This is a genomic window from Polaromonas aquatica, from assembly GCF_042659145.1.
Lineage (GTDB): Bacteria > Pseudomonadota > Gammaproteobacteria > Burkholderiales > Burkholderiaceae_C > Polaromonas > Polaromonas aquatica.
Genome location: NZ_JBHSRS010000083.1, coordinates 340,408 through 397,766, shown reverse-complemented (window position 1 = coordinate 397,766; position 57,359 = coordinate 340,408). Strand labels below are relative to the sequence as shown.

The following is a 57,359-nucleotide window of genomic DNA, read 5'->3' as shown; positions in this document are numbered from 1 at the left end:
GGCCGCCAACGCCAATGGCGCCAAGGGCAGCATTGACGGCCCGACCCGGTCCTACTCCATCAACTCCAACGACCAGCTGGTAGCCGCTGCGGACTACAAGAACCTGATCATTGCTTTTCGCAACGGCTCGGCCGTGCGTGTGTCCGATGTCGCCCAGGTGGTGGAAAGCGCCGAGAACATCAAGCTGGGCGCCTGGTCCGGCCTGACACCGGCCATCATCCTGAACGTGCAGCGCCAGCCCGGTGCCAATGTGATTGCCACGGTGGATGCCATCAAGGCGAAGTTGCCCGAGCTGCAGGCAGGCCTGCCCAGCGCACTCAAGGTCGATGTCCTGAGCGACCGCACCACCGGCATACGCGCCTCGGTGCTGCATGTGGAGATTGAACTGGTGCTGGCCGTGCTGCTGGTGGTGCTGGTGATTTTTGTCTTTTTGCACAGCCTGCGCGCCACGGTGATTGCCAGCCTGGCCGTGCCGATTTCGCTGATAGGCACCTGCGGCGCGATGTACCTGCTGGGTTACAGCCTGAACAACCTGAGCCTGATGGCGCTGACGATTGCCACCGGTTTTGTGGTGGACGACGCCATCGTGATGATTGAGAACATCTCACGCTACATCGAGGAGGGCGAGGCGCCCATGGCGGCCGCCATCAAGGGCGCCACACAGATCGGCTTCACCATTATTTCCCTGACGATTTCGCTGATAGCCGTGCTGATCCCGCTGCTGTTCATGGGCGATATCGTGGGGCGCCTGTTCCGTGAATTCGCCGTCACGCTGGCCATCACCATCCTGATCTCGGCCGTGGTGTCGTTGACCCTGGTGCCCATGATGTCTGCACGCTGGCTCAAGCATGTGCCTGAGGGTGGCGGCAGCAAGACCGGTGCCCGGCTGCAGCAGTTCACGGACCGCGTGATCGCGCGTTACGACGTCTGGCTGACCTGGGTGCTCAAACGCCAGGGCCTGACGCTGCTGGTGGCGCTGGCGACCTTGCTGCTTACGGTGCTGCTGTATGTGCTGATCCCCAAGGGCCTGTTTCCGACTCAGGACACCGGCCAGTTGCAGGCCCGTATTGAAACCGAACAGTCGGTTTCCTATGACCGCATGGCCGAATTGCAGCAGGGCGCTGCGAAGGTCATCCTGGAAGACCCCGATGTTGATACCCTGAGTTCCTTTATCGGCGTGGATGCAGCCAACAACACCATGCTGCACACCGGCCGCATGTTGATCAACCTCAAACGTGATCGCATAGGCACCCAGCAGGCCACCATGGACAGGCTCAAGGCTGGCGTCGGGAAAATCGCCGGTGTAACGCTCTACCTGCAGCCCACGCAAGACCTGACGATAGACGCGGAAACCGGCCCGACGCAGTTCCGTGTCTCGATCGAAGGGTCTGACAACAGTGTGGTGGTGCTGTGGGCCAACAAGCTGGCGCAGCGCATGCGGCAACTGGAGGACCTGCGCAATGTGGCATCCGATGCGGGCTCCAGCGGTGCCTCGGCCTACATCACGGTGGACCGCGATACCGCTTCGCGCCTGGCCATCCCTACCTCTTCGATTGACGACGCACTCTACAGCGCCTTCGGCCAGCGCATTGTCTCGACCATTTTTACCGAAACCAACCAGTACCGCGTGATCCTGGAGGCCATGCCGGACCAGCTGACGACACCCGCATCGCTGGGTAACCTGCAGATCAGGACCGGTGCGGGCGGCACCACGCCGCTCTCGGCTTTTGCGACCATCACCGAGCGTCCCGCGCCGCTGCAGGTCACCCACGTGGCCCAGTTCCCGGCGACCACGCTGGGTTTTGACACGGCACCCGGTGTGTCCCTGGGCAAGGCAGTGGATGAAATCAAGCAGGCCGCCAAGGACATTGCCATGCCTGCCAGCGTCAACATGACCTTCCTGGGTGCGGCAGGGGCGTACCAGAATTCGCTGTCCAACCAGCTGTGGCTGATCCTGGCGGCGGTGATCTGTGTCTACATCGTGCTTGGCGTGCTGTATGAGAGCTATATCCACCCGCTGACGATTCTTTCGACCTTGCCGTCTGCCGGTGTAGGCGCACTGCTGGCGCTGATGATCAGCGGCTCCGACCTGGGGGTGATAGGCATCATCGGCATCATCCTGCTGATCGGCATCGTGAAAAAGAACGCCATCATGATGATCGACTTTGCGATTGATGCGGAGCGCCACCAGGGCAAGTCGGCGCAGGAGGCGATTCACCAGGCGGCGCTGTTGCGCTTCAGGCCGATTCTGATGACCACGCTGGCGGCGCTGTTTGCTGCCGTGCCCCTGATGCTGGGTTTTGGTGAGGGCGCCGAGTTGCGGCAGCCCCTGGGGCTGGCGATTTTTGGCGGGCTGATTGTGAGCCAGGTCTTGACTTTGTTCACGACCCCGGTGATCTATCTTGGGTTTGACCGTTTGGGCCAGAGGGTCAGGGGGCGGAAGTGAGGCTTCTTTCAAACTCTGTAGTGCCTGTAGCCCGGGCCGAATGCGAGCGGCCAGCGATGGAGCTGATGGCGTGGCGCTTTCACTGGCAGGCCGGGGGTAGCCCGGCGGCTAGTTACTTTCTTTTGCTTCGCCAAAAGAAAGTAAGCAAAGAAAAGGCGAGCCGCAGTCAGGGTCGCTTCGCGATACCTTGCGCTGCTCGGAGGAGCCGGAAATTTCAGAAACTTGTCTGCTGCGCAGCCTTCGGACATCTGAAATTTTTATCCGTCTCCTCCTGTGCTGCTCAGCCCTGCCAGAACGGCACTGCGGGAGCGGGAGCAAATACGGGACCGGGTTCCGCAGAACGCATCGCGTTCTGCTCCCCGAACCCGATTCCGTTTTCTTTCTCCAAACCCGTCCTGGCTGGGCCGAGCAGCGCAGATGGAGGCGGAAGGTCGGGCCAAACTTGTTTGAGCCGCAGGCGAGTTGTTTGGACCGCCGCTGGAATCGAGCAGCGAAGGGACCCAGACTGCGGGTCGCCTTTCTTTCCGTTAGGTTTCCTTGGCGAGACAAAGAAAGGTAACTCGCCCGCCGGGGCGAGACCCGGCCTGGTAATGAAGGGCGCTGCATCCTGTTCCGAGCAGGGCTCGGGAGATAGCACATGAACCTTTCCGAGCCGTTCGTAAGAAGACCCGTAGCCACAGTCCTCCTGACCATAGGCTTGGCCTTGGCCGGCATAGGCGCATTTTTTGTATTGCCGGTGTCCCCGCTGCCGCAGGTGGATTTCCCTGTCATCTCGGTGAGCGCTTCCATCCCCGGTGCCAGTCCCGACACCATGGCCAGCAGTGTGGCCACGCCGCTGGAGCGGCGCCTGGGCGTGATCTCGGGCGTGAACGAAATGACCTCGTCGAGCAGCAGCGGCTCGACCCGCATCAGCCTTCAGTTCGACCTGAACCGCAAAATTGATTCGGCCGCGCGCGAGGTGCAGGCCGCCATCAATGCCTCGCGCGCCGACCTGCCCGCCACCTTGCGCAGCAACCCGACCTACCGCAAGGCGAACCCGGCCTCGGCGCCTGTCATCATCCTGGCGCTCACCTCCAAAACGCGTTCGCCAGGGCAGATTTACGACGAGGTGTCCAACCTGCTGCAGCAAAAAATCTCGCAGGTGCCGGGTGTCGGCGATGTCGAGATTGGCGGCGGCTCCTTGCCTGCCGTACGGGTGGAGTTGCTGCCGTTTGCCCTGAGCAGCTACGGCGTCAGCACCGAGGACGTGCGCGCCGCGTTGCAGGCCTCGAATGCCAACCGGCCCAAGGGCGCGATTGAAGGCAACGGCCAGCGTTTCCAGATCTACTCCGGCGCCAACACGGCGACGGGCGGGCTCAAGGCTGCGGATTACCTTGGCCTGGTTTTGACCTGGCGCAATGGCGCGGCGGTCCGGCTGAGCGACGTTGCCGAGGTCACGGACGGCGTTGAAAACACCAATACGCTGGGACTTTTTAATGGCGACCCGGCCGTCATCGTGCTGGTGACACGCCAGCCGGACGCCAATGTGATCGCCACGGTGGATGGCGTGCGCGCCCTGTTGCCGGAACTGCAGGCCCAGTTGCCGCAGGATGTGCGGCTCGCGGTAGCCTCGGACAGCACCAATTCGATCCGTGCGTCACTGCATGAAATTGAACTCACGCTGGTGATTTCGATTGTGCTGGTGGTGCTGGTGGTCAGCGCCTTTTTGCGCAGCGCGCGTGCCACCATCATTCCGGCGGTGGCCACCATCGTGTCCTTGCTGGGCACCTTTGGCGTGATGTACCTGCTGGGTTTCAGCCTGAACAACCTGAGCCTGATGGCGCTCACGGTGGCGACCGGTTTTGTGGTGGACGACGCCATCGTGGTGCTGGAAAACACCAGCCGCCACATCGAAGCCGGCATGGACCGCTTCAAGGCGGCGCTGCTGGGCGCGCGCGAGGTGGGTTTTACCGTGCTGTCCATCAGCCTGTCCCTGGTGGCGGTGTTTATTCCGTTGCTGTTCATGGCAGGGCAGACCGGGCGCCTGTTTCGTGAGTTTGCCGTCACCTTGTCGGCAGCTGTGCTGATTTCGCTGGTGATTTCCCTGACCACCACACCCATGATGTGTGCCTGGTTGCTGAAGAGCCGCAAGGACAGCGGCAATGAGGAAGGCAAACCGGCTGGCCGTTTTGCTTTCATACCGCGCTGGTTTGAGCGGCGCTTCGAGAACATGCACCGCAGTTACGAAGTCAGCCTGGACTGGGCGCTGGGCAACCGGTTGCTGGTGATGGTGATCCTGCTGGCCGTCATCGGGCTTAACGGCTTCCTGTTCGTGAAGGTGCCCAAGGGCTTTTTCCCGCAGCAGGACACCGGGCAGATCAACGGTGGCCTGCGCGCCGACCAGAGCATTTCATTCCAGGCCATGCAGGGCAAGCTCAAACAGCTGGTGGACATCATCCGCGCCGACCCGGCGGTGGACACGGTGGTCGGATTCACAGGCGGCAGCCGCGCCGGCGGCGGTTTCATGTTCATCAACCTCAAGCCGGTCGGTCAGCGTACGGACAAGGGCCTGGCCGTGATAGCGCGGCTGCGCCCGCAACTGGCGCGCGTCACGGGCGTGACGCTTTTTCTCAACCCGGTGCAGGACCTGCGCGGCGGTGGCCGGTCGAGCAACTCCACCTACCAGTACACGCTCAAGGGCGACAACGCCGCTGACCTGCGCAAATGGGCCTTGCGCCTGTCCGACCAGATGGTGTTGCAGCCGGCGCTGGTCGATGTGGACACCGACCAGCAGGACAACGGGGTGGAAACCATGGTCACGGTGGACAAGGACAGTGCGGCGCGCATGGGCATCAGTTCAAAGGATGTGGACAACGCCCTGTACAACGGCTTTGGCCAGCGCCAGGTAGCCACGGTCTACAGCGACCTGAACCAGTACCACGTCATCATGGAAGTGGCGCCGCGTTTTATACGCAGCCCCGAGTCGCTCAAGGATATTTATGTACCGGCCAACGGCACCGGCGTAGTGACCGCCGCGCCTGCCGCCAGCGTTGCCAACACCTCAACCCTGACGAACATCGTGAACCCGGCCCTGCGCGACCAGTCCACCGGGCAGGCGCTGACCTCGTCTGCGGACACGATGGTGCCGCTGTCGGCCATTGCCCGGTTTTCGCAGAATCCCAAGGCCTCTTCCGTCAACCACCAGGATGCGGAACTCGCCACCACGGTGTCCTATAACGTGGCCGATGGTTTTGTGCTGCAGCAGGCCCAGGCGGCCGTCAAACAGGCCGAGGCAGAGATCGGCATGCCTATCAATGTGCGCGGCAGTTTCCAGGGAACGGCGCGCAATGCGCAGGACTCGCAGGACCAGCAGCCCATGCTGATCCTGGCTGCGCTGATCGTGATCTACATCGTGCTGGGCATTCTTTACGAGAGCCTGGTGCATCCGGTCACCGTGCTGTCGACCCTGCCTTCCGCCGGTGTGGGGGCGGTACTGGCGCTGATGATCTTCAAACTGGATTTTTCACTGATCGCCCTGATAGGTGTTTTTCTGTTGATAGGTATCGTCAAAAAAAACGCCATCCTGATCATCGATTTTGCGATTGAAGCCGAACGCGCGCGCGGCCTGACGGCAACGGAAGCGGTGCGTGAAGCCTGCCTGCTGCGTTTCAGGCCCATCCTGATGACCACCATGGCCGCCATCCTGGGCGCCTTGCCGCTGGCCATTGGTTTTGGCGAGGGCGCCGAGTTGCGCCGGCCGCTGGGCATTGCCATCATTGGCGGCCTGATCGCCAGCCAGTTGCTGACCCTGCTGACGACGCCCGTTGTTTATGTGCTGATGGACAAGCTGCGCCGCCGCAGCCCGTACGAGCGTCAGTTAAGCCATCATCCCGATGAACTGCAACCCGGGGTCCACCCATGAACGAGTCCATGCATTCCACTTTTTCGGCAAGACCACCCTATGCGTTGCTGGCTGTTGCCGCGCTTGCGCTGCTTGTTGGCGGTTGCGCTGTCGGCCCCGATTACCAGCGGCCCACCACGCCTGACGTCACTACCTTCAAGGAGGCCGGTGACTGGGTGCCTGCTGTACCCGCCGACACGCTGGAGCGTGGTCCCTGGTGGTCGCTGTTTGGCGACCCCTTGCTGGACCAGCTGGCCGCGCGTGTGGAGGTGTCCAACCAGAACGTGGCGCTGGCCGTGGCTGCGTATGCCCAGGCCAGGGCGGTGGTGCGCGAGCAGCGTGCTTCGCTGTTCCCCTCGGTCACGCTCAACGGGGGAGCCACACGCTCGCGCAGCAGCGGCAACCTCACCACGGGTGCGGCCGGCCGCACCGGCAACAACTACCAACTGGGCATAGGCGGCAGCTGGGAGCCCGATGTCTGGGGCCGGCTGGGCCGGGCGGTTGACGGTGCCACGGCGGGTGCCCAGGCCAGTGCGGCCGACCTTGCTGCAGCCAGGCTGTCTGCCCAGGGCGAACTCGCAGTCAACTACCTGTCCTTGCGCCAGACAGACATACAGCAGGCCCTGCTCAAAAGCACCAATGAGGGTTATGCGCGGGCTTTGGAGATCACGCAAAACCGTTACACCGCCGGCATTGCCGCCAAAACCGACGTGCTGCAGGCGCAGACCCAGCTGGCGAATGGCCAAGCTACCGCTGTTGGCCTGCAGCGGCAGCGTGCCCAGCTGGAACATGCGATTGCCGTGCTGGTCGGCGAGGCTGCCGGCAACTTCACGCTGGCGCCTGTGGCCGACTGGAAACCGGTGGTGCCGGACATCCCCGTCGGTGTGCCTTCCACGCTGCTGCAGCGCCGGCCCGACATTGCCGGCGCGGAGCGCCGTGTGGCGGTTGCCAACGAACAGATAGGCATTGCCAAAAGCGCCTATTTCCCCAGCATCAGCCTGAGCGCATCGGCGGGCTCCAGCGCCAGCCGCGTGGCCGACCTGTTCAAGACGGCCAGCAATGTCTGGTCGCTGGGCCTGTCGGCTGCGCAGCTGGTGTTTGACGCCGGCGCTACCGGCGCACGGGTCGACGAGGCCGCAGCCGGCCGGGACCAGGCGGTGGCGCGTTACCGGCAAGCCGTGCTGGCGGCCTTCCAGGATGTGGAGGACCAGCTGTCCGCCACGCGCGTGCTGCTGGCCCAGCAGGAGTTGCGCCGGCAGGCCTCGGAGGCCGCTGACCTGGCGGAGCAGCAATTGCTCAACCGCTACCGCAGCGGGCAGGTCAGCTACACCGATGTGATTACCGCGCAGACCACGGCGCTCAGCGCCCGCAGCGCACTGGCGCAGGCCCTGGCGGACAGGCAGACTACCGCCGTCGCGCTGATCCAGTCGCTGGGCGGCGGCTGGCAGGTCGGTCAATAGCCCGTGTAGCGCCCGTTTTTGCTATCAAATCAATAGCTGGTTGCGCTTGTATGCAGGCGGCTGAAGCACTATTTCCTCTTTAAATGAGGATGCTGGGGTAGCTGCCGGCAGCAGGGCCTGGCTGATTTTTTGAGTCATTTGATGCTCTGGCCCCCGTCTTCTGCGCGCGGTCAGCTATGAAAAACATAGCGGTCTGAAACCCTCATGCCGGCAGATCCGGCTTTTGCCCATGCAGCGCCTCGAGGAAAAACCGGGCCGCTTCGCTCAGCGGCCGGTCCTTGCGGGTGATGGAGCCGAAGGCCTCCATCTTGTGCTGGATACGGCAGGGCAGGATTTTGACCAGGCCGTGCCGGGCGTAGCTGTCGGCAATCGACTGCGGTATCACGCCGATCATGTCGGTCTCGGCAATCAGGCTCGTTGTGGTGAGTATGGATGCGGTTTCGATCAGGCCCTTGGGTGTAGGCGCCTGCAGCAGGCGGAACTCCTGCTCCAGCACTTCGCGCATGGGGCTGGGAGCCGGCTGCAATATCCAGGGGTAGTCCAGCAGGGCGCTGAACCTGACGCTTTTCTTTTGCCCCAGCGGGTGCCTGACGCCCACGACAACGGCCAGCGCCTCGTTTTCAAGGGGCTTGAAGACATAGTCCTCTCCCCGGTGTGCATCGCGGATCCGGCCTATCGCCACATCCAGCACACCTTCGCGCAGCAGTTCAAACAGCCGGTCGCTGGTGTCCATGGTGACATCCACCGAGAGCAGCGGGTAGGCTTTCTTCAGCGTAATGATGGCGCGCGTCAGCAGCCTGGGTGAGGGCGCCATGATGCTGCCGACCGAGACCCGGCCCGAGGAGCCCAGCTTCAGCTCCGCCAGTTCGCGTGTCATGGACTCGACCGAGCCGCGCATGCCGCGAAAGTAGCGCAGCACGCTGGTGCCGGCGGCGGTGAGTTTTTGCCCGCGTCCCACGCGTTCAAACAGCCGCTGGCCCAGTGCCGACTCCAGTTCGTGGATCATTTTGGTGGCGGCCGGCTGCGTCATGCCCAGCTCGGCCGAGGCCTTGCGCAGTGTGACGTGTTCGCCGACGGCGAGGATGAGCGCCACCTGCCGCATGCGCAGGCGGTTCAGGAGTTTGGGGATCAGATCTGTGTCTGGCATGAGAGGCTTTTTAAATGATTACCATGGATTATCAAATAATCATTTATTTTCAATTTACGTTAAGTGTTGATCTACCTACCATCAGGGCGTTCGTTCACAACAATGATCCGGAGACAAGTCGATGAAAGCACTGAAAATCTTTCCCGCCCTGCTGGCGGCCGCCTGCGCGCTGGGTGGGCAGGCCCATGTGTTTGCCCAGGACTGGCCGAGCAAGCCGGTGCGTATCCTGGTTGGCTCCGCCCCGGGTGGTGGCACGGATGCCATGGCCCGCGCCGTGGCCGACAGGCTGGGTCCATTGCTCAAGCAGCCGGTGGTGGTGGAGAACCGCCCCGGCGTGTCCAACACACTGGCGGCTGACGTCACCGCCAAATCCACAGACGGCCACACCATGGTGATGGGCGTGTCCACCGCGCACGCCATCGCGCCGCACCTGCTCAAGCTCGGTTACGACAACAACAAGGATCTGGTGCCCGTGGTGTTTGTCGGCGCGGTGCCGAATGTGCTGGTTGTCACCAATTCCCTGCCGGCGGACTCTGTCCAGTCGCTGATCAGGCTGGCCAAGGCCAAGCCCGGCCAGCTGAACTACGCCACCAGCGGCGCCGGCAGCACGCAGCACATTGCGGCGGAGATGTTCAAGGACCAGGCTGGTGTGTTCATCACGCATATCCCTTACCGCGGCAGCGGCCCGGCACTGGTGGACCTGGTCGGCGGCCAGGTGCAGCTGAGCTTTGACACCATGCCTGCAGTGATTGGCCAGGTCAAGGCCGGGCGCATACGCGCACTGGCCGTGGCCAGCGCCCAGCGCAACCCGCAATTGCCGAACGTGCCGACCATGGCAGAGGCCGGCCTGCAAGGCGTGGAAATGAGCGCCTGGTATGGCATCTACATGCCGGCAGCTACCCCCAAAGCCGTGCAGGACCGCGTTTATGCCGAAGTCACGAAAGTGCTGGCCATGCCCGAGACCCAAACCCGGCTGGGTGCCATAGGCGCCGACCTGACGCCCATGACGCAGGCACAGTTTGCGGCCTTCCACGTCGCCGAGAACAAACGTTATGGCGAGTTGATCGCCAGGAAAAACATCAAGCTGGACTGAAGCAATGAACGAGAAAAATGTGCCGGTAGTGGCCTTGACGCTGGGCGATGCAGCCGGCATCGGTCCTGAGCTGATTGCCAGGCTGCTGAGCCAGCCCGGCATCACAAAGGACGCCAACATTGTGCTGGTGGGCGACCCCTGGTTGTGGCAGGACGGCCAGGCCATTGCGAAGCAAAGTGTGGCCACGCAAGCTGTCAACAGCCTCGCAGAGGTCCGCACGCGGACTGAATACAAGCTGCCGGCTTTTCTTGCCGTAGACACCATCCGTGCGGACCAGGTGCAACGCAGCCAGGCGCAAGCGGCTTGCGGTGCCTCCGTGTTGCAGGTGCTCAACCTCTGCATGGACGGCGCCAAACGCGGTGAAGTTGATGCCATCTGTTTTGCGCCGCTGAACAAGTTCGCCATGAAGCAGGGCGGCCTCAAACACGAGGATGAACTGCACCACTTTGCCGAGTACCTGGGCGTGACCGGTTATTTCTGCGAGTTCAACACGCTGGGCGATTTGTGGACTTCACGCGTGTCCTCGCATATCCCGCTGAAGGATGCCGCGGCCATGCTGAGCCGGGAGCGCATCGTCGACGCGGCGCGCCTTATTTACCGGTCACTGCAGGCCAGCGGCACGGCCGAGCCCAGGGTGGCCGTTGCCGCTTTTAATCCGCATGGCGGCGACGGCGGCAGTTGCGGACGCGAAGAAATCGACATCATCGAACCTGCGGTCAAGGAGCTGCGCGCCAGCGGTTTTCCCGTTGACGGGCCTTTCCCTGCGGACACGATTTTCCTGAAGGCACGTGACGGCCATAAAGATTCACGATATCAGGCCATCGTCACCATGTACCACGACCAGGGCCAGATCGCCATCAAGCTGATGGGCTTCAGCAAGGGCGTGACGGTGCAGGGCGGCCTGCCGGTGCCCATCACCACGCCGGCGCACGGCACGGCCTTCGACATTGCCGGCCAGGGCATCGCTGATGTCAACGCCACGCTCAACGCATTTCGCATCGCCTGCCGCATGGGAGGACGCCTGTCGGCGCCTCCCCAAGGGGCGTAATAAGGCTCACCCCCACCCCAACCCTCCCCCATCCGGGGGAGGGCTCGAAAGACTCATCTCACCAGGAAACCATCATGAAAATCAAATCGGTGCGCGCGCGCGTTTTCGAGTGGAAAGGCAAGACCGTTCCACCGCAAGGCAACTTCTGCTCCAACGCCATGGACCTGGTGTACTCCAACACCGAATCCATGAGCACCTTTCGCTTCCACTCCTGGACGGTGGTGGAGATTGAAACCGACGACGGCATCATCGGCCTGGGCAATGTGGCCCTGGCACCGGCCATCGCCAAAGCCATCATCGACCAGTACCTGACGCCGCTGGTGCTGGGCCAGGACCCCTGGGACTACGAATACCTGTGGCAACGCATGTACCGCGCCACCCATGCCTGGGGCCGCAAGGGCGTGACCATGGCGGCGATCTCGGCGATTGACCTGGCGATCTGGGACATCCTGGGCAAGTCGGTCAACAAACCTGTTTTCAAGCTGCTGGGCGGCCGCACCAAGGAGAAAATCCCGGTCTACTACTCCAAGCTCTACCGCACCGACCTGAAGGAGATGCAGAACGAGGCCGAGAAGTTTTTGAACCAGGGCTTTACTGCCTTCAAGATGCGTTTTGGTTACGGCCCGGCGCACCTGCAAAAAGGTGTGGCAGAGAACCTCAAGTCGGTCGAGGCGATTCGCGAGGTCATAGGCTACGACACCGACCTGATGCTGGAGTGCTACATGGGCTGGAACCTGGAATACGCCAGGCGCATGCTGCCAAAACTGGAAAAGTTCGAGCCGCGCTGGCTTGAAGAGCCGGTGATTGCCGATGATATTGATGGCTACGCCGAGTTGAACCAGCTCACCAGCATCCCTATCTCGGGCGGTGAACACGAGTTCAGCCTTTACGGCTTCAAGCAGTTGCTGGATAAAAAAGCCGTGTCGGTGGTGCAGTACGACACCAATCGGGTAGGCGGTATCACGGCGGCGCACAAGATCAATGCCTTGTGCGAGGCCTACAGCGTTCCGGTGATCCCGCACGCCGGCCAGATGCACAATTACCACCTGACCATGAGCACCCTGGCCTCGCCCATGAGCGAGTACTTCCCCATGTTTGATGTGGAAGTCGGCAACGAGCTGTTTTATTACATCTTCGACGGCGAGCCCGTGGCCGAAAACGGCTTTGTGCAGCTCGACGACAACAAGCCAGGCCTGGGCCTTTCGCTCAAGACCGAATTCCTCAAAGACTTCAACATCATTGAGTGAGCGGCATGACTGCACGGTACAGGGGCGTTTTCCCGGTGGTGCCCACCACCTTTGACGACGCGGGCGGGCTGGACATCAGGAGCCAGTTGCGCTGCGTTGATTTCATGATCGATGCGGGCTCCAACGGCCTGTGCATCCTGGCGAATTTTTCCGAACAGTTTTTGCTCTCGGATGACGAGCGCGAAACACTCACGCAAGCCATCCTCAAGCACGTCGCCGGCCGGGTGCCGGTGATTGTGACCACCACGCATTTCGGCACGCGCGTCTGCGCAGAGCGCAGCCGCCGCGCGCAGGATGCCGGTGCGGCCATGGTCATGGTCATGCCGCCGTATCACGGCGCCACCCTGCGCGCCGGCGAGGAGAAGATTTACGAGTTCTATGCCGCGCTGTCGGATGCGATTGACATTCCCATCATGATCCAGGATGCGCCCATGAGCGGCACAACGCTGTCTGCGGCCTTCCTGGCGCGCATGGCCAAAGAGATAAGGCAGGTGTCCTACTTCAAGATCGAAACCGCCGGTGCGGCTTCCAAGCTGCGCGAACTGATCCGCCTGGGTGGCGATGCCGTCGAAGGCCCGTGGGATGGTGAAGAAGCCATCACCCTGCTGCCCGACCTGGACGCCGGCGCAACCGGCGCCATGACGGGCGGCGCCTACCCGGATGGCATACGCCGCATTGTGGATGCCTATGCCGCCGGCCGCCGGGAAGAGGCCGTGGCCGAATACACCCGCTGGCTGCCGCTGATCAATTACGAGAACCGCCAGGGCGGCATCCTGACAGCCAAGGCGCTCATGAAAGAAGGCAGCATCATCGCCTGCGACGCCCCGCGCCATCCGTTTTCGGCCATGCACCCCGAGGTGCGCGCGGGCCTGCTGGAAACCGCCCGGAGGCTGGAACCGCTGGTGCTGCGCTGGGCAAGATAGGCGTCCGGGATTCCGGCACGCCGCGAGGAACCAGGCACCGCCGGCGTTGATTGCCTCCTACCCATTGTGTGGGGCGCAAGGGCTTCAGCTATGCTGCGCGCGAGCAGGGCAGGGCAGGGCAGGTACGCGGAGGTTTTACCGCGCTGAAGACCGTCTACGCGCTGGCATGGTCTGCTCTGTCCGCAGAGAATTGGGCGTGATTTGACGGTTGCAAGCCGGTTTCGTGCCATCATGTGGCAGGTGATGCGCCCGCATTCAGGCGCTTACATTGAGTCGTCCCATTTGCTGGAGGTGTTGCGATGAAGATTTTCAAGGGCGCAATGGCGCTGTCATTTTCTGCTCTGATGTTGCCGCAGGCCATGGCCTGTTTTACCGTCTACAACACGGCCAACCAGGTGGTCTATTCCGGCATGTCGCCGCCCATAGACATGAGTTACCAGATCCACGAACGTTTGCCCGCTGTGTTCCCGGGTGGCCATATGGTGTTTGGCGACAGCATGGACTGTTCGTCCGTTGATGCACGCAAGGTTTCCCCCGAGCTGAGCAACGTGCCGGTCGCGTCCGCTGTGGTTGTCGCCAGGCCATCCAGCCGGGCGAGCCGCGCTGCGCGTAACCGTGAAGCGGACGCGCTTACAAAATAAGTGCAGGCCGCCTTTGATGCGGCGCGCAAATCCTGTTGGCCTGCCGCGCCCTGAGCGCGGTTTGCCTGTTGCTTATTTTCCGTTGATGGCCAGCAGTTCAATCTCGAACTGCAGCGTGGCGTTGGGCGGTATCACGCCGCCTGCGCCGCGCTCGCCGTAGGCAATTGCCGCCGGGCAGGTCAGCCTGGCCTTGCCGCCCACCTTCATCAGCTGCACGCCTTCGGTCCAGCAAGGAATGACGCGGTTCAGCGGGAATTCGGTGGGTTCGTTGCGTTTGTAGGAGCTGTCAAACTCCCGGCCGTCGGGGAAGGTGCCCTTGTAATGGACCTTGACCTTGTCGGACGCAAGCGGGCTGGCGCCTGTGCCGTCTTTCAGGGAGCGGTACACCAGCCCGCTTTTGGTGACGACTGCGCCGGCCTCCTTGCCGGCGGCGGTGGCCGCATCGGCCTGGGCCCAGGCAGCAGGCAGTGCCATCAGGGTGGTGACGGCAAAAGCGGCCGTGAGAAGCGTTGAGCGCATGAAAAATCCTTGTTGCTGGGAGAGGGGTTTGAAGAGGGTTGAGGCCTTGCGGGCTGCGGCATTTATACCCCTGTTTTTGCGCCGCAGCAGCTCTTTCGCACGGGTGCATTGCCGCGCGATTTTTGGCACAGGACTTTCTCCTACACCGGCCACCGTTCTCAAGCTACGTTCCGCGGCATGGCTTGTGATATTTTGGAGTGAGTTCAGGTCACGTCACGTCTCCAACAGAAAAAGCACCATGGCACTCATCACCTATATCGTTGAAGACAGCGCAACCATTCGGGAGAACCTGATTTCGACGCTGGAAGAAATTGCGCCAGTCAAGGTGGTCGGTTTTGCCGAAACCGAACATGAGGCCAGCCGCTGGCTTTCGGACCACAACGGTGACTGGCAGCTGGCCATCGTCGACCTGTTTCTCAAGGAGGGCAGTGGGCTGGGGGTGCTCAAGGGCTGCCAGAACCGCCATGCCGGCCAGAAAGTGGTGGTTCTCACGAACTATGCCACCAAGGACATCCGCCGGCGCTGCGCTGAACTGGGTTCTGACGCCGTTTTCGACAAGTCCAATGAACTGGATCAATTGCTGGATTACTGTACGGCCACCACCAACCACGGGCTGCACTGAAACCTTAAAGCCTGCTTCACCACTGTGTGCGGCTCAAAGGCCCAAAGCAGGCGGCCAGTGACTCAGCCTTGCAGGCGATAAAACGGTCGCGTGCCGGGCTGAACTGTATGAAGCGGGTATGCGCGGTACCGGGTTCGTCCACCACATCTCCCGAGCAGTCCTTTTTGCCGTTTTGTTTTGTTGAGGTCTCCACGACCTTGTAAAAGCCCTTTTCGCTGGCCTGCGGGGTAACGGTATAAATCCACTCCGTCACCGCATCGCCGCTGGTGCTGAGCATTGATCCATTGGCGCGGTACTGGAAGGTTTCCGTGCACTTGCCGCCAAACAGCGTCCAGTTCCAGCTGCCCACGATGGGGTGTGCTGGTGCGGCCGGCACAGCCGGGTCAGCTGCACGGGCTGGGGACAGCTGCAGTGCGGCGGCGCACAGCAGCACGGGGAGGATTGTTGGCCGGAGCAGAGTGTGTTGCAAGTCATTCATCCTGAAACGGTGCATTGCCGGTATTGGCTGCGGGTGCTACTTTTTTGATAGCTGGTTGCGCTCGCGTTTAATGAGCCAGAGGCCTAATTGGCGTCTGAAACTGATGTTGCAAGAGCGATTTTAGGTCCCGGCGAGGGTACTTTTCGAGTCCGTGTGGCATACAGGCGCTCCACCTTCCACCAGGGCGGCAAGAGTTCCAGCACTTCGGGCCGGGTAAACCTGTCGTCCATCAGGTAAATCACGCCAACATCAAGCTGTGTGCGTATTACCCGGCCGGCTGCCTGCACCACCTTTTGCAGGCCGGGGTAGAGGTAGGTGTAGTTGTAGCCGAGCTCGCCGCTGCCGTCCGTTTTGCTGTCGGCCTTGCCGTCAAAGTAGGCGCCCATGCGCTTCCTGATTTCCTCATTCACCGGGTTGACCTGCGGCAAACCGAGCGTGGCGACAAACGCGCCTATCAGTCGCCTGCCCGGCAAATCCACGCCTTCGGCAAACGCGCCGCCCAGCACGGCAAACCCTATGCCCTGCGAGTCGGGTGTGAAGCGCGCGAGGAACTGCTCGCGCCCGGCTTCATCCATCTGGCGTTTCTGTTCCCACGCGGAAATGTGTGGGTAACGCTCCCGGAACAGGGCAACAAGCTTTTGCAGGTAGTCGTAGCTGCTCAAAAATGCCAGGTAGTTGCCCGGTGTTTTTCCGTATTGCCGCGCCATCAGGTCGGCAATCGGCCCCAGCGACTGGTCCCGGTGCTGGTAGCGCGTTGAAATATTGCTGACTGCCGCAACCCGCAACTGCTCATGTGTAAAGGGCGACTGCACATCAATCCATGCCGTGCCGGCGGGCAGGCCCAGCGTCTCCCTGTAAAAATCCTGCGGGCTCAGGGTGGCTGAAAACAGCGCCACGGAATTCACCGCCGCAAAGCGCGGCGCCAGAAAAGGCGCGGGCACCACATTGCGGATATTCAGCGTGGCGCAGCCGTGGTCGCCCTGAAACGCGCTGGCCTCTGTTTGCGCTGAGTCATTGAGCGTGATGTCAAAAATGGAGTGCGCACCAAATGCATCTGCCATGCGCGAAAAATGCAGCGCCTCGAAATAAAAGGCCTGCAACTCGCCGTCAACCCGCGTAGGGTTGGCTACCAGGAAGTCGGTGATGCCGGTGATGGCCTGCTGCAATGCCTTGAGAAAACTGGCGGGCAGTTCGGTATGGACCTGGTAGGGCTCGGTCTGCAATTTGTGCAGGTCATTGAAGTTGCGGTTCAGGCGTTCCAGCGCGCCCCGGACGGCCCTGGGCGCCGATGCATGCACCTGGTGTAACTGGGCCTGTTCCAGCGTGGCCGAGTACATCTTGCGCGCCCGTTCGACCATGTTGTGGGCCTCGTCCACCAGCACGCTGACGCGCCACTGGTTGGTGAGTGTCATGTTGTAGAGCAGGGCGCTGCTGTCGAAAAAGTAGTTGTAGTCACCCACCGCCACATCCGACCAGGTCACCAGTTCCTGGCTCAGGTAATAGGGGCAGACCTGGTGCGCCAGCGCGACCTTGCGCAGGGCAGGTTTGTCCAGCATGCCTTCGCTGGCGGCGTAATGCACGGCGGCAACACGCGCTTGCGGCAGTCGGTCATAAAAGCCCCTGGCCAGCGGGCAGGCATCGCCGTGGCAGGCCTTGTCCAGGTGCTCGCAGGACTTGTCGCGCGCCACCAGTTCCAGCACGCGCAGCGGCAGGCCGCCGGCGCTGTCCTTGATCAGCGCCAGCGCGTCCAGCGCCAGCTTGCGTCCGGGTGTTTTGGCGGCCAGGAAAAAAAGCTTGTCCAGCTTCTTTTTGGGTGTGGCCTTGAGCAGGGGGAACACCGTGCCCACGGTTTTGCCAATGCCCGTGGTGGCTTGCGCCATCAGGCACTTGCCGGCGCTGCTGGTTTTGTAAACGGCTTCTGCCAGTTCGCGCTGGCCGGGCCTGAAGCTGGCATGCGGAAAATCCAGGGCCGTCAGGGCCGCGTCGCGCGCCAGCCGGTGCGCCAGCTCCTGATCGGCCCAGAGCAGGAAGCGTTCGCATTGCAACTCAAAATATTCCTTCAGTGATGCGGCGCTGAAGTGTTCGGTCAGCGGTGTTTCCTGCAAGCTGGCGACATCAAAGTACACCAGCGACAGGTTGATGCCGTCCAGGCCTTTTTCATGGCACAGCAGCCAGCCGTAGATTTTGGCCTGCGCCCAGTGCAGGTTGCGGCGGTTGTCCGGCATGGCATGCAAATCACCACGGAAGGTTTTGACTTCTTCAAGCTGGTTGAGCGCCGGGTCATAACCGTCGGCCCGGCCGCGCACGCGCAGGTTTTTGTACTCGCCCTCCAGGCTGACTTCGGCCTGGTAGCCGTCCCCGCGCCGCGAGGCGACGACCGCATGGCCCGCCATGCCTTCCTGCGCGGACGGGGCGGGCGTAAAACGCAGGTCCAGGTCGCCGTGTTTGGCCGTGAACTCGCATAAGGCCCGAACGGCTACAAGGTACTTCAATGAGGGCTCGCTCGGGTGGCTCAGTCGGCGACCGGCGTTTTGCCCTGTGCCGGGTCGTAGAAAAAACGTTCCTGCACAATCTTGTCGCCTCGCCAGCGCTGGTGTGCGAGCTCTTCCATGCGGAAGGTCCGGCCATCGGCTGTGACGTATTCAAAGATCCACTGGATCACCACCAGGTCGCCATCGACCAGAACCGACTGCGCAGGCAGCGTGCGCATCTCCCGGACGGCCGCCAGCGCAGCACGTTCGTGCGCCACCAGGTTTGCCAGTCCGCTGCGGGGCGGGTGGCTGTTTTCCTGCATGCTTGCGTCAGGCGCGTAAAACTGCTCGATGGCTTCCACATGCGCGCCGCTTTCAACAAGGGCGATAAACTGGTTGACAACTTGGCGTGTGGGCATGGCGGGCAGTCAGGAGGCGGTTTTTGAAGCGTTTTAGGTGCCTGGCCGACGTATGGTGCGCGCAGCCAGCTATTGTTTTGATAGCGTCCTGAATGGCGGTTTGCCGCACCGGAAGGCGTTTGATCCAGCGCCTTGTGGCCATTCCGGCGCCATTTTTAAGCGGTCTGTTTCATCATAGCGGTGTAGCGCCGCTGCATTTCTTCGGGCGCCACGTCCTCAATGCTGTGCCCCACATTCCAGCGGTGGCCGAAGGGGTCGCGAAAGCTGCCTGAACGTTCGCCGTAAAACTGGTTCTGTGCCGCCATTTCAAGTGTGGCGCCCGCGTCCAGGGCACGGGCGATCACCTCATCGCAGTTGTCCACATGCAGGTGCAGCGTGAAGACTGCAGGCGCGGTGCCGTCGGGCCCGAGGATGCCGTACTCCGGGTACTCTTCCGAAATCATCAGCGTGGCGTCGCCAAATGCCAGTTCGGCGTGGCCTATGCGGCCGCCGGGTTCTGTCAGCCTGAACTTTTCGGTGGCGCCAAACACCGCGCTGTAAAACGCGATGGCGTCATTTGCATTTCTGACGTGGATATAGGCATACAGCTCGTGAATGGCCATGATAGCTCCCGGAGTGACAGATGGTGAGGCCGCACAAACACGCAGTTTAGCGGGCCACCCTTACCGGGATGCCAAGCGCATCATTGCGGCTTGCCGCCGTTCAGCGCGTTTCCAAATTCCTCGCGCGACAGCTGGTTGTCCTTGTTGGTGTCGGCGGCATCAAAGTGTTTGGCCACATTGCGAAAGGCGGCGGCTTCCGAGCGGCTGATACTGCCGTCCCGGTTGGCATCGAGAAAATTGAAGGCGCGCTCCAGATCCTGGGCGGCATATTTAGGGGCGGCCGGTGTGGCGGGCGCAGCGGCAGCGGGTGGGGCAGCTTGCGCCTGGGCGTCTGCCTGGACTGGCGCAGCTGCAGTCGTGGTCTGGGCCTGTGCGTGCATGGCAAACAGGGCAGCGGCGGCGCTCAGGGTGAGCATCGTGGCCCACACCAGGTGCCTCGACTTGTGTGCAGTCTGCAGGGTTTGTGCGGAAATCTGTTTTTTCGGGCTATAGCTCATGGGCAGGGGTGCGGGTTTCGTCACCAATTGTGGAACACGCCTCCATTGGACGCTCATGCCGGCCGGAGTACCAGTGTTCTTGCACAGGGTTTCCTGGGTTTACATCAGCTCGACGGTCGGACACATCTTTTACAGGTCTGGTGCAGCCCTGGCGGGTTGACAGCACCGGTATTTGAATTGATACTAAGCTAAATGGTTAAGTTTGAAGACGAAAATGTCCTGAATGCCGTGTTTGCCGCACTGGCAGACCCGACCCGCCGCAAGGTGCTGCAAACGCTGGAGCACGGCAGCCGGTCGGTCGGTGAACTGGCCGCGCCGCATGGCATGTCCTTGCCTGGCTTTATGAAGCACTTGCGGGTGCTTGAGGATGCCGGGCTGGTCAGCCGCGCAAAGGACGGGCGGGTCGTCAATCTGGCGATCTCGCCCGAACCCATGCAGGAGGCCGCCATGTGGCTGTCCCGTTACGAGAAGTTCTGGTCCGGGCGGCTTGATGCGCTGGGCCGCTACCTTTATAGACAAGAGGAGTTGAACCCGTCATGGAAAGAAGCACAACCCAGGACCGTCCCGCCGTCAACATCACCCGGCATTACCCCGTCAGTCCTGAAAAAGTCTGGCGCGCGTGGACCGACCCGCAAGCGCTAGTGCAGTGGTTCGGCCCTGATCCGGCCGGCGTGGTGAGCATTGCCGATGTGGATCTGCGTGTGGGCGGCCGTTACCACATCCAGTTCGGTGTACCCGGGCAGGAGACCCATGATGTGAGCGGTAACTATCTTGAAGTCGAACCGCACCGTAGGCTGGTTTTTGACTGGTGCTGGAAAAGCACGCCGGAGCGCGTGTCGCTGGTGTCGCTGGCCTTCAAACTCTCGGGCGCCGGCACCGAGCTGGTGTTTGTCCATGAGCGCTTCTTCGACCAGGCCGCGCGCGATGGGCACAACCAGGGCTGGGCCGGCGCTTTCCTCAAGCTCGACAAACTGTTGGCTCCCGCGTCGTCTGCCGCCTGAGGTCAATCTGTCACCCTGAAAGGAGACTCCATGCTCGCCAACCGAAACGCCATGGCCACCATCGCCGTCAGGGACATGGCTGCCGCCAAAAAATTTTATGAAGGACAACTGGGTCTTACCCCGCTTGAAAGCGACCCGGAGGGCGTGCTCAGCTACCAGAGCGGCACCGCCACCGTGGTGGTGTACGTCTCACAGTTTGCCGGCAGCAACCAGGCCACGGCCTGCACCTGGGCCGTGGGCCGCGAGTTTGACAACATCCTTAAAGCGCTCAAGGCCAAAGGTGTGGTGTTTGAGCACTACAACATGCCCGGCATGACGCGGCAGGGTGACGCGCATGTGGCCGGTGACTACCGGGGCGCCTGGTTCAAGGACCCCGACGGAAACATCCTGCACATTCTCAATCGCTAGAACCTGCGTGTCGATGCCGCCTTGCATCAGGAATGGTTTGTGAAGCAGGAAATATCAACATGGAAAAATGCTGCCTGAAAACAGGCTTGCCGACACAGGCACCGTCATGAACCGGACCGGCGCTTTGCCGTATTGAAAGTCGTTTACAAGAAGGAAAAGGAGATACGAATGACAAAGAGTATGGACAACCGCAAGCGCTGGTGGGCGCTGATGGTGCTGTGCCTTGGGGTGCTGATGATTGTGCTTGATACCACCATCGTGAACGTGGCGCTGCCTTCCATACGCAGCGACCTTGGTTTTACCGAAACGTCGCTGGTCTGGGTCGTCAATGCCTACATGCTGACATTTGGCGGCTTCCTGCTGCTTGGCGGCCGGCTGGGCGACCTTTATGGGCAACGCCGCCTGTTCCTGGCCGGGCTGACGCTGTTTACGGTGGCCTCGCTGGCTTGCGGGCTGGCCAACTCGCAGGCTTTGCTGGTTGTTGCGCGAGCGGTGCAGGGCCTGGGCGGCGCGGTGGTCTCGGCCATTTCGCTGTCGCTGATCATGAATCTTTTCACCGAACCTGCCGAGCGCGCCAAGGCCATGGGGGTGTACGGTTTTGTCTGCGCCGGCGGCGGCAGCATTGGCGTGCTGCTGGGGGGCTTGCTGACTGACGCCTTGAGCTGGCACTGGATATTTCTGGTCAACCTGCCCATAGGCGCCGCGGTATTTGCGCTGTGCCTGATGCTCTTGCCCGGTGGCCGGGGCCAGGCCAGCGGCGCAAAGCTGGACGTCTGGGGCGCCGTCACGGTCACCAGCTCGCTGATGCTGGCGGTCTATGGAATCGTCAACGGTAATGAGGCGGGCTGGACGTCTGTGCAGACGCTTGGCCTGCTGGGCGTGGCCGTCGTATTGCTCGCCATGTTCCTGTCCATTGAATCTCGTGTGCAGACACCGCTGATGCCCCTGGGTTTGTTCCGCTTGCGCAATGTCGCCACGGCCAACGTGGTCGGCGTGCTCTGGGCGGCAGCCATGTTTGCATGGTTTTTTATCTCAGCGCTGTACATGCAACTTGTGCTGGGCTATAGCGCCATGCAGGTCGGGCTCGGCTTCCTGCCCGCGAACCTGATCATGGCCGCGTTCTCGCTGGGCCTGTCCGCCAAAATCGTCATGCGCTTCGGCATCCGGGCGCCTCTCGCGGCGGGGCTGCTGCTGGCCGCCGTGGGCCTGGCCCTGTTTGCCAGGGCACCGGTCGGCGGGCAATTTGTTGCAGACGTTCTTCCCGGCATGCTGCTGCTTGGCCTGGGCGCCGGCATGGCCTTCAATCCGGTGCTGCTTGCCGCCATGAGCGATGTGGACCCCAGTGAGTCCGGCATTGCGTCAGGCGTGGTCAACACCTCTTTCATGATGGGCGGCGCGCTGGGGCTTGCAGTACTGGCCAGCCTGGCCGCTGCGCGTACCGATGGCCTGGCCATGTCGGGCGCAGGCGCGCTGGCGGCACTCAACGGCGGCTACCAGCTGGCGTTTGTGATCGGCGCGGTGTTTGCCGCCGTGGCGGGTGTGCTGGGGGCAGTGTTGCTCAGGCCGGGCACTGCCATCGGCACGGGCCCGCAGGGCGAGCCTGCTGCTGTGACGGATGCTGCTGAGTGAGCGACAGCAGGCCAGGCGCAGCACCGGGGTGGCCTGTCGATAGTTTTCACCCGGGTGGTGACCATCTCGTGTCAAGCATCAGCGCCCATTGCTATGCGGGTACTGATGGCCTGAGCTGTTTCGATTGTCAAGCCGGTGAGTTTGTCGGTATCGATGATGCTCAGCCGGCTCTTGTCGAACACAATCGAAAGTGAGCCCCAAAGGCTTTCCTTGGGGCTGACAATGGGCGCTCCTACAGAGGCGTACTGTGACTGCAGCTCGCCGACGGAAAGGTAATGCCCGGCACGGCGGATCGCGGCGAAGTACTTGCGAAAGCCCGGCCAATCGCCCGGAAGCCCGGCCGCGACAGCCTCCTCACCGTGCTGGTCGAATACCTTGCGCAATTGCGGGCTTGAAAATGAAGCCAGGATCAGCTTGGGGGCTGAACCCAAAAACAAGGGCCTTGGGCGTCCACGGCCGTATAAAAGATGTGCCGGTACTGCGCCATACTCGCGGTGGGTATCGAGTACCTGGTTGCCGAACCAGCCAGAGGTGATGCAGTCGAATCCAGTTTTTTTCGCCAGCTCCTGCATCAGCGGTCGGGACACCCGCAGCACGGGATCTGAGAAGCGGATGTAGTGATCTAGCACAACGATCTTCGGGCCCAGCGCATACAAGGAGTTGCCAACCTGCTGCAACAGGTCGGCATTAAGCAGAATACGGACGTAGCGATAACCGGTCGGGCGCGATACGGCCAATACGTCGACTATCTCCTCTGCCGTCAGCGTCTGCTTGTTCTCATTAAAAAGGTCGAGCACGCTGAGAGTGCGTGCGAGGCTGGAGCTTACTGAATCGGACACTTCCGCTCCTCTGGTGGTCTATAAGCGCGTCACAGTCCCTGATCGCGCCGTTAGAAAGCTTTGCATTTTATTCTCGGGCGATGCAATTATGTTGCCAGCGCACGCAGTCCGCTGCTGCGCTCCCACACGACAGGAAGCGCCACATCGTCCGCAGGGAATTCGCCTGGCTGCACCCCCGGGTCGTGGCGCAAGCGCATGGTGCGGGGGCGTGGATCCCACTGTACGTCCTGTCCAAGGAACCGGACGGACAAGCCAATGCGCGTCTCGGTTGTAGATTTGTTTCCTGATGCGCCATGCACGGTCAAAGGGTGATGGCACAGCACATCACCAGGCTGCATGTCCCAGCTCAGGAGTTTTCCGGCCTGGTCGCCGGCATCACTGCCGTAGTCGGGGCAGACCGGCATGGATTCGTCCGCCAGGTTTGGATCGTAGTCCGGCGTGACGGCACGAAACATCTTGCCCCAGCGGTGCGATCCGGCCACGTACTGCAGGCCGCTGTTTTCCGTGGTAACCGGGCTCAGTGCAATCCACATGGAGATCAGGTCGTTGCCGCGGAACGGCCAGAACGGCAGATCGTTGTGCCAGGGTGTAGGTGCACCGGCGGACGGCGTTTTTACGAAGAGCTGGTCATAGTAAAAACGGATGCTGTCGGAACGCATCAGGGTCGCGGCAACTTCCGGTGCTGGCGAGCGGTCACGTAACAGGCGAAAGCGCCAGTCGAGGTCTGAGAGGTAGACATTCGAATAAAAACGTCCGCTGCCTGCTGTCTTGTTCTGCACTTCGCGCGGGCGACCGGCGCCGGAGTCCAGGGCTTCTAACGCCGCCTCCTTGAGCAGTTCGCACCAGTCTGAGTCGAACACGCCGCGCAGGCAGACCACGCCATCCCGCTCGAAAGCCTGGACATCCGCATCGCTCACTTGCGTTGCTGACCGGATCGATAAGGGTTGGTGGGTGGATGGGACTTCAATCGAACGGGAATCTTGTATTACTTGTTGCATCACAGTCTCCTTCATAAAAGAAATTTACCGAAACATTTGGGTTTGCCCGTACGCAACCTTGTGACTTCGCACGCCGACGTGGGCTACCCTGCACTCACGAAAATCCGCACAATAATTCTTAACTCAGTACCGGTTCAGGGCGCAACTTGCTGGAAACAGGCGCGGCCGTGCGTATCACTTCAGACCAGCGATCAATCAGATTGACAAGGGCATCTGCGTTTGTCGCTTGATCGAGCACGTAGCGGTCCGGTCGTAAAACCACCCAGCACGCACCCAACTCTTCGAGCCAGCCTGACAGCGCTTCGTCGGAAATCCAGGCCAGTGCGCCGGTGTCGACCAGTGCCCAAAGCGCCTGGGTCTGCCGGGTGCGTGCTAACGTCGCGCCGCACAGCACGAAGCGCGGTCCGGTCATGTCGTCGAGGCGCGAACCGTCACTCAGAAGGGGCTGACGGACCAGGGTTCCAGCCGACATGCTGCCCCCGTGCGCGCCGGGGCCGAGTGGCGGGGAGAGATTGACGATCTCATCATCGCCGGCGAGCATCCGGCGGTCGCGTTCGGCCGCCACATGCGGGTCGGTGGTCTGGATGATGCTGCCGAGCCTGACCGCTGTCTGGACGAACTCGCGCACGTGCGGCCGACGCTCGCTGCAATAGCTGTCCAGCAATTTTGCGTCAGCGTCACGGCAGATTGCGGCGAGCTTCCAGGCCAGATTCGAAGCGTCGCGAATGCCTGAGCACAGACCCTGGCCCAGGAAGGGCGGCATCAGGTGCGCAGCGTCTCCAGCGAGTATCAGTCGCTCATGCCGCCATTGGTTGGCGATCAGCGCATGAAAGGTATAAATGGCCCGTCGCTCCAGCCTTGCATCGCCGGGTTTGATCCACGGCGCCAGAAGACGCCACAGGGCTTCATCCCTGACGATGGTCTCCGGATCGTCTCCGGGCATCAACATGATCTCCCAGCGACGTCGTTGCCCCACGACATGGATGTAGGTGATGGGACGCTCCGGATCACAGTACTGAATGGTGATGTCGGGCAGCTCGACCTCCCGGATCATCACTGCGTCGATAACAAGCCAGGCCTGGTGCATGCCCATGTCTTCCATGCCGCCGCCAATGAGCTCGCGGACCATAGAGCGTCCACCGTCGCATCCGACTACCCAGCGGGCGCGCACATTGCGCGTCTGTCGGGTTTGTGCATCGCGAACCAGTATCCCGGCATGCTCTTTGCGGTCTTCGATGCCCTCGACCTGCGTGTTTAAACACACGTCGACGTTCTCGAAGCGACCCACGCCATCACGCAGCACGGCCTCGAGATCGGGTTGGTGGAATATGACATTGTTGGGCCAGCCTTGTGGACCTGAAGGGGGGCTGGGTTTGCGCTCCAGCAGCGTGTCACCTGCAACATTGAAGTACTTCATGCCAGCCGACAACCGTGACCGATGCAAAACCTCTGTGGCAAGGCCGATGGACTGGAAGATGCGCGCTACTTCGCCGTCAAAGTGCACTGCACGTGGCAGGTCCAGCGGAGCAGGCTCGCGCTCGAGCACCACTACGTTCAAGCCCTGCTGGCCGAGCAGATTGGCCAGCGTGGCGCCCGTGGGCCCATAGCCGACGATTGCAACGTCAACAACTGCCGACGACATGGCGCTTTCAGGCGCAGTCATGGGTAGGCCCTCTTCTTCATCTTTGGACTGACTCGGCCTGGGAGCGGACTGGAACTGAGCCTCTGGGCCGCCGCATGGACAAGTGGGGCCCTCAGGCAGGTAGATGGAATTCGAGTCGGCTTCATAATTTATGTTCTATTTATCTCAATGTGAGACTATTGTTATAAATTCAATTGAATCAAACAGTGGGGTTTGCACCAGTATCTCTATTTGATAATAAATTTAAAAATTACGAAGTGAGCAAATTTAAACTCCTGAAAAAGTTATTTTTTTGAGACTGCATTTCTGAAGCTCTGCCTGTTTATCTCGAAAAGGACGACGATATGAGATCTGTAAAAAAATCATTGAACTGGGTCAAGTTGGCTGGTATTGCGCTGGCTGCGGTTGTGAGTTGGGGCGCTCATGCTGACCCCATCAAACTGCGCTTCGCATCATTCGCCCCGGACACGGAGCAAACGTTCAAGACGGTGTTCAAGCCCTTCGCTGAAGCCGTCAACAAGGATTCGGGCGGAACGGTTCAGATTGAGCTGTTTCCCAATGGCGCACTGGGCCGCAATCCGGTTCAGCAGCCGCAGATGGTGCTCGACGGCATTGCCGACATAGCGTGGATAGTCCCGTCCTTCTCGCCCGGGCGTTTCCCGGAAACCGAGGTATTCGAATTGCCCGGACTGTTTCGTGACCTCCAGGAGGCCACGTTGGTGTTCACGCGCCTGATGGCTTCCAAAAAAATAAACCCGTTTGAGCAATTTGTACCGTTGGGAACCTTCACCACCGATCCTTACAGCATCCACAGTCGAACACCGATCAGGGCACTTGCAGACCTGAAGGGGCGCAAGATCCGCGTATCCGGCTCCATCGAGGGGGAAACCCTGCGCGCACTTGGCGCAGTGCCCATTGGTATGGCTACAACCGAAGTTGTTGAAGCCATCGCCCGCGGCACCATCGACGGCACCACGACTCACCCGTCCCCGTTGTTCGATTTTGGCTTCGTTCGTGTCGTCAACTCACACTACTTTGTGAAGCTTGGTGTATTGCCCATAGTGATGCTGATGAACAAGTCAAAATTTGACAGCCTGCCCAAGCCCGCGCAGGACGCCATCATCAAGCACAGCGGTATGTGGACTGCCAATCTCTTTAATGCAAACATCACGACCTACAACGCTGAGCTGGTAAAAAGGCTCGCGGATGATCCCAAGCGCACCCTCGTGACGCCGTCAGCAGCAGACCTTGCAAGCGCTCAGATAGCGTTTAACTCGGTCATCAAAACCTGGACCGAAAAGTCCCCCCGCAACAAGCAACTGCTGGAACTCGTGCAGGGTGAGCTGGCGGCAGTACGTGCAGGCAAGTAAGCCTGACGCCGCGAAAACTGCTGATCAGAAAAGGGATGTTTTGATGCTTATGACCTGTGAACGGCTGGCAATGCGCCTGGCAAGCGGAATCTCCATTGCTGGGCTGGTCGCCCTGATGTTCCTCGCGGTGCTTACCCTGCTTGATGGCTTGATGCGCTCCATCTTCAATCATCCGATTGAAGGGGTGCGCGACGTGGGATCACTTGCCATCGCAATCGGCATCAGTTGCTGCTTCCCGGTCTCCCTGATGGAGCGCAGCAACATTGCGGTTCGCTTTGTCGCCTCATTTCTGGGTTCGAGTGCCGGCCGTTTCTGTGACCTCATTGCCTCGGTTCTGACTGGCCTGGTCTTTTTCGGAATGGCATACGAGTTCACGCGCTACGCCTTCAAGTTGGGGCAGGCCCGCGAGACGACCTGGATCCTGCACATCCCGATCGCTCCTTTCTGGTATTGCGTAGCGGGCGTTCTTTGGTTGACAGTCCTGGTGCAGATCGTAATGATCGCAGTCGACGTCGCCAACCTGATCAACCCGGCGCGCGTCAATGCGCTCGCCCCGGAACATAACGGTCTTTCAAGGGTGGAGTCATGAGCGTCTTGACGATTGGGGCGATCGGTATCGTCGCGTTGTTTGTTCTGATCCTGCTGCAAGTGCCGGTCGGGATTGCCATGCTGGTGGTTGGTGTGGCTGGTTACGCCGCGCAAACTGGCTGGGGACCGGCGCTGGCGATGTTGGCCAGCGAACCCGCAGGACTGTTGTCCAGCGTCGACTTGGCCACCGTGCCCTTGTTCCTGCTGATGGGTACCTTTGCAAGTGCGGCAGGATTTTCAGCCGAGATCTATAACGCTGCTGCTGCCGTTTTAGGCCATCGCCGCGGTGGATTGGCCTATGCAACGGCGGGAGGTTGTGCAGCCTTTGGTGCCATCTGTGGCTCCTCAACCGCCACGGCGGCGACGTTCGCCAAAGCGGCACTGCCGGAGATGCTCTCGCGCGGCTACTCCCCGGGGTTCGCCGCGGGAACCATTGCAGCCGGGGGGGCGTTGAAGTCACTCATCCCCCCATCGGTCGCAATGATTCTGTATTGTGTCGCTGCCAAAACCTTCATCTTCGATCTCTTTATAGCAGCCATCATTCCTGCCGTTCTGACGATCGCTGCCAACCTGTTGATGATCGCGGTCGTCGTGCGCTTGCGACCCGAAATTGCACCCATGTCCGAGCGCCTGCCCTGGTCAGAGCGTTGGCCCTTGATCCGCGCAGCACTACCGGTGCTGTTCCTGATGGTCGTGGTGTTCTGCGGGCTCTACAGCGGCATCTTTACCGTCAACGAGGCTGCGTCGGTGGCGGCGGTGTTGTCCTTTGCGTTTGCAGCGATGCGCGGACGACTGACCCGTGTTGCAGTCTGGCGCGGCATGCGCGACTGTGCCTCTGCCAGCGCAATGATCTACATGATCATCATTGGGTCGACCATCTTTGGCGCCTTTATTGGCCTGGCCCAGATTCCAGAGGCACTCATCGCGCTGCTCAATGGAACGCAATTAAGCGGCTTGACCATCATCTTCCTGCTACTGGTGATTTACCTGATTCTTGGCGCGGTTTTTGATGAAATCGCTGCGATGCTCATCACTCTGCCATTTGTCCTGCCCATCATCACCCAGCTGGGCTACGACCCCATCTGGTGGGGCATTCTGAATATCGTGATCATAGAAATTGGCATGATCCTCCCTCCGCTTGGCATAGCTGTGTTCGTGCTGCATGGGATGGCGCCGCAGATATCTTTGAGCAAGATCTACAAGGGGGTTACACCTTTCATTCTTGCTGATATGTTCGTGTTGGCATTGCTGACCCTGTTCCCTGCGTTGTCGCTATGGCTGCCAAAGATCCTTCAAAACTAACTTGCGGGGCCGGCACCGCCACCTGCCTGCACAGGTGCGCTTGCGTTGCCTTGCCAATTTGGCGTTCACCGATTTTTGTAAATCCTTAACGCTTTACCACTCCATTTTTTCCACAGCTCAGCGTCTCTCGCGAAAGTGCCAACAATGCCGTCGAAATCAATTGATTCTGAAATACCTTTGCTGTACCACAATGACATGTCGGTTTGCGCTGCAAAAGTACGCAACGCGCTGCACGAGAAGGGTATCGCCTGGCAGGGAGTGAGGATGGACCTGCGCGCTGGCGATGTGCAAAAACCCGAGTACGTCAAGCTGAATCCGAACCAGGTGGTGCCCACCTTGGTGGACCGCGGACGGGTCATTATCGAATCCAACGTGATCCTCGAATACATTGAAGACCGCTGGCCAGGCACCGTGCGCTTGCGACCTTCCAGCCCTGCCGACATTGCCGCGATGAGGCTGTGGATGAAGCAGCTCGACGACGGTGTGCACGCGACCATTGGTACGGTATCTACCAGTATCGCTTTCCGTCATCAGTTCCTGGCGCGGCCAGCACCCGTGCTGCAGGCCTGGTACGACAACATGGTTGATGAAGCTCGCCGCAACCGCTTGCGCCTGGCCATCGAGCAGGGTATGGAGTCTGCGCAGTTTTCGCAGGCGGTCAAGCGCCTCATCAGGTTGCTTGATGATATTGAACGCGCGCTAGCCGACAGCCTTTGGCTGGCTGGACCGAACTACTCGCTGGCCGATATCGCTTACAGCCCCTACATGATCCGGATGGAGCACTTGGGCTTCGGCGACCTGCTTGCCGCGCGGCCGCGTATAGCAGACTGGGCACGGCGTCTTTACGCCACGCCAGGTTACATTGCCGGCGTGCACGGGTTTATGGATCCGGCCTACCTCACAATTTTTGAGCGCGAAAGACCAGCTGCGCGGCAGCGCATCAATGAGATTGCAGCAGTGCCACTGGCACGGTGAAGGCTTCAGGGTCTACAAAATAGAACCGATACGCACCAATGACACAAGCCTGTATTGCCGGCATCCATGGCCAATGTGCCGCGTGCGCTTGAAGTGCTTCTTTGCGGCTTGCCGGAAACTCTTCTCAGGTCGCCGTGAGCGCCTGGTAGGCTGCGGTTATACGGGTGGCGGCATGCTGCAGCACGGGCAGGTAGCGGCGTGTGGCCACGTCAAAAGCCATGGCGGAATCGATCCAGATAATGTTGACGCAGCCCAGCACGTGTGCGCCGTTCATGATGGGCACCGCGATGCTTGAGGTCTTGGCCATGAGCTCACGCTGCCGGGTACCGTAACCGCGGCGCCGTGTCGCGGCCAGCGCGCGGCGCACGGCCTCGGGGTCGCGCATTTTCTCCTGATCAGGGCCGGGAACCGTCGCAATGCGCTCCAGGATTGCCTTGCGCTCTTTTGCCGGTGTGAAGGCGAGGTAGGTCCAGCCGGCCGCGGTGCTCAGCATGGGCAACTGGCGCCCGACCCATGAGCGCTCTATCGACAACGGGCTGCGGTAATGTGTCGTGGAACGGATGACCATTCCCTCATCTTCGTAAGTCGTGATATCCGTAGGCCACACCACTTCATCACAAAGCTCAGCCAGCACGGCATCGGCAATATCGGTGATCCAGTCTTCGTCCTTGTAGCCGCCGGACAGGCTTTTGACCTTGAGTGTCAGGCGGTACGCGTCGCGCAGGGACGTGCGGCGCAGGAAACCTTCGGTGCGCAAGGTTTCAAGAAGGCGGTGTACGGTGGGCCTGGGAAGGCCTGTGCGGCTGGCTACTTCAACTGATGTCGCATGCCCGAGCGCATTGACGGCGCGCAGCACGGCCAGGCCCCGCTCAAGCCCTCGTACGGAATGGTAGGAGGATTCGCTCATGGACAGGCAATGTTCAAGGGCTGGACATTCAGTTGAAATCGTTTGACGCCGGATCATAGCAAGCCATATCCTTCGCCGGTCGCGTCGCCTGATGACGCTGAAGGAAAAACATGACCCGTCCCCCTGATGCCCAGCTAACCCACCTGGGACTTTATGTTCGCGACCTCGATGCGATGGTCGCTTTTTACGGCGACCTGCTTGGCATGGTGGTGACCGACAGCGGCGAACTGCGCGGCGGGCGCATCACCTTCATGAGCCGGAATGCCAACGAACACCACCAGCTCGTGATGGTCAGCGGACGTCCTGATGACGAGTACTCACCCGTCAGCCAGATGTCATTCCGTGTCAAATCACTGGAAGACCTGCAGTACTACAACCGCACCGTTGCAAAAATGGGCTTGCGTGATCTGCGCCCCTCAAACCATGGCAATGCGTGGAGCATCTATTTCCTGGACCCCGAGGGCAACCGGATAGAGATATACGCGGGATCGCCCTGGTATGTGAACCAGCCCTACCAGCAACCGCTGGACCTTGACGCGCCGGCCGACGAGATTCGTGCCAACACAAAAGCCATGGTAAGCGGCGACGCAAGTTTCCAGTCGCATGAGACATGGCAACGCGCTTTAAGCGAGCGCCTGTCCGGCTGAGACGCACGGCCAGCATTCCCCTTTTTCCTTTTACACGAGACATAAACAACCCATGAGTACCGATATGAATACCCAAGCACAAGCCGCCACGAGCGTCGCACCTTTTCGCAGCGTATGGTCCGAATTGCGTGAAACCTCATTCCGCCAGGGCTGGATAGACGCGGGTGGTATCAGTACGCGCTATATCCAGGCCGGACCGGAGGATGGCCCGCCACTGCTGATGGTGCACGGCACCGGCGGCAGTTGGGAATGTTTTTGCGCCAACCTGGCGGTGTTTTCAAAACACTACAACTGCTATGCCTTTGACACGATAGGCTCAGGTTTTAGTGGCAAACCCGACATCGACTATGAGATATCCGTGTATGTCGAACACGTGAGCAATTTCATGAAGGCCGTGGGGGTGGACAAGGCGTCCATCTTCGGTGTGTCGCTTGGCGGCTGGATCGCCTCGCGTTTCGCCCTGACCTATCCGGAAAAGGTACAAAGCCTGGTGCTGGTGTCCGCTGCCGGCCTGCTTACCGATGCGCAGACGTCCCTGGATATCAAGGGTGCGCGCTTCAAGGCCGTGGACGACCCGAGCTGGGAGAACGTCAGCTCCGTTTTCAAAGGCCTGATCCTTTTTGAGCACAACCGCATTCCCGATTTTGTTGGCGTGCGCCAGGCTGTGTACCGGAAACCCGGCATGCGCCGTGCCATGGAGCACATCCTGTGTTTGCAGGAGCCAGCCATGCGTCCACGTAACCTGATTGCTGAAGCCGAATGGCAAAGCCTGCAGGCGCCCACGTTGCTGATAGGCGCGGTGGATCACAAGGACATCTTTCTTGAGACCGCACAACGTCTTTCGAAATTGATCCCGAAGGCCGAGTATCTGGAAATCCGCGGTGCGTCTCACTGGGCGCAGTTCGAATCGTCGGAAGAGTTCAATCGTGCAGCTCTGGATTTCCTGCAACGCACAGTGCGCTGATTCATTCAAGGACGCGCGCGCCTGGTTGCCAGTCCAATCAGGCCAGCCATGACAGTTGCCCGTCAAAGACCCGATACATCAAGAGGAGACAAAACATGAACATTCGAACACGCCGTCACCTGGCATTTACGGCAATCGCCGCGTTCACAGGGTTTTCCTGCCTGCTGGCAGGCTCGCCTGCGGCGGCCCAGGACTATCCGACAAAACCCATCAAGTTCCTGGTCGGGTTCACGCCAGGCGGCAGCGCTGACCTCGTCAGCCGGTTTGTCGCACAGAAAATGAGCGAGCGGCTTGGCCAACCTGTCGTGGTCGAGCAAAGAATGGGCGCCACCGGCATCATCGCGCAAGATGCGGTGGCCAAGGCCGCGCCGGATGGCTACACGATGGTGCTGCTCACGGGTGGCCACCCCACATCAGCGGCTATCAAAAAAACCTTGCCCTACCACCCGGTGAACGACTTCGGCATGATCTCGACCATCATTGAGTACCCGATGGCAATCGGGGTCAGGCCGGATTCGCCGATCAAGTCCTTTCCGGATTTGCTTGCGCGCGCAAAGGCTGAGCCGGGCAAACTCAGCATGTCGTCTGCCGGCACCGGCAGCCTGCATCACCTGCTCGGTGAGTGGATCAAGATCGAGTCGGGCACCGAGATGATTCACGTGCCATTCAAGGGTGCAGCGCCGGCGTACACGGAACTGCTTGGCGGACGGATCGACGTGTTTATTGAGACCATGACCTTCCTCAACGTCAACTTCAAGAACGGCCAGGTGCGACCGCTTGCCGTGTCGTCTTCGCATCGGCTCAAGGACTTCCCCAATGTGCCTACGATTTCGGAAACCCTCCCCGGGGTTGATCCCACCTCGTGGCTTGGACTGGTGGTGTCGCCCGGAACACCTCCGGCCATCGTGAGTCGCCTTAACCGCGAGCTGCGCGCCGTTCTTGCGGAACCCGCGACTGCCGAGCGTTTTGCCGCTTTGGGGGGCATACCCGCACCATCGACACCCGACGAAATGCGCACCAGGGTCCAGCGCGAGATTGACCGCTGGACCCGTGTGGTGAAGCTGCGCAATATCGAACGCCAGGATTGATGCAGCAGTGATTACGGGCCTCATAAGGGCCCGTTTCTGTTTCAGAAGGGCCGCCTGGCCTGGTTGGCAGGAAGTGCCTGTTCTGTGCCATGCAGCAATCAGGCAAAAAAACTTCGCCCCAACTTTTTCCGGATCAACTTGAGTATTAAAAAAGGAGACGCGACATGTGCAGACTATGTGACGAAGGACGGCCTCAGGCCCATTTTGAGCCGCGACGGGGATTCCTGAAGGCTGCGGCGACAACGGCAGTTGCCGCCGCAGGCTTCAACCTGTTTACGGCGCCCCCTGTTGCCGCAGCCAGTGCCAGGCCGCCAGTAAACAGCGGCGGCGCCGGTCGTCGTTACATCATTCGTGGCGGTGCTGTCATGTCGATGGATCCGAAGGTAGGCGATTTCGCTGAGGCCGACGTGCTGGTGGAGGGAAAGAAGATCCTCGCCGTAGGGCGCAACCTGCAGGCCGGCGGCGCGGCGGTGATCGATGCCCGCGGCCGCATCGTGATGCCGGGATTTGTTGACACGCACCACCACCAGTTCGAGACGGCACTGCGTAGTTTTCTTGCGGACGGCCTGCTTGGGGCTGACGGAAAACCTCACGGTGAAATCAACTACAGAGACTACATCCTCGGGAAGTTTTCCCCTGTGTACCGCCCGAAGGACGTGTACATCAACGAACTTTTTGGCGCACTAAGCCAGCTCGATGCGGGTGTCACGACGGTGCATGATGTTTCGCAGATTCACCATTCACCGCAGCATTCCGATGCGGCGATCAAGGGTATTGTCGATTCGGGACGCCGCACAGCCTTCGGTTATTTCGAGGGCCGGGGCGCCCTTGCGCAATACCCTGACGATGCGCGTCGCATCAAAAAGCAGTACTTTTCTTCTGCCGACCAGCTTGCCACCATGATCATGGGCGGCGAGATCTACCTGCCAGGCTACGAGAAAACCTGGAAGATAGGGCGTGAACTCGGCCTCCAGGTTGCAGCGCATGTCGTCGGTGCCCGTACAGCCCCGATCTTCGACGCACTGGCTACGGCCAATCAGTTCGGCCCTGACAACCTGTTCATTCATATGGCCGGGATGTCCGATATGAGCTGGCAGAAGGCCAAGGATGCGGGTGTCGCCGTCTCGCTTGCAGTCCCCATCGAGATGAACATGCGGCACGGCCAGCCACCGATTCTGAAGGCCCTCAGCATGGGTATCGAGCCATCCCTCAGCGTGGATGTGGAATGCACCCTGACCGCGGACTTTTTCACGCAGATGCGCACCACCATGGCTCTGCAGCGCATGCTCGTGAACGACAAGGCCCTCGCCGGGCAAACGGATCTGCCTGAACTCCTCACCACGCGCGATGTCCTGCGCTTTGCCACCATGCAAGGTGCGAAGGACCTGAAGCTGGACCATAAGGTCGGCTCGCTTACACCGGGCAAGGAAGCCGACATCATCATCCTGGATGCAACTTCGATCAACGTGGCGCCACTCAATCACGTGCCGGGCGCCGTTGTGTCGCTGATGGAGCGCTCCAATGTCGAGACGGTCATCGTGGCCGGTAAAGTGCGTAAGTGGAAAGGGCAGGTGCTTGACGCCAACCTGAACATGCTGCGCAAGGAGCTGGAGGCTTCCCGTGACTACCTATTCACGGCGGCGGGCATTCCGCAGAATCTTTTCCGCTGAAATTACCGGCCGGCTACACCGTTTCTGGCCCTGTCGGGGCTTGCAGGAGTCAGCCATTCCTGTGCCCGGCCCTTTCCCCATATACGCCACCCGGCGTATTCCCGAATGCTTCTTCGGTCCGCAGAATTGGCTCATCGTTGTGTAAAGGCCTGCAAACAGGCTTTTACCGGCGAGCCGAGAACTACCTACTTACCGGAGAAGCATTATGCAACGTCGATTTACCCTCAAGGCGCTTGGCGCCGCCGCCGCTCTTGCAAGCCTTGGCGTATCGCCGGCTTTTGCAGCCGACACCATCAAGGTTGGCGTTTTGCACAGCCTGTCGGGCACCATGGCGATTTCCGAAACCACGCTGAAAGACACCGTGCTCATGGCGATCGAAGAGATCAATGCCAAGGGCGGTGTGATGGGTAAAAAGCTGGAACCCGTGGTGGTTGATCCGGCCTCCAACTGGCCCTTGTTCGCAGAAAAAACCAAACAGCTGCTGGGCCAGGACAAGGTAGCCGTCATCTTCGGCTGCTGGACCTCGGTGTCGCGCAAGTCGGTTTTACCTGTGGTTGAGGAAATGAACGGCCTGCTGTTCTACCCCGTGCAGTATGAGGGAGAAGAACTCTCCAAAAACGTGTTTTATACCGGCGCGGCGCCCAACCAGCAGGCCATCCCGGCAGTTGATTACCTGATGAGCAAGGCTGGCGGCGGTGCCAAGCGCTGGGTTTTGTTGGGCACGGATTATGTGTACCCACGCACCACCAACAAGATCCTGCGCGCTTATCTCAAGAGCAAGGGTGTTGCCGACAAGGACATTGACGAGAAGTACACCCCGTTTGGCCACTCCGACTACCAGACCATCGTGGCGGATGTGAAGAAATTCTCGCAAGGCGGCAAGACGGCCGTGGTATCAACCATCAACGGCGACTCCAACGTGCCTTTCTACAAGGAACTGGGCAATGCCGGCCTGAAGGCCAAGGACGTGCCGGTGGTGGCCTTTTCTGTGGGCGAGGAAGAACTGCGCGGTGTGGACACCAAGCCGCTGGTCGGCCACCTGGCTGCCTGGAACTACTTCATGTCGATCAAGAGCCCGGCCAATACCGAGTTCATCAAGAAGTGGTCTGCCTACGCCAAGGCCAAAAAACTTCCTGGCTCCGACAAGCCTTTGACGAACGACCCGATGGAAGCCACCTATATCGGTATCAACATGTGGAAGCAGGCTGTGGAAAAAGCCAAATCCACAGACACCGACAAGGTCATCGCCGCCATGGCCGGCCAGACTTTCAACGCGCCATCAGGCATTGTGAGCAAGATGGACGAGAAAAACCATCACCTGCACAAGTCTGTCTTTATCGGTGAAATCAAGGCCGACGGCCAGTTCAATGTGGTTTGGAAGACGCCTGGCCCGGTGAAGGCCAAGCCATGGAGCCCGTACATCGAAGGCAATGACAAGAAGCCCGATGAGCCGGTGAAGGGCACCAGCGTCGCTACGACGAAGTAAGCACGATTTCGGCAACGCCTTCCTCTGCGTTTGCTGCGCCACTGTCCGGGTATCCGGGGCGGCGCAGCAAGTCCGGCTCAGGTGTCTGCCGGAATCGCTGTCCATTTCGCCGCGGTTGTGGCATCGGCCAGGCCTTTCCCTTCAAGGCCGTTGCAGTCTGGGCGCGGTGCGCCGTGTCCAATCTACTGGTTCTTTTCCCATGTTGTTTCGTCATCTTCTTCTGATTGCTACACTTTTTATAGCTTCCCGAGCTTATGCATTGAGCCCTGAAGAGGTAAAAGGCATGGCCATTGGTGAAACCGAGGCACGAGTGGAGGTGCTGAACAAGGCGGCTGCCAACGCTGATGAAAAGACAATGGCGTTTATCCAGGCGCTGTCTGATGATGCCGTGAAGACCAGGGGTGACAAGGTTTACGTGGTGAAGGGCGACAAGGCCTTTGACCCGGTCACTGGAGCGGAGACACCGCTGCCGGCCGATGCCGAAGATGTGATCAATCCCAACCTGATGCGCAGCGAGCTCGACAACGCGCTGGCTGCGCTGAAGCTTTTTTCCAAAGATGAGAAAGTACGGCGCGACGCCATCAAGACGCTGGGTAGTGACAACGATGAAGCGCGCCTGCCGCTGATTGAAAAAGCCTATGCGGCTGAAACGGTGCCCCAGCTCAAAAGCCAGCTCGAACTGATGCGCGCTGCTATTTTGCTGGGAAGTAGCGACAAGGCCAAGCGACTGGAAGCAGCGGCGCAGCTCTCCGCCAGCAAGAACCCAACTACGAAAACGGTACTGCTTGAACGCCTGGCCACTGAGACCGACGCTGACGTCAAGGTGGCCTTGCAGGCAGCGCTCAGCAAGGTAGATGCATCCCTAGCATGGGGCGACAAGCTGGGCGCGATTTTCAGCGGAATCAGCCTGGGCAGCATTCTGTTGCTGGTGGCACTAGGCCTGGCGATCACCTACGGGCTGATGGGCGTCATCAACATGGCGCACGGGGAACTGATGATGATTGGCGCCTACGCAACCTATGTGGTGCAGGGCCTGTTCCAGAAATACCTGCCTGCTGCCTTTGACTGGTATCTGCTGGCTGCCGTGCCGGTGGCCTTTATGGCGTCGGCACTCATGGGCGCCGTGCTGGAGCGCAGCGTGATACGCTTTTTGTACGGCCGGCCGCTGGAAACGCTGCTGGCCACCTGGGGCATCAGCCTGATGTTGCAGCAATTGGTACGTTCCATCTTTGGCGCGCAGAACGTGGGTGTTGAAAACCCGGTGTGGATGAGCGGTGGCGTGCAGGTGTTGGGGAATCTATCGCTGCCCTATAACCGGCTGGTCATCATTGCGTTTGCCGCGGCGGTGCTGTTGGGCGTGGCCTGGCTGATCAGTCGAACGCGCCTGGGCCTGTTTGTGCGCGGCGTTACGCAGAACCGGCCAATTGCCTCCTGCATGGGCGTCAACACGGCCCGCATTGACACCTACGCCTTTGCGCTGGGCTCGGGCATTGCAGGCCTGGCCGGCTGCGCGCTCAGCCAGGTCGGCAATGTGGGTCCGGATCTGGGCCAGGGTTACATCGTGGATTCCTTCATGGTGGTGGTGCTGGGTGGTGTGGGCCAACTGGCGGGCACGGTGTATGCAGCTCTGGGGCTGGGTATCCTGAACAAATTCCTGGAGGGCTGGACCGGCGCCGTGCTGGCCAAGATAGCTGTTCTGGTGTTCATCATCATCTTCATCCAGAAGCGGCCTCAGGGCATTTTTGCGATGAAGGGCCGGAGCGCAGAAGCATGACCACGAACGCTCCCATGATTCCAGCTGTATTGCTTCCGGCAAAAGGCCCCTTGCTGACGCGTGCCGGCTGGAGCACTTTCATGATGGCGCTCATCGCCGTGTGCGCCGTGGCTCCCATGCTCAACCTCTGGGTGCCCGAGGGCAGCCTGTTCCACATGAGTACCTATGCCGTGGCGCTGCTGGGCAAGATCATGTGCTACGCCATCTGCGCGCTGGCCATGGACCTGATTTGGGGTTACACCGGCATTTTGTCGCTGGGGCACGGGGTGTTTTTTGCGCTGGGCGGCTACGTGATGGGCATGTACTTGATGCGCCAGATTGGCCATGACGGCAATTACAAAAGCGATTTGCCCGACTTCATGGTTTTTCTGGACTGGAAGACCTTGCCCTGGCATTGGACCTTCAGCGACAGTTTTATCGCGACGCTGTTCCTGATTGTTCTGGTGCCGGGCGTGGTGGCTTTTGTGTTTGGCTATTTTGCTTTCCGCTCACGCATCAAGGGCGTGTATTTTTCCATCATCACGCAGGCCATGACTTTTGCGGCCATGCTGCTGTTCTTCCGCAACGAAACCGGCTTCGGCGGCAACAATGGTTTTACCGACTTCAAACGTATCCTGAACATCCCGCTGGCCACGCCGTCGATGCGCATGACGCTGTTCGTTATCACGGGACTCACGCTGCTCGGTTTCTTCCTGTTCGCCAAATGGCTGGTGAGCAGCAAGTTTGGCCGCGTGCTGCAGGCGATTCGCGACGCGGAAACGCGTGTGATGTTCTCGGGCTACAACCCGCTGGGCTACAAGCTCACCATCTGGGTTATCTCCGCTGTCATGTGCGGTGTGGCCGGCGCGCTATATGTACCGCAGGTCGGCATCATCAACCCCGGTGAAATGAGCCCGGCCAGTTCCATCGAGATCGCCATCTGGGCCGCCGTGGGGGGGCGCGCCAGCCTGATCGGGCCGATTGTTGGCGCGTTTATCGTCAACGGCGCCAAAAGCTGGCTCACGGTGGCTTATCCCGAGTTCTGGCTGTACTTCCTGGGCGCGCTGTTTATTGGCGTGACCTTGTTCCTGCCCGATGGTGTGGTCGGATTGGTGAAGAAATTCCGGAAGGGCAGTGAGAAATGAGCAACGCCGGACAATCCCAAGTCGTGAGGGCCATGCCATGACCCCGGACCTTCTTGAGCAGGGTGCGCGACGTATTGAAGAGCACATGGCGCTGCTGGCTGCCGGGGGGGGGAATGCCGGATCGGGCGGGCGCCATGCCAGCACGGGCCGCGTTGTCGAGTCCGGTGAGGTCGATGTCACGCACGGCCGCATCCTGTACCTGGACGATGTGAGTGTCAGCTTCGACGGCTTCAAGGCCATCAACAAGCTCTCGCTGGACATTGCCCCCGGTGAGTTGCGCTGCATCATCGGCCCCAACGGCGCCGGCAAGACCACCATGATGGACATCATTACCGGCAAGACCCGGCCCGACGAAGGCACGGTTTTTTTTGGCAGCACGATAGATCTTTTGCGCTACAAGGAAGCCGAAATCGCCCAGTTGGGCATTGGCAGGAAATTCCAGAAACCAACCGTTTTTGAGCAGCTCACGGTGTTTGAAAACCTTGAGCTGGCCCTGAAGACAAATAAGGGCGTGAAGTCATCCATGTTTTTCAGGCTGGACTCGCAGCAGAGCGATCGCCTGGCTGAGATCCTGGTGACGATTCACCTGGCCGGAAGCGTAGGCCGCATGGCAGGAAACTTAAGTCATGGGCAAAAACAGTGGCTGGAAATCGGCATGCTGCTGATGCAGGACCCCAAGCTGCTGCTGCTGGATGAGCCTGTTGCCGGCATGACGGACGAAGAGACGGCGCGCACTGCGGAGCTGTTTTTGACACTCAAGGGAAAACATTCGCTGATGGTGGTGGAGCACGACATGAGTTTTATCAAGACGATTTCTGAAATTGTCACGGTATTGTGTGACGGGTCTGTGCTGGCGCAGGGAACGCTTGATGAGGTGCAGGCGGACGAGCGGGTGATTGAAGTCTATCTGGGACGCTGAGGTGGCATCATGCTGAACGTCAAAAACATCAACCAGTACTACGGTGGCTCGCACATCCTGCGTGACGTGAGTCTGGATGCCTACCCTGGCAAAGTCACGGTGCTGCTTGGTCGCAACGGCGTGGGTAAAACCACGCTGCTCAAGTCGTTGATGGGCCTGATTCCCATCAAGACCGGTAGCATCGATTTCAATGGCAAGCAGATCCAGGGGAGCACGCCTTATGAGCGTGCGAGGGCCGGCATAGGCTTCGTGCCACAGGGGCGTGAAATTTTCGCGCGGCTGACTGTCGAGGAGAACCTGCGCATGGGCCTTGCCTACAAGCGGGCGGGCACGCCAATCCCCGCCGAGTTATATGAGCTGTTCCCTGTACTCAAACAGATGCTGAATCGCCGCGGCGGAGACTTGTCTGGCGGGCAGCAGCAGCAACTCGCGATTGCGCGCGCACTGGCCGCGAAACCCAGGCTGTTGATCCTGGACGAACCGACCGAGGGGATACAACCCAGCATCATCAAGGACATCGGCAAGGTGGTCCGCATGCTGGCCGATCGGGGTGACATGGCCATCCTGCTGGTCGAGCAGTACTACGATTTTGCGCAGGAACTGGCCGACGACTACCTGGTGATGGAGCGTGGGGAGTTCATTGCGCGCGGCCAGGGCAAGGACATGGAAGCCAATGGCGTGCGGCAACTGGTCGCGATTTGACGCCAACCTGATCTGAAGCCATGTCCGGATCATCCGGGCTTTTTATGCGCGCATGCCGGGTCCGCCGTGTTTTCAGTCGACCGTAGAATCCTTGGGTCGCCAGCTTCCGGTGGCTCAAAAAAGCAACATGCATGACCCTGCTCGCACTGGACAATTGGCTTTTGAAACCACGGTCTCCCGCAGGTTTGTCGGGCTTTCGCCGTTTCCTGGTGGAGTTTGTCTGTTTTGGGCTCAAGGAGGCGCGGGCCTGCCTGTTTGCCGGCCTGTTTTTTACCGCTGTATTTCTGGTGCCGCGCGCAGGTTTGTTTGGCGTTCCGCGCTACGACCTGTTGCTGGCCATCGCGTTGGCCATCCAGTTGTGGATGGTATTGACGGGACTTGAAACCATTGATGAGCTCAAGGCCATCTGCCTTTTTCACGTGATCGGGTTTGCCCTTGAGGTTTTCAAGACCTCGGGCAGCATAGGCTCGTGGAGTTACCCGGACTTTGCCTATACCAAACTGTTTGGTGTGCCGTTATTTTCGGGCTTTATGTATGCGGCCGTGGGCAGCTACATCATCCAGGCATGGCGGCTTTTTGATTTGAGGGTCAGGCACCACCCGCCTTACTGGATGGCGGGGGTAATGGCCTTGCTTGTTTACGCCAATTTCTTTACCCACCATTTCATAGGTGACTACCGCTGGTATCTGGCGGCAGGCCTGTGCGGCCTGTATGCGCGTTCGGAAGTCGTTTTTCGCCCGTTTGACCAGGACAGGCGCATGCCCTTGCTGCTGTCTTTTGTGTTGATAGGTTTTTTCATCTGGCTGGCAGAAAATATCAGCACTTTTTTCAGCCTGTGGCACTACCCCAACCAGATGGGCGCCTGGTCCATCGTGCATGTGGGCAAGTGGAGTTCATGGTCGCTGCTGGTGGTCATGATCTTCACCATTGTGGCCAACCTCAAGCACATCAAGGCACGCATTCATGTGCCTGACTAGTTGAGACAGGTGATAGGGCAGTTCCGGATCTCCCTTTTTCGGGATACAAAAAAGGCCGTCAAGATGGTCTTGACGGCCCATTCTGCATAGCTCCATCTGTGGCGTTCATCACGCCCCCAAAGCGGAGTTTTAAGCAGCCATGACGTGACTACCGCTGTGCGGGAATCACAATAATCGCATCTGTACTGGTTTTGGGCTGAACAATGACATTGCTGCCCGCATCTTTGGGTATGACAGCCGTCTCTACCTCACGGATCACGCCACCGCCAGCCACGCTGCCCTTGGCTTCACCGTAACCCTCTATGCGGGCCTGGCAGGCCACCTTGTCTTCGCCAGAAAGTACATCGCAACGTTTCAGCGCGTTGGCCTTGAACTGGCCGTCGGCGTTGTTGAGCTTGCCGGCGCGTTTGGCTGCCGCAGCATTCCTGGTTTCGGTCATGCAGGTTGCACGGTCCTCTTGTGACCTGCCGTTGTTGCAGGCTGCCATCTCGCTTTTTGCATTGCCGGTGGCATCGATGCCTGTGGTGCCTGAAGCAATCTGTGCTGTTGCTGCGCTCATGGCGAGCAGGGCGGTGATGAAAAATCCTGCCGCGCCCCTGGCGACGCTGTTCAGCTTGAAATGGATAGGTGCATTCATGTTCGACTCCTGGTGAGTCCTTTGTGGACTGGTGAATGCAGTTTAGGAAAGCTTGCCAGCCTGCCATGACAGCCAAGGCGACGGGCGTGCGGGCGGGCACGCCCGTATACGTGTAGGACTGGGCTTAGGCCGCAGGAAGATGCCGGAGCCTTATTGCAAAAGGTTATGTGGACCAGATGCGCGGGCTGGAGGGTGCCAGTTGCCAGAAATGACTGCGCCAGGCCAGCCATATCTGGCGCAGTAGCGCCATGGCAGGTTCCACCACCGGTGCCAGCACCCTGACCAGCACAACCTGCCCGTCGGGACTGGTTGCGCCCGTGGTGGCGCACAGCGGATGTGCCTCAATGACCTGGCGTGCCTCGTCCAGGGCTTCCTGTCGGCGTTGGCGTTCAAGTTTGCTGCCTGCCACAAAAAACAGTGTGGCGATGCAGCGGTGGCCGGCCATGCCCAGGGGGCTGTTCATCAGCAGGGTGTCGCCGGCCCGGATGCGAGCGCGCTCCAGCCACACACCGGGCACTTCCATATGCTGGCAGAAGCTGCCGGATTCAAAAGGCTTGCCTGCAGCGGGCAGGCCCAGGGCTGTGATGTCCCATCCCAGCAGTTCGGCACCCGGGGCCAGTGTCATGCTCAGGCGATTTTCGGCGATGCAGCCGTTGTAGCCTATGGACTCCAGCGGCAACCATTCCAGGCGCGCACCGGCATCCAGGGTGATCGCGGTACGCTGCAATGCCGGCTCACCGTCCGAGCGGTAAAAGCGGGTCGCACCGGGCGTGGTCACCAGTCCGTGTGCTTCGGCGGCGACACGGATTCCGATGTCCAGCGTGTCGCCGCCTACCAGGCCGCCGGGTGGGTGTACCAGCACGTTGTGGCAAAGGGCATCGCCTTCAGGGTACAGGCTTTGCAGGATTCGCAGTGGACCGGTGTGCACATGTCGCGCAACACAGCGGTCTGCTTCCATGCTGTATTCAATGTCAAGTTTTGCGTGCCATGGCATGTCTGGAGTTTACGCGTGCGATGCAGGCCCGGGTTCAGGATTTCCAGAATCCCCTGTGCGGCTCACTGGCCTCATGCACCATGACCGGGCCTATGCACTCAATGGGGTGGGGTGAGGCCGCGAAGACGTCACGGCAGGACAACTCCGCATCGCGCTGTTCGCTCCTTTCGCCGCGAAACACCCGAAGGCTGACCGCATCAATACCGAACACCACACGCTGGATGCCGGACCAGAAAATCGCGCCTGCGCACATCACGCAGGGTTCGGCAGACGAATACAGCGTGGCACGGGCCAGCACTTCGCGGCTGGTTCGTAAGGAGGCCTCGCGGACCGCATTGGTTTCTGCATGGCCCGTGCAGTCACCTGTTTCTGTGGTGTTGCAGTAGGCCTCGGCCAGAACATCACCCTGGCCCGACACGATGAGCGCACCAAACGGGCGGTTACCGCGCTTGCGTGCGGTGCATGACCAGGCGATGGCCTGTTGCAGATAGAGACCATCCTGGCCGGTGAAGGCGTTTGTCGCCATGGTCGTGCTCATGCGTCCACCATGCGATCTGCCTTGGGTGGCAGCATGGACAGGTTGAAGAGGCCATCTGGGCTTGGCCTTGTTTTCAGCCCATAGACCTCGACCACCTCATCGACCTGTTGTTCCACCAGCAGCTTGCGGATATCGCCAAGGCCGTGCCCGCGTGTATCCGGTGCCCCAAGATATTGCGCGGTCAGCCGCCAGCGTTCCAGCTCCACCTTTTCATCAAGAATGGGTTCGCGCTGCCTTGTGGCTGCGATGGCAGCCGCCGGGTTTGCAAAGGTTTCAACGATGGCACGGTTGGTTGCACGTAAAAAGGCTGCAATCACCCTGGGGTTTTGTGCGATCAGGTTGCTGCTGGCCAGGATGGCATTGCCGTACAGGTTGACCCCTGCGTTGGCGTAGGGCAGCACCGAAAGTTCATCCTGTTTCATGCGCGCGAAAAGTGAAACCGCCGAGTCGTGGAAATAGGTGGCTCCGTCGACATCACCGCGAACCATGACGTTGTCGCGTGAGCTGAAATCGGTGGTGGACCATGCAAACAGGTCGGGTTTGAGTCGCAACTTGCGCGCCACCATGGGCCATGAGCGGCGGGTGGATTCCACGGCGGCGGCAGCTATCTTTTTGCCTTCGAGGCTGTGGAAGTCTGTGGTGATGCCGCGATCCTTGCGTCCAATGATGACGAATGGTGCACGGTTGTAATACTGGTAGACCGCCTGTACCAGCGGCGTGCCCGCGTTTTGTGCATTGAACTCCACCAGCGAACTGATATCCCCCAGACCCAGTTGGTAGACACCGCTGGCAATGCGCGTGATGGATGTGACCGATCCGGCACCAACGTCAATCGTGACATCCAGCCCTTCGTCCTTGTAATAGCCTTTGTTTTGTGCAAGAAAGAAAGGCGCGGTCTGGCCGGTGATGCGGAAATCCAGTGTGAATTTCAGTGGGACAAGGCGAGCGGGCCCCTGGCTCCATGCGGCAGGTATTGCCAATGATGATGTGGCGGCCAGGGATGCGAGAAATGCACGACGTTTGACAGGGCGGTTCATGGTCAGCTCCGGTGAGGCACTTGAAGACACCGGCACACACAAAAATGTGGCACCGGACGGTTCAAGAGCAATTTCCGGGCGACCCATGTAGGTGCATGGAGGCTGAATGCTTCTACTCTTGCCGCTCAACATGCATTTCGCGTGCCAGCCCGCGAGAAGAAGATCGACGAGAAAAATCAGGTTCGGATTTTGCTAGCATCAGAGGGGCGAGAGTAGAAGCGTTCAATTTGCACTGCAATGGTGCGAGTGGGAAATTGCTCTTGATTTTTCCATTCAAGGAGCGCTTCAATGCTGGTCACCCAACAACCTGTACTTCGTAAATTCTGGCATGCCGTCATGCCGCTGTCCGCCCTGACAGGTGGCCCCAAACCATTCACCCTGCTCGGTGAAAACATCGTCCTGTTTTTGGACGCACAGGGCGAACCTGCCGCGCTGCGTGACCGCTGCTGCCATCGAACGGCGCGGCTGTCGAAGGGCTGGTGTGTGGATGGCGAGGGAAAGGCGTGCTCGCAAGGCAGTATCCAGTGCGGCTACCACGGCTGGACATACGACCGCACGGGACGGGTGGTGGCGATTCCGCAGTACGACGCAGGCAGGGCCATCATGCCGGACTATAAAACCACCGCCTATCATTGTGTTGCGCGCTATGGCTACGCCTGGGTTGCGCTGGAGGAGCCGGCTGCGGACATTCCCCATATCCCGGAATTCTCCGACCCGGCTTACCGCACCATTTTCCAGTTTTATGAGCGCTGGCAAACCAGCCCGATGCGGGCGCTCGAGAACTCCTTTGACAACTCGCACTTCAGTTTTGTGCATCGCGCCACCTTTGGTGTGGCGGCAAGTCCGAAGCCGAGCAAATACGAGCTGGTGGAAAATGAGCTGGGCTTTTATGCCGAAACCGTGATTGATGCGGCCAACCCCGAACGTTTTCGGCGCATCAGCGGTGTGGGTGATGCCATCACCACGCGCCACATGCGCAATGCCTATTTTTTGCCGTTCTCGCGGCGCCTTGATATTGAATACCCGTCAGGGATTCGCCACATCATCATCAACTGCTTTACGCCGATTGACGACGGCAACATGCAGCTGTGCCAGTGGTTGTTCCGCAATGACACCGAGGCGGATTGCCCTGCACAGATGCTGATTGACTTTGATGCCGAAATCACGCGCGAGGACAAGGACATCCTGGAGTCCACCGACCCGGACGCCGTGGTCGACCCGCGGCGTCGCGGTGTGGAGTTTTCGATGGACTCGGACAGGCCCGGCATATTGATACGGCGCAAGCTCATGGAGCTGCTGGCACGGCATGGCGAGGCTGAGGTGCACGGTTAAGCACTGCGGTGAGAAGTATTTCCTGCTGAAAATCATTCTGTCATTGCCTCCAGTAAATACTGGAGGCAAGTTCCGCCACGGCCCGTACCTGTGCAACCAGGGCTGCCGCTGGTTCAATGAACAGCTGTCTTGTCTTTGGCCTGCTTGACGTGTGCGGCCAGGTGATCCAGCGCTTCCTGCACCTGGTCAACCAGCACCAGGCAGAGGTCACCGGGATTCAGGCGCGCCAGTGCGGTGTCTATGGCCAGGAACTCGCCGCGAATCTCTTCTATATGGCTGGTCCGGCTGGCATTGTTCAGGCCTTCGCGCAGCAATGCCATCACTTCACCGTCGGCGCGGCCGCGCTGGGCTGCATCCTGGTAAAGAATGACGTCGTCAAATGCGTCGCCAAGGATGGCTGTCTGGCCTGTGATGTCGCTGTCCCGCCGGTCGCCCGCGCCGCTGATCACCACGCTGCGCCGCTGGCCGGGCGTGATGGGCATGGCGTCCACTGCGGCCACCAGGGCGAGCATGGCATCGGGGTTGTGGCCGTAGTCGGCAATCACCGTTGCGCCGCGGTAGTCCATCACATTGAAGCGCCCCGGCGCGTTGTTTGCGTTGGTTACAAAACTGGCGAGGCCGCTTTTGATTGTTTCCCAGTTGACACCGGCTGCCCAAGCGGCGGCCACTGCGGCCATGACGTTTTCGACCTGGAAGGCGATAGCGCCGCCACGCGTGACCGGAATGCCGTGCAGCGGGATGCGCTCAACCCGTGCGCCTTCGGCCGCGACCAGCATGGGCCCGTCGATGTACACGGTGCGTTTGTCCTGTGCACGGTGCGTGGCCATGAGCGGGTGATGCCGGTCGGCTGCAAAAAAGATGATCTTGCCGGGGCAGGCGGCCGCCATTTCTGCCACGATGGGGTCCGCGGCATTGAGCACCGCATAGCCGGTGGGCGAGACGTTCTGCACGATCACGCGCTTGAGCACCGCCAGGTCTTCCACCGTGGTGATGTAGTTCAGCCCGAGATGGTCGCCGCTGCCGATATTGGTGACGACCGCGACCTCGCAGCGGTCAAAACCCAGGCCCTCGCGCAACACGCCGCCGCGTGCGACTTCAAACACCGCCGCATCCACGTCGGGATGCATGAGCACGCTGCGGGCGCTCTTGGGGCCGCTGCAGTCGCCGCTGTCGGTCTGCCGGCCATTGACCCAGACACCGTCGGTGTTGGTCATGCCGGTGCGCAGGCCTTGCGCGGCCAGCAGGTGGGCGATCAGCCGTGTGGTGGTGGTCTTGCCATTGGTGCCGGTCACGGCAATCACCGGCACGCGGCCGTTGTCGCCTGCTGGAAACAGCTCGTTGATCATGGCCACACCCACGGCGCGGCCCTTGCCATAAGAGGGCGAGAGGTGCATGCGCAGGCCCGGCGCGGCGTTGACTTCCACGACACCGCCGTTTTGTGACTCAAGCGGGCGCAACATGCTCTCGCAGACCACGTCCACGCCGCAGATGTGCAGGCCGACCATTTGGGCTGCGGCGACGGCACGGGCTGCGACCGCCGGATGCACGTCGTCGGTCACGTCGGTGGCGGTTCCGCCGGTACTCAGGTTGGCGTTGTTGCGCAGAATGACGCGCTGTCCCTTGGGCGGAATCGATTCGGGCGTCAGGCTTTGTTCGCTGAGCCGCAGCACGGCGATGTCGTCAAAACGGATCCTGGTCAGCGAGGTGCCGTGGCCTTCGCCGCGCCGTGGGTCCTGGTTGACGATGTCGACCAGCTCACGCACGGTATGCAGGCCATCGCCCACGACCTGGGGTGGGTCACGCCGTGAAGCTGCCACCAGCTTGTCCCCCACCACAAGCAGGCGAAAGTCGCTGCCCGGGCAGAATTTTTCGACCATGACGTCGCCATACTCGGCGGCAACCTTGTAGGCCAGGTCCAGGTGTTCACGAAGGGTGATGTTGACGGTCACGCCCTTGCCCTGGTTGCCGTCCTGCGGCTTGACCACGACGGGCAGGCCGATCTGCTGGGCCGCTGCCCATGCGTCATCGGCGTCCGTCACAGGCCGGCCCATGGGCACCGGCACACCGGCGGCCCGCAGCAGCTTTTTGGTGAGGTCCTTGTCCTGCGCGATGGACTCCGCCACCGCGCTGGTGGCGTCGAGCTCGGCGGCCTGGATGCGCCGCTGTTTGGAACCCCAGCCAAACTGCACCATGCTGCCCTTGGTGAGGCGCCGGTACGGAATGCCGCGCGCCACTGCTGCATCGACAATGGCACCGGTGCTGGGGCCCAGCCGCTCGTCTTCATCGAGGTCGCGCAACTGGGCAATGGCTGCTTCGAGGTCAAAGGCGGTGTCGCGCAAGGCGGCATGAATCAGTGCTTGTGCCAGCTCCAGTGCCAGCCGGCCCACGGCTTCCTCGCTGTATTCCACCACCACTTGGTAGATTCCGGCCTCGAGTGTGGCGGAGGTATTGCTGAAAGTGACGGGGCAGCCGGCCGCTGCCTGCAATTCCAGTGCCGCGGCTTCCAGCACATGCGCCAGCGCCAGCTGGCCGCTGTGACCATTCTGGCGCAGCGTGCCCATGCCGGGAAAGAGTGCGCGCACGCGCGGCTCAAAGCCGGGCAGGCCATCGATGGAGCATTCGGCCTCGGTGCAGCCTACGATGGCTTCCAGTGCCGTGTGGCGGCTCCAGAGGTTGGGACCGCGCAGGGCGCGGATACGGGATACTTCCATTACGCTGCACTCCCGGCAGTTTTTTCTGAGGATTCAAAGGCTTCCATGCCCGCGCCAATCAGGTTCAGTGGTATGCCGAGGGCCCAGGCGGCGCCTACTGCAGCCAGCAAGGCGTCTTCGGAAAGGTCGCGGCGTGCGCGCCAGGCCGACAGCTTGCCCAGTCCGGGCAAAAATGCTTCGGTGTTGCCGGTGGCCAGTACCACCTGGTCCTGCCGCACATACAGGGCGCGGCCGCCCCTGGCGCAGTGGGCAACGACGGCCGCTGCTTTTGGGTCGGTGCTGTAGAAAATGACTTCGCCGTCGCACAAGGCTTCCATGTCCACGACGCGTGCATGGGCGGCATTCAGAACCGCCGCGCCGCCGGGCAGCACCACGTCGACCTGCGAGCGCATGACCCTGAACATCTGCTCGTCTTCCGTGATGTCGAATTCGGCCAGGTCCGCTGCGCCATCCAGATCAGTGACCACGCCGACCTGGCAACGGTCATAGGCCAGGCCGCTGCGCAAAATGGTGTCTGCGCCATTTTCAAAGACGGCGGCCTGCACGGCGCGGTTGATCAGCAGGCGCTGGCCGGCTTCCCAGTGCGAGCAGTCGGTGGGGTCCACGCAGCGCTGGTCGAGGAACAGGCCATCCCTGGACGCCAGGCCGGTGTGGCGACCCGACAGGTGCAGCAGCCATGCGACCAGGCTTGCCACGCGATGGGTGCCTTGTGAACCGGCAATGCCGACAATGGGGATGCGGCCATCGTTGTTTGTGTGGTCCGGTGTGTCGGGGAACAGGTGGTCACAAATGGCGCGGCCCACCGGTCGGGGGGAGCCTTCGGCGGGTTTGAGGTGCATCAGCAGGCCGGGGCCGGCGTTGACCTCGACAATGGCGCCGCCTTGCAGGTGCAGTGGACGGGATATGTCCTGGGCCACCACGTCCACGCCTGCAATGTCCAGTCCCACCACGCGTGCAGCCAGCGAGACGATGTAGTCAACCTCGGGATGGACCTGGTCGGTGCAGTCGATGGCTACGTTGCCGTTGCGCTGGATCAGTACTTCGCGCCCGGCCGCCGGCACGGCATCGGGGCTCAAGCCCTGGCGCTGCAGGTCGAGCACGATGGCCTCATCCACGTTGGTGTCAATACGGCTTAACGGAAAGTCTTCTTCCAGCCCGCGCCGTGGATCGGTATTGAGCTGGGCATCAATCAGTTGCACCACGGTGGAGGTGCCGTCGCCGGTGACGGTGGCGGTTTCTCCGCGTGCCGCCGCCACCACGCGGCCCCCGACGACCAGCAGGCGGTGTTCATGGCCGCGCACAAAACGCTCGACCATCACGTCGCTGCCGTGCGGTTGCGCCACGCGGAAGGCCGCCTCGACTTCTTCCCGCGTTTTCAGGTCCAGCGACACGCCGCGGCCGTGGTTGCCGTCCGAAGGCTTGACGACCACGGGCAGGCCGATGTCCTCGGCGGCTTCCCAGGCTTCTTCGGCGCTGTTGACAATCTGGCCTTCGGGCACCGGGATGCCGCAGGTCGCCAGCAGGCTTTTGGTCAGGTCCTTGTCGTGGGCAATGCCCTCGGCAATGGCGCTGGTCAGGTCGGTTTCGGCCGTCCAGATGCGGCGCTGGCTGGCGCCATAACCCAGTTGCACCAGGTTGCCGTCATTGAGCCGGATATGGGGAATGCGCCTGTCGGTAGCGGCGGCCACGATGGACGCCGTGCTGGGTCCGAGGTAGCAGTCATCGACTTTGGCCTTGATTTTCTGGGCCGTGGCCTGCACGTCGGCCGGGCCATAGGGCTGGTTGTTGATGGCCGCCATGAGCAGATGGTGGCCTTCGGCGAGCGCCGTGCGGGCCACCTGCTCGTCGCGCGCCCGAAACACCATGCGGTAAATTCCGCGCCGGGATGTGCTGCGTGTCTGGCCGAAGCCGGTGGGCATGTCGGCCAGGTTCAGCAGCTCGATCACGACATGTTCCAGCACATGGCCCATCCAGGTGCCTTCATGCAGGCGCTGCAAAAAACCGCCGCGTTCGCCTACACCGCAGTGGTGTTCCAGCAGGGCCGGCAGCAGGCCGACAAGGCGGTCATTGAAGCCGGGCAGCAGGTTGGAGGGGAAATCTTCCAGGCCTCCGAGGTCAAGCCATACCTCAAGTACGGCCCGGTAGGTCCAGGTGTTGGGGCCGCGCAGGTAGTTGATGCGCAGCAGCTTGATGTCTTCCTGTTGGCTCATGTTTCGCAAAATTGTCGGCAAGGTACCGGATTCCGTTCCTGCCAATGCAGGGTTTCGGTCCTGGCCGATGGATTTCAGTAAAGACCGGTGAAGATCTCGGGGTTTCTGCCTGTGTCTTGTTATGGTTTGTTCTTGTTGCGGGCAGCAGCTTGCCAGAAGTCGAATTTTCGGTTTTTGTCGTTTTCCGGGGTTTGAACGGGTAAACATCAGTACGGCAGGCCGCATTCGGCGAAAATCCCTGTTTCGGGGTCAATCCGCGCGAATCCGGATATCCTTCCGCGCCAGATGCCGGACTCCAAGAATTCAAAACACAATGCAACATAACCACCCGGTGGACGACTCCAGCCCTATCGACCCTGCTCTGGCAGGGCTTTATTCACAGCTCACAACCCAAGAGAACGTTTTGGGGACCCTGGTGGTTGACCTGGATTCGCAACTTCATTTTGCCGAGGGTTTGCTGGCCCTGACGGACCGGCGCCTGCTGGCCCGAAGCGCCACGGGAGAGTGGTCCAGCTGGCCTTGTGTCGGGGTGAAGGGGCTGGAGTTGCGCCACTTTGACCACGCCGGTGTGGGAACGCTGGAGCTGCAGGAGGCGGGGAAAAGACTGGCCGGCTGGCGGTTTACCCTGGGCGCCAATGTGCAGGCGCTACGCCTGGTGCGGCTGTTTGCCCAGCAGCAGGCGCTGGGCCGGGAGGCCCCCGGCGTGCTGGATGCCCCTGCAGCGGATGGGGATACGGCCCTTTGCCCCGAATGCGATCTGCCTTTGCCGCCTGACAGCGAGGAATGCCCGGCCTGTGCCCGCGAGCTGCACACGCCGCCCTCAACCTGGGTGCTGCTGCGGCTCTGGCGTTTTGCCCATCCCTACCGCCATCAGCTGCTGGCCGGGTTTTTACTGACGCTGGCTTCCACCGCCGCCACGCTGGTGCCGCCTTACCTGACGATTCCGCTGATGGATGACATCCTGATCCCGTTCCAGAACGGCCAGCACATCGAGCCCTGGAAAGTCGGCGCCTTGCTGGGAGGCTTGCTGGGCGCGGCCCTGCTGGGCTGGGCCCTGAACTGGGCGCGTACCTACCTGCTGGCGCTGGTGTCGGAACGTATAGGCGCCGACCTGCGAACCGCCACGTTTGATCATTTGCTGGATCTTTCCCTGGATTACTTCGGAGGCAAACGCACCGGGGACCTGATGGCCCGCATCGGCTCCGAAACTGACCGCATCTGCGTTTTCCTGTCGCTGCACGCGCTGGACTTTGCCACCGATGTGCTGATGATCGTCATGACGGCCGCCATCCTGTTCTCCATCAACCCCTGGCTGGCGCTGGTGACCCTGCTACCCCTGCCGTTCATCGCCTGGATGATCCATGTGGTGCGCGACAAGCTGCGCACCGGCTTTGAAAAGATTGACCGGGTCTGGTCCGATGTGACCAATGTGCTGGCCGACACCATTCCGGGCATCCGTGTGGTCAAGGCCTTTGCCCAGGAAAAGCGTGAGGCCCAGCGCTTTCGCGAGGTCAACCAGCACAACCTGGCCGTCAACGACAAGCTCAACAAGACCTGGTCGCTGTTCACGCCAACGGTCTCCTTGCTGACGGAAATAGGCCTGCTGGTCGTATGGGCTTTTGGTATCTGGCTGGTGTCGCGGCAGCAAATAACCGTAGGTGTGTTGACGGCCTTTATTGCCTATATCGGCCGCTTTTACACACGGCTGGACTCCATGAGCCGCATCGTGTCGGTGACGCAAAAGGCCGCGGCTGGCGCCAAGCGCATTTTTGACATCCTGGACCATGTCTCCAACGTACCCGAAACCGCCAACCCGGTGAAGATAGAGGCCTTGCAGGGCCGTATCGACATGAAGAACCTGGGGTTCCGTTACGGCAACCGTTCCGTCATTCGTGGCCTGGACCTGCAGATACAGCCTGGCGAGATGATTGGCCTGGTGGGTCACAGCGGATCGGGTAAAAGCACCCTGGTCAACCTGATTTGCCGTTTTTACGACGTGACCGACGGCGCCATCCAGGTGGACGGCACCGACATCCGGCGTTTTGGCGTGGCCGACTACCGGCGCCATATCGGCCTGGTCTTGCAGGAGCCTTTCCTGTTTTTCGGCACGATTGCCGAGAACATTGCCTACGGCAAACCCGATGCCACACGCGCCGAGATCGTGGCTGCTGCCCGCGCCGCGCATGCGCATGAATTCATCCTGCGCCTGGCCCAGGGTTACGACTCGCTGGTGGGTGAGCGCGGCCAAGGCCTGTCGGGTGGCGAGCGCCAGCGCATCTCGATCGCCCGCGCGCTACTGATCAATCCGCGCATCCTGATCCTGGACGAGGCCACCTCGTCGGTGGATACCGAGACCGAAAAGGAAATCCAGCGCGCTCTCGACAACCTGGTGCAGGGCCGCACCACGATTGCCATTGCCCACCGCCTGTCTACGCTGCGCAAGGCCGACCGGCTGGTGGTGATGGACCGCGGCCAGGTAGTCGAGGTCGGCCCGCATGACGAACTGATGGCCAGGCAGGGCGCATACTGGCGCCTGTACGAAGCCCAGGCGCGGCAGGTTGACAGCGAGGCCGGTGATGCCGGCGCCGAGGACGGCCGTATTGCGCTGGCTACCGCACAGATTGCCCATACCGCACAGCATGCGGGCAACCCATGAGCAAGACAATCAACATGAGCAACTCCACAACCCCTGCGTCTGCCGTCTTCCAGCTTGAGCGTCAGCCTTCGGGCCGACTGCTTTTTACCGGTGCTGACGGTGAGCGGCATGATGGCGTGGTGCCGGTGAGGGCTTTCCCCCTGGCGGCGCCTGATGAGGGTATCTCCCTGGTCAGCACTGAAGGTCATGAGCTGGCCTGGGTGGACCAATTGCAGGCCTTGCCGCCCGACCTGCGCGCGCTGCTGCAGGAAGAGCTTGCCTTGCGTGACTTTGTCCCCGAGATACGCCGGCTCAAAAGCGTCTCGACTTTTGGCACGCCCAGTGTCTGGGCGGTGGAAACAGACCGCGGCGACACCTCGTTTGTGCTCGCCGGCGAGGAAGACATTCGCCGGTTGGGGCGAACCGGCTTGCTGATCGCCGGCAGCCAGGGCGTGCAATACAGCGTGCGGGACATGACGGCGCTCGACCGCGCCTCGCGACGCCTGCTTGAGCGGTTTCTCTAGGGCCTGCGCCAGGTGCCGGCGCCGGGTGTATTTTTTGCTATTTATTTGATAGCTGGTTGCGCTTGATGTAAAAGGGCCTGAGCCCGATTTCATCAAGAATTCTGCCCTGCAGGGCGGCCGGGCAGGCCGGGGTGACTGTCAACCGGCGCTGAACAATCGTTCAGAAAAATTCGCTTGTTGCGCGGCACGGGTGCGACTGTAATCAGCTTTACTGATGCATTCCGGCCCCATGACTTTTTCCACTCCTGCAATTACCGAGCTCCCTGCCGACCGGCGACCTGGCGGATTGGCGCGTGTGGAAGACCATCGCCTGCTCACCGGCCGTGGCCTGTATGTCCATGATGTGCAGCAGCAGGGCATGCTGCACGCGGTATTTGTGCGCAGCACGCATGCCAGGGCGCGTCTCTTGAGTGTTGACCAGCAGGCTGCCCGCGATGCGGAGGGCGTGGTGGCGGTGATTGGCCCGGAGCAGTTGGCCGGCCATTTCATGCCACCCATCAATGAACTGGTGTCCGGCATGCGCTTGCCTGACTGCCCGTTGCTGGCCCAGGGACGGGTGGATTCGGTGGGGCAGCCGATTGCGCTGGTGATTGCCGGCAGCCTGCAAGCGGCGCAAGCCGCCGCCGAGCAGGTGTTTGTGGATTACGACGCAGAGCCGGCACAGGGCGATATGGCACCCGGCGCAGAACCTTTAGGCAGCGTGCGCCACCAGTCGGGCAACGCCCGGGCATCGGACGCTGCGCATCGGGTGAGCCTGTCGCACCGGCAATCCCGCGTCATTGCCATGTCGCTGGAGCCGCGCGCCGCCGTGGCCCGGTGGGATGCCGGCAGCGGCATGCTCACGGCCTGGCTGGGCACGCAGGCACCGTCCAGGGCGCGTGCCGACATTGCCCGCACGCTGGGCCTGCCGACAAGCCGGGTGCGTGTGATTGCACCGGATGTGGGTGGCGCGTTCGGCGCCAAGGCGTCTGTCTCGCCCGAAGACCTGGTGGTCGCCTTTGCTGCGCACCATCTGAAGGCCACGGTGAAGTGGATCTCCTCGCGCTCTGAAGAGTTCATGTCTGCGGCGCAAGGGCGCGGCGCCAGGCTGGAAGGTGAACTCTGGCTGGATGCCGAGGGGCGTTTCCTGCACCTGCAGGCGCGGCTGCAGTTCCCCATGGGGGCCTGGTTGCCTTTCAGCACAGTGGTTCCCGCGCGCAATGCCGCACGCATTTTGCCCGGACCCTATCGTGTGGCCGGCGTTGACATTGCTGCGCAAGCCGGCATGTCCAACGCGGCTGCCGTCAATATTTACCGTGGCGCCGGTCGCCCCGAGGCCGCTTTGCTGATGGAGCGGCTGGTCGAGATGGCCGCCCGCCAGGCCGGCATCGACCCGGTCGAGTTGCGCCTGCGTAACCTGGTTGAGGCCGGCGCCATGCCATATGCAACGCCAACCGGCGAGTGTTTTGACGCAGGCGACTACAGCGCAGCACTTGAGCGCGCCTGCGCACGTTTTGACTATGCCGGCGAGCGGCGTGAGCAGGCTCGGCGCCGGGCTGCGGGCGAACTGCTGGGCATCGGTGTGGCGATGTATGTCGAGCCCTGCGGGCAGGGCTGGGAAAGCGCCCGCGTCACGCTGCAGGCTGACGGTGGTGTGTGTGTGGCCAGCGGCTCCGCAGCACAGGGCCAGGGTCACCAGACCAGTTACGCCGTGATTGCCGCAGAGGCATTGGCTTGTGATGTGGCGCGTGTGCGCGTCGACCATGGCGACACCGGCTCATGTCCCGAAGGCATAGGCGCGCTGGCCAGCCGCAGCATGGCCATAGGCGGGAGCGCCGTTGCCCAGGCCGCACGCATGGCGGCGCAACGGCGTGATGCCGGTGAGGCGCTGCCGATAGTTGCCGAAACCGTGTATACCGCGCCCAGCGAAGCCTGGAGTTACGGCTGTGTGATTGCCCGTATGGCGATTGACTGTGATACCGGCAAACCCCGCATTGAACGCATGGTCTGGGCCGATGATGCCGGGCGCATCATTTCGCCCCAGCTTGCCGAGGGCCAGTTGCTGGGCGGCATGGCGCAGGGGCTGGGCCAGGCCATGCTGGAGCGCATCGTTTACGACAGCGAAGGCCAGTTGCTGACAGGCTCGCTCATGGACTATGCCATCCCGCGCGCCGACGACATGCCGCCCATGGAATTCGAGAGCCTGGCCGTGGCGAGCAAGGCCAACCTGCTGGGTGCCAAGGGCGTCGGCGAAGCCGG

General features: G+C 60.9%; 48 protein-coding genes (2 of these 48 only partly in view). 31 read left to right on the top strand and 17 right to left on the bottom strand.

From position 1 onward, the window contains the following. The 3 genes from ACFQND_RS21010 to ACFQND_RS21000 all read left to right on the top strand — a co-directional run. Positions 1 to 2,446, top strand: the 3' portion of a protein-coding gene (locus ACFQND_RS21010; RefSeq protein WP_371434336.1) for an efflux RND transporter permease subunit. It extends 626 nt beyond the left edge of the window; 2,446 of the gene's 3,072 nt are visible here — the last part of the coding sequence; the start codon falls outside the window, past its left edge; it ends in the stop codon at positions 2,444 to 2,446. Positions 2,447 to 3,083: 637 nt separating this feature from the next. After that, on the top strand, positions 3,084 to 6,347 hold the full coding sequence (locus ACFQND_RS21005; protein ID WP_377414499.1) for an efflux RND transporter permease subunit: 3,264 nt from the start codon (positions 3,084 to 3,086) through the stop codon (positions 6,345 to 6,347). Positions 6,348 to 6,355: 8 nt separating this feature from the next. Continuing rightward, positions 6,356 to 7,786 carry an efflux transporter outer membrane subunit gene (locus ACFQND_RS21000; RefSeq protein WP_371434338.1) on the top strand — a complete coding sequence of 477 codons (1,431 nt, stop codon included), beginning with the start codon at positions 6,356 to 6,358 and terminating at the stop codon, positions 7,784 to 7,786. 202 nt (positions 7,787 to 7,988) lie between these two features. Here the strand turns inward: ACFQND_RS21000 and ACFQND_RS20995 are convergent, their stop codons facing one another. Continuing rightward, positions 7,989 to 8,933, bottom strand: coding sequence for a LysR family transcriptional regulator (locus ACFQND_RS20995; RefSeq protein WP_371434339.1), 945 nt, complete (start codon positions 8,931 to 8,933; stop codon positions 7,989 to 7,991). 121 nt (positions 8,934 to 9,054) lie between these two features. Between ACFQND_RS20995 and ACFQND_RS20990 the strand changes: the two genes are divergently transcribed. From ACFQND_RS20990 to ACFQND_RS20970, 5 genes are all read left to right on the top strand, one after another. Continuing rightward, positions 9,055 to 10,026 carry a Bug family tripartite tricarboxylate transporter substrate binding protein gene (locus tag ACFQND_RS20990; RefSeq protein ID WP_371434340.1) on the top strand — a complete coding sequence of 324 codons (972 nt, stop codon included), beginning with the start codon at positions 9,055 to 9,057 and terminating at the stop codon, positions 10,024 to 10,026. 4 nt (positions 10,027 to 10,030) lie between these two features. Continuing rightward, entirely contained in the window at positions 10,031 to 11,074 is a 1,044-nt protein-coding gene (locus ACFQND_RS20985; RefSeq protein ID WP_371434341.1) for a 4-hydroxythreonine-4-phosphate dehydrogenase PdxA, read from the top strand. 74 nt (positions 11,075 to 11,148) lie between these two features. Next, positions 11,149 to 12,321, top strand: a complete 1,173-nt coding sequence (locus tag ACFQND_RS20980) for an L-rhamnonate dehydratase (RefSeq protein WP_371434342.1) — start codon at positions 11,149 to 11,151, stop codon at positions 12,319 to 12,321. A gap of 5 nt (positions 12,322 to 12,326) precedes the next feature. Beyond that, the gene (locus ACFQND_RS20975; protein WP_371434343.1) at positions 12,327 to 13,244 is read left to right on the top strand and encodes a dihydrodipicolinate synthase family protein; all 918 of its coding nucleotides are present in this window, start codon (positions 12,327 to 12,329) and stop codon (positions 13,242 to 13,244) included. A gap of 299 nt (positions 13,245 to 13,543) precedes the next feature. Beyond that, complete coding sequence (locus ACFQND_RS20970; RefSeq protein ID WP_371434344.1) at positions 13,544 to 13,885, top strand: hypothetical protein; 342 nt, start codon at positions 13,544 to 13,546, stop codon at positions 13,883 to 13,885. A gap of 72 nt (positions 13,886 to 13,957) precedes the next feature. On the opposite strand, the gene ACFQND_RS20965 is transcribed toward ACFQND_RS20970, so the two are convergent. Then, on the bottom strand, positions 13,958 to 14,404 hold the full coding sequence (locus ACFQND_RS20965; RefSeq protein WP_371434345.1) for an FKBP-type peptidyl-prolyl cis-trans isomerase: 447 nt from the start codon (positions 14,402 to 14,404) through the stop codon (positions 13,958 to 13,960). Between the two features lie 238 nt (positions 14,405 to 14,642). On the opposite strand from ACFQND_RS20965, the gene ACFQND_RS20960 reads away from it, so the two are divergent. After that, positions 14,643 to 15,026, top strand: coding sequence for a response regulator transcription factor (locus tag ACFQND_RS20960; RefSeq protein WP_371434346.1), 384 nt, complete (start codon positions 14,643 to 14,645; stop codon positions 15,024 to 15,026). 16 nt (positions 15,027 to 15,042) lie between these two features. On the opposite strand, the gene ACFQND_RS20955 is transcribed toward ACFQND_RS20960, so the two are convergent. From ACFQND_RS20955 to ACFQND_RS20935, 5 genes are all read right to left on the bottom strand, one after another. Beyond that, the gene (locus tag ACFQND_RS20955) at positions 15,043 to 15,495 is read right to left on the bottom strand and encodes a hypothetical protein (protein ID WP_371434347.1); all 453 of its coding nucleotides are present in this window, start codon (positions 15,493 to 15,495) and stop codon (positions 15,043 to 15,045) included. 92 nt (positions 15,496 to 15,587) lie between these two features. Then, complete coding sequence (locus tag ACFQND_RS20950) at positions 15,588 to 17,996, bottom strand: ATP-dependent DNA helicase (RefSeq protein ID WP_371434348.1); 2,409 nt, start codon at positions 17,994 to 17,996, stop codon at positions 15,588 to 15,590. A gap of 20 nt (positions 17,997 to 18,016) precedes the next feature. Next, positions 18,017 to 18,394, bottom strand: coding sequence for a nuclear transport factor 2 family protein (locus ACFQND_RS20945; protein WP_371434349.1), 378 nt, complete (start codon positions 18,392 to 18,394; stop codon positions 18,017 to 18,019). A 155-nt stretch (positions 18,395 to 18,549) separates the two neighbouring features. Beyond that, a complete protein-coding gene (locus ACFQND_RS20940; RefSeq protein ID WP_371434350.1) occupies positions 18,550 to 18,996 on the bottom strand; it encodes a VOC family protein in 447 nt (148 codons plus the stop codon). Positions 18,997 to 19,076: 80 nt separating this feature from the next. After that, the gene (locus ACFQND_RS20935; protein ID WP_377414493.1) at positions 19,077 to 19,550 is read right to left on the bottom strand and encodes an EF-hand domain-containing protein; all 474 of its coding nucleotides are present in this window, start codon (positions 19,548 to 19,550) and stop codon (positions 19,077 to 19,079) included. A gap of 135 nt (positions 19,551 to 19,685) precedes the next feature. Here ACFQND_RS20935 and ACFQND_RS20930 point away from each other — a divergent pair, with 135 nt between their 5' ends. The 4 genes from ACFQND_RS20930 to ACFQND_RS20915 all read left to right on the top strand — a co-directional run bounded on the left by ACFQND_RS20930 (position 19,686) and on the right by ACFQND_RS20915 (position 22,531). Next, positions 19,686 to 20,135, top strand: coding sequence for an ArsR/SmtB family transcription factor (locus tag ACFQND_RS20930; RefSeq protein WP_371434352.1), 450 nt, complete (start codon positions 19,686 to 19,688; stop codon positions 20,133 to 20,135). Next, positions 20,030 to 20,494, top strand: coding sequence for an SRPBCC family protein (locus ACFQND_RS20925; RefSeq protein ID WP_371434353.1), 465 nt, complete (start codon positions 20,030 to 20,032; stop codon positions 20,492 to 20,494). Before ACFQND_RS20930 ends, ACFQND_RS20925 begins: the two co-directional genes overlap by 106 nt. A 30-nt stretch (positions 20,495 to 20,524) precedes the next feature. Continuing rightward, entirely contained in the window at positions 20,525 to 20,902 is a 378-nt protein-coding gene (locus ACFQND_RS20920) for a VOC family protein (RefSeq protein WP_371434354.1), read from the top strand. A gap of 168 nt (positions 20,903 to 21,070) precedes the next feature. Continuing rightward, complete coding sequence (locus tag ACFQND_RS20915) at positions 21,071 to 22,531, top strand: DHA2 family efflux MFS transporter permease subunit (RefSeq protein WP_371434355.1); 1,461 nt, start codon at positions 21,071 to 21,073, stop codon at positions 22,529 to 22,531. A 71-nt stretch (positions 22,532 to 22,602) separates the two neighbouring features. Here ACFQND_RS20915 and ACFQND_RS20910 read toward each other — a convergent pair whose 3' ends face one another. The 3 genes from ACFQND_RS20910 to mhpA all read right to left on the bottom strand — a co-directional run bounded on the left by ACFQND_RS20910 (position 22,603) and on the right by mhpA (position 26,031). After that, positions 22,603 to 23,370, bottom strand: a complete 768-nt coding sequence (locus ACFQND_RS20910; RefSeq protein ID WP_371434356.1) for an IclR family transcriptional regulator — start codon at positions 23,368 to 23,370, stop codon at positions 22,603 to 22,605. An 86-nt stretch (positions 23,371 to 23,456) separates the two neighbouring features. Next, complete coding sequence (locus ACFQND_RS20905) at positions 23,457 to 24,368, bottom strand: phytanoyl-CoA dioxygenase family protein (RefSeq protein WP_371434357.1); 912 nt, start codon at positions 24,366 to 24,368, stop codon at positions 23,457 to 23,459. A 118-nt stretch (positions 24,369 to 24,486) separates the two neighbouring features. After that, entirely contained in the window at positions 24,487 to 26,031 is a 1,545-nt protein-coding gene (gene mhpA / locus ACFQND_RS20900) for a bifunctional 3-(3-hydroxy-phenyl)propionate/3-hydroxycinnamic acid hydroxylase MhpA (RefSeq protein WP_371434358.1), read from the bottom strand. Between the two features lie 323 nt (positions 26,032 to 26,354). Here mhpA and ACFQND_RS20895 point away from each other — a divergent pair, with 323 nt between their 5' ends. The 4 genes from ACFQND_RS20895 (at position 26,355) to ACFQND_RS20880 (ending at position 30,245) form a co-directional block, all read left to right on the top strand. Next, the gene (locus ACFQND_RS20895) at positions 26,355 to 27,380 is read left to right on the top strand and encodes a TRAP transporter substrate-binding protein (protein ID WP_371434359.1); all 1,026 of its coding nucleotides are present in this window, start codon (positions 26,355 to 26,357) and stop codon (positions 27,378 to 27,380) included. Next, positions 27,367 to 27,969, top strand: a complete 603-nt coding sequence (locus tag ACFQND_RS20890; protein WP_377414489.1) for a TRAP transporter small permease — start codon at positions 27,367 to 27,369, stop codon at positions 27,967 to 27,969. Before ACFQND_RS20895 ends, ACFQND_RS20890 begins: the two co-directional genes overlap by 14 nt. Further along, positions 27,966 to 29,270 (top strand): TRAP transporter large permease, encoded by a 1,305-nt coding sequence (locus ACFQND_RS20885; RefSeq protein WP_371434361.1) that lies wholly within the window; start codon positions 27,966 to 27,968, stop codon positions 29,268 to 29,270. Before ACFQND_RS20890 ends, ACFQND_RS20885 begins: the two co-directional genes overlap by 4 nt. Positions 29,271 to 29,447: 177 nt before the next feature. Next, positions 29,448 to 30,245, top strand: coding sequence for a glutathione S-transferase family protein (locus tag ACFQND_RS20880; RefSeq protein WP_377414486.1), 798 nt, complete (start codon positions 29,448 to 29,450; stop codon positions 30,243 to 30,245). A gap of 124 nt (positions 30,246 to 30,369) precedes the next feature. Here the strand turns inward: ACFQND_RS20880 and ACFQND_RS20875 are convergent, their stop codons facing one another. Next, on the bottom strand, positions 30,370 to 31,152 hold the full coding sequence (locus tag ACFQND_RS20875; RefSeq protein ID WP_371434363.1) for an IclR family transcriptional regulator domain-containing protein: 783 nt from the start codon (positions 31,150 to 31,152) through the stop codon (positions 30,370 to 30,372). 110 nt (positions 31,153 to 31,262) lie between these two features. Here ACFQND_RS20875 and ACFQND_RS20870 point away from each other — a divergent pair, with 110 nt between their 5' ends. The 10 genes from ACFQND_RS20870 to ACFQND_RS20825 all read left to right on the top strand — a co-directional run bounded on the left by ACFQND_RS20870 (position 31,263) and on the right by ACFQND_RS20825 (position 42,503). Next, positions 31,263 to 31,799 (top strand): VOC family protein, encoded by a 537-nt coding sequence (locus ACFQND_RS20870; protein ID WP_371434364.1) that lies wholly within the window; start codon positions 31,263 to 31,265, stop codon positions 31,797 to 31,799. A 64-nt stretch (positions 31,800 to 31,863) separates the two neighbouring features. Continuing rightward, positions 31,864 to 32,763: an alpha/beta fold hydrolase gene (locus ACFQND_RS20865; RefSeq protein ID WP_371434365.1), complete on the top strand. Its 900-nt coding sequence runs from the start codon at positions 31,864 to 31,866 to the stop codon at positions 32,761 to 32,763. A 95-nt stretch (positions 32,764 to 32,858) separates the two neighbouring features. Next, entirely contained in the window at positions 32,859 to 33,851 is a 993-nt protein-coding gene (locus tag ACFQND_RS20860) for a Bug family tripartite tricarboxylate transporter substrate binding protein (protein ID WP_371434366.1), read from the top strand. A gap of 164 nt (positions 33,852 to 34,015) precedes the next feature. Further along, entirely contained in the window at positions 34,016 to 35,521 is a 1,506-nt protein-coding gene (locus ACFQND_RS20855; protein WP_371434367.1) for an amidohydrolase family protein, read from the top strand. A 205-nt stretch (positions 35,522 to 35,726) separates the two neighbouring features. Then, the gene (gene urtA / locus ACFQND_RS20850; protein WP_377414482.1) at positions 35,727 to 37,007 is read left to right on the top strand and encodes an urea ABC transporter substrate-binding protein; all 1,281 of its coding nucleotides are present in this window, start codon (positions 35,727 to 35,729) and stop codon (positions 37,005 to 37,007) included. A 199-nt stretch (positions 37,008 to 37,206) separates the two neighbouring features. After that, positions 37,207 to 38,781, top strand: coding sequence for an urea ABC transporter permease subunit UrtB (gene urtB, locus ACFQND_RS20845; RefSeq protein WP_371436559.1), 1,575 nt, complete (start codon positions 37,207 to 37,209; stop codon positions 38,779 to 38,781). Then, positions 38,778 to 39,905 carry an urea ABC transporter permease subunit UrtC gene (gene urtC, locus ACFQND_RS20840; RefSeq protein ID WP_371436558.1) on the top strand — a complete coding sequence of 376 codons (1,128 nt, stop codon included), beginning with the start codon at positions 38,778 to 38,780 and terminating at the stop codon, positions 39,903 to 39,905. The genes urtB and urtC overlap by 4 nt, the downstream gene beginning before the upstream one ends. Positions 39,906 to 39,942: 37 nt before the next feature. Beyond that, positions 39,943 to 40,824 (top strand): urea ABC transporter ATP-binding protein UrtD, encoded by an 882-nt coding sequence (gene urtD, locus ACFQND_RS20835; RefSeq protein ID WP_371436557.1) that lies wholly within the window; start codon positions 39,943 to 39,945, stop codon positions 40,822 to 40,824. Positions 40,825 to 40,833: 9 nt separating this feature from the next. Further along, positions 40,834 to 41,526 carry an urea ABC transporter ATP-binding subunit UrtE gene (gene urtE / locus ACFQND_RS20830; protein WP_371436556.1) on the top strand — a complete coding sequence of 231 codons (693 nt, stop codon included), beginning with the start codon at positions 40,834 to 40,836 and terminating at the stop codon, positions 41,524 to 41,526. A 131-nt stretch (positions 41,527 to 41,657) separates the two neighbouring features. Next, a complete protein-coding gene (locus ACFQND_RS20825; RefSeq protein WP_371436555.1) occupies positions 41,658 to 42,503 on the top strand; it encodes a DUF817 domain-containing protein in 846 nt (281 codons plus the stop codon). 148 nt (positions 42,504 to 42,651) lie between these two features. Here the strand turns inward: ACFQND_RS20825 and ACFQND_RS20820 are convergent, their stop codons facing one another. The 4 genes from ACFQND_RS20820 to ACFQND_RS20805 all read right to left on the bottom strand — a co-directional run bounded on the left by ACFQND_RS20820 (position 42,652) and on the right by ACFQND_RS20805 (position 45,709). Further along, positions 42,652 to 43,140 carry a hypothetical protein gene (locus tag ACFQND_RS20820; RefSeq protein ID WP_371436554.1) on the bottom strand — a complete coding sequence of 163 codons (489 nt, stop codon included), beginning with the start codon at positions 43,138 to 43,140 and terminating at the stop codon, positions 42,652 to 42,654. A 163-nt stretch (positions 43,141 to 43,303) separates the two neighbouring features. After that, the gene (locus ACFQND_RS20815; protein ID WP_371436553.1) at positions 43,304 to 44,134 is read right to left on the bottom strand and encodes an urease accessory protein UreD; all 831 of its coding nucleotides are present in this window, start codon (positions 44,132 to 44,134) and stop codon (positions 43,304 to 43,306) included. A 34-nt stretch (positions 44,135 to 44,168) separates the two neighbouring features. Further along, complete coding sequence (locus ACFQND_RS20810) at positions 44,169 to 44,672, bottom strand: nucleoside deaminase (protein WP_371436552.1); 504 nt, start codon at positions 44,670 to 44,672, stop codon at positions 44,169 to 44,171. Beyond that, positions 44,669 to 45,709: an ABC transporter substrate-binding protein gene (locus ACFQND_RS20805; RefSeq protein ID WP_371436551.1), complete on the bottom strand. Its 1,041-nt coding sequence runs from the start codon at positions 45,707 to 45,709 to the stop codon at positions 44,669 to 44,671. The genes ACFQND_RS20810 and ACFQND_RS20805 overlap by 4 nt, the downstream gene beginning before the upstream one ends. Positions 45,710 to 45,997: 288 nt before the next feature. On the opposite strand from ACFQND_RS20805, the gene ACFQND_RS20800 reads away from it, so the two are divergent. Beyond that, positions 45,998 to 47,041: an aromatic ring-hydroxylating dioxygenase subunit alpha gene (locus tag ACFQND_RS20800; protein ID WP_371436550.1), complete on the top strand. Its 1,044-nt coding sequence runs from the start codon at positions 45,998 to 46,000 to the stop codon at positions 47,039 to 47,041. A 113-nt stretch (positions 47,042 to 47,154) separates the two neighbouring features. Here the strand turns inward: ACFQND_RS20800 and cphA are convergent, their stop codons facing one another. Both cphA and ACFQND_RS20790 read right to left on the bottom strand, forming a co-directional pair. After that, positions 47,155 to 49,752 carry a cyanophycin synthetase gene (gene cphA / locus ACFQND_RS20795; protein ID WP_371436549.1) on the bottom strand — a complete coding sequence of 866 codons (2,598 nt, stop codon included), beginning with the start codon at positions 49,750 to 49,752 and terminating at the stop codon, positions 47,155 to 47,157. Continuing rightward, a complete protein-coding gene (locus tag ACFQND_RS20790; protein ID WP_371436548.1) occupies positions 49,752 to 51,962 on the bottom strand; it encodes a cyanophycin synthetase in 2,211 nt (736 codons plus the stop codon). Before ACFQND_RS20790 ends, cphA begins: the two co-directional genes overlap by 1 nt. A gap of 313 nt (positions 51,963 to 52,275) precedes the next feature. Between ACFQND_RS20790 and ACFQND_RS20785 the strand changes: the two genes are divergently transcribed. The 3 genes from ACFQND_RS20785 to ACFQND_RS20775 all read left to right on the top strand — a co-directional run. Then, positions 52,276 to 54,618 carry a cyanophycin metabolism-associated ABC transporter gene (locus tag ACFQND_RS20785; RefSeq protein WP_371436547.1) on the top strand — a complete coding sequence of 781 codons (2,343 nt, stop codon included), beginning with the start codon at positions 52,276 to 52,278 and terminating at the stop codon, positions 54,616 to 54,618. Then, a complete protein-coding gene (locus ACFQND_RS20780; RefSeq protein ID WP_377414477.1) occupies positions 54,615 to 55,121 on the top strand; it encodes a cyanophycin metabolism-associated DUF1854 family protein in 507 nt (168 codons plus the stop codon). The genes ACFQND_RS20785 and ACFQND_RS20780 overlap by 4 nt, the downstream gene beginning before the upstream one ends. A gap of 229 nt (positions 55,122 to 55,350) precedes the next feature. Next, positions 55,351 to 57,359: the 5' portion of a xanthine dehydrogenase family protein molybdopterin-binding subunit gene (locus tag ACFQND_RS20775; RefSeq protein WP_371436545.1), read on the top strand. Its footprint extends 148 nt past the window's final position; only the first 2,009 of its 2,157 coding nucleotides appear in the window; its start codon is at positions 55,351 to 55,353; the stop codon falls past the right edge of the window.

Excerpts from the sequence above, each read along its gene's own strand:
- ACFQND_RS20865 (WP_371434365.1), top strand. The coding sequence starts at position 31,864 with ATGAATACCCAAGCACAAGCCGCCACGAGCGTCGCACCTTTTCGCAGC.
- ACFQND_RS20985 (WP_371434341.1), top strand. The coding sequence starts at position 10,031 with ATGAACGAGAAAAATGTGCCGGTAGTGGCCTTGACGCTGGGCGATGCA.
- mhpA (WP_371434358.1), bottom strand. The coding sequence starts at position 26,031 with ATGACTGCGCCTGAAAGCGCCATGTCGTCGGCAGTTGTTGACGTTGCA.
- ACFQND_RS20810 (WP_371436552.1), bottom strand. The coding sequence starts at position 44,672 with ATGAGCACGACCATGGCGACAAACGCCTTCACCGGCCAGGATGGTCTC.
- ACFQND_RS21000 (WP_371434338.1), top strand. The coding sequence starts at position 6,356 with ATGCATTCCACTTTTTCGGCAAGACCACCCTATGCGTTGCTGGCTGTT.
- ACFQND_RS20790 (WP_371436548.1), bottom strand. The coding sequence starts at position 51,962 with ATGAGCCAACAGGAAGACATCAAGCTGCTGCGCATCAACTACCTGCGC.
- ACFQND_RS20825 (WP_371436555.1), top strand. The coding sequence starts at position 41,658 with ATGACCCTGCTCGCACTGGACAATTGGCTTTTGAAACCACGGTCTCCC.
- ACFQND_RS20975 (WP_371434343.1), top strand. The coding sequence starts at position 12,327 with ATGACTGCACGGTACAGGGGCGTTTTCCCGGTGGTGCCCACCACCTTT.
- ACFQND_RS20980 (WP_371434342.1), top strand. The coding sequence starts at position 11,149 with ATGAAAATCAAATCGGTGCGCGCGCGCGTTTTCGAGTGGAAAGGCAAG.
- ACFQND_RS20965 (WP_371434345.1), bottom strand. The coding sequence starts at position 14,404 with ATGCGCTCAACGCTTCTCACGGCCGCTTTTGCCGTCACCACCCTGATG.
- ACFQND_RS20960 (WP_371434346.1), top strand. The coding sequence starts at position 14,643 with ATGGCACTCATCACCTATATCGTTGAAGACAGCGCAACCATTCGGGAG.
- ACFQND_RS20945 (WP_371434349.1), bottom strand. The coding sequence starts at position 18,394 with ATGCCCACACGCCAAGTTGTCAACCAGTTTATCGCCCTTGTTGAAAGC.
- urtD (WP_371436557.1), top strand. The coding sequence starts at position 39,943 with ATGACCCCGGACCTTCTTGAGCAGGGTGCGCGACGTATTGAAGAGCAC.
- ACFQND_RS20805 (WP_371436551.1), bottom strand. The coding sequence starts at position 45,709 with ATGAACCGCCCTGTCAAACGTCGTGCATTTCTCGCATCCCTGGCCGCC.
- ACFQND_RS20970 (WP_371434344.1), top strand. The coding sequence starts at position 13,544 with ATGAAGATTTTCAAGGGCGCAATGGCGCTGTCATTTTCTGCTCTGATG.
- ACFQND_RS20860 (WP_371434366.1), top strand. The coding sequence starts at position 32,859 with ATGAACATTCGAACACGCCGTCACCTGGCATTTACGGCAATCGCCGCG.
- ACFQND_RS20940 (WP_371434350.1), bottom strand. The coding sequence starts at position 18,996 with ATGGCCATTCACGAGCTGTATGCCTATATCCACGTCAGAAATGCAAAT.
- ACFQND_RS21005 (WP_377414499.1), top strand. The coding sequence starts at position 3,084 with ATGAACCTTTCCGAGCCGTTCGTAAGAAGACCCGTAGCCACAGTCCTC.
- urtA (WP_377414482.1), top strand. The coding sequence starts at position 35,727 with ATGCAACGTCGATTTACCCTCAAGGCGCTTGGCGCCGCCGCCGCTCTT.
- ACFQND_RS20815 (WP_371436553.1), bottom strand. The coding sequence starts at position 44,134 with ATGCCATGGCACGCAAAACTTGACATTGAATACAGCATGGAAGCAGAC.
- ACFQND_RS20785 (WP_371436547.1), top strand. The coding sequence starts at position 52,276 with ATGCAACATAACCACCCGGTGGACGACTCCAGCCCTATCGACCCTGCT.
- ACFQND_RS20780 (WP_377414477.1), top strand. The coding sequence starts at position 54,615 with ATGAGCAAGACAATCAACATGAGCAACTCCACAACCCCTGCGTCTGCC.
- urtC (WP_371436558.1), top strand. The coding sequence starts at position 38,778 with ATGACCACGAACGCTCCCATGATTCCAGCTGTATTGCTTCCGGCAAAA.
- ACFQND_RS20905 (WP_371434357.1), bottom strand. The coding sequence starts at position 24,368 with ATGCAACAAGTAATACAAGATTCCCGTTCGATTGAAGTCCCATCCACC.
- ACFQND_RS20995 (WP_371434339.1), bottom strand. The coding sequence starts at position 8,933 with ATGCCAGACACAGATCTGATCCCCAAACTCCTGAACCGCCTGCGCATG.
- cphA (WP_371436549.1), bottom strand. The coding sequence starts at position 49,752 with ATGGAAGTATCCCGTATCCGCGCCCTGCGCGGTCCCAACCTCTGGAGC.
- ACFQND_RS20920 (WP_371434354.1), top strand. The coding sequence starts at position 20,525 with ATGCTCGCCAACCGAAACGCCATGGCCACCATCGCCGTCAGGGACATG.
- urtB (WP_371436559.1), top strand. The coding sequence starts at position 37,207 with ATGTTGTTTCGTCATCTTCTTCTGATTGCTACACTTTTTATAGCTTCC.
- ACFQND_RS20930 (WP_371434352.1), top strand. The coding sequence starts at position 19,686 with ATGGTTAAGTTTGAAGACGAAAATGTCCTGAATGCCGTGTTTGCCGCA.
- ACFQND_RS20855 (WP_371434367.1), top strand. The coding sequence starts at position 34,016 with ATGTGCAGACTATGTGACGAAGGACGGCCTCAGGCCCATTTTGAGCCG.
- ACFQND_RS20895 (WP_371434359.1), top strand. The coding sequence starts at position 26,355 with ATGAGATCTGTAAAAAAATCATTGAACTGGGTCAAGTTGGCTGGTATT.
- ACFQND_RS20885 (WP_371434361.1), top strand. The coding sequence starts at position 27,966 with ATGAGCGTCTTGACGATTGGGGCGATCGGTATCGTCGCGTTGTTTGTT.
- ACFQND_RS20915 (WP_371434355.1), top strand. The coding sequence starts at position 21,071 with ATGACAAAGAGTATGGACAACCGCAAGCGCTGGTGGGCGCTGATGGTG.
- ACFQND_RS20875 (WP_371434363.1), bottom strand. The coding sequence starts at position 31,152 with ATGAGCGAATCCTCCTACCATTCCGTACGAGGGCTTGAGCGGGGCCTG.
- ACFQND_RS20870 (WP_371434364.1), top strand. The coding sequence starts at position 31,263 with ATGACCCGTCCCCCTGATGCCCAGCTAACCCACCTGGGACTTTATGTT.
- ACFQND_RS20925 (WP_371434353.1), top strand. The coding sequence starts at position 20,030 with ATGGAAAGAAGCACAACCCAGGACCGTCCCGCCGTCAACATCACCCGG.
- ACFQND_RS20800 (WP_371436550.1), top strand. The coding sequence starts at position 45,998 with ATGCTGGTCACCCAACAACCTGTACTTCGTAAATTCTGGCATGCCGTC.
- ACFQND_RS20820 (WP_371436554.1), bottom strand. The coding sequence starts at position 43,140 with ATGAATGCACCTATCCATTTCAAGCTGAACAGCGTCGCCAGGGGCGCG.
- ACFQND_RS20935 (WP_377414493.1), bottom strand. The coding sequence starts at position 19,550 with ATGAGCGTCCAATGGAGGCGTGTTCCACAATTGGTGACGAAACCCGCA.
- ACFQND_RS20990 (WP_371434340.1), top strand. The coding sequence starts at position 9,055 with ATGAAAGCACTGAAAATCTTTCCCGCCCTGCTGGCGGCCGCCTGCGCG.
- urtE (WP_371436556.1), top strand. The coding sequence starts at position 40,834 with ATGCTGAACGTCAAAAACATCAACCAGTACTACGGTGGCTCGCACATC.